Below are 56888 nucleotides of genomic sequence, written 5' to 3'. Positions count from 1 at the left end.
GACAACGCCGGTCGTGAAGCCGCCTGGCGCGCGCTGGATAATGCCCTCCCTCATCTGCAGGATGGCCGCGAGCTGAAGTTCGTGTTCCTGCCCGATGGCGAGGATCCCGACTCGCTGGTACGCCAGATCGGCAAGGAGGGTTTTGAAGCCCTGCTCGATGAAGCCCAACCGTTCGCCGACTTCATGTTCGAGCGTCTCGGCCGGGATGCCGCACTTTCGGGTGAGGCAGGCAAGTTCGAAGTGGCCAACAAGGCCGCCGAGCTTATTCGTCGCGTTCCGGAAGGGTTTACCCGCGAAGGGCTGATCACTCGTCTCTCCAGCATGATGCGTTGGGGCGAGAACAAGCAGCGCATCGCCGAGCTCTTTGCTCGCAACAGTCAGCCCAAGGCCGAGGTCAACAAACCCAAGGCAGCCAAGCTGACACCACTGCGGCGTGCACTGGCACTGATGGTGCAATATCCGGCAGTAACGGCTGAGCTTCCCCCCATGCCGGAATTGGCCGGACTACGCGTACAGGGCATCAAGTTCCTGCTGCAACTGCACCAGCAAATCCAGGCACAGCCTGGTATCACAACCGGTATCCTGCTGGAACACTGGCGTGGTACCAAGGAAGGAGAGATCCTTGCTCAGCTGGCCATGCACGACCTGTTCGAGGAGATCAAACTCGATCAGGAGCCGGATATTCTGGGAGAATTGCAGGACACCTTCGTCGGCTTCATCAACCAGTTTCTGAAGCAGCGGATCGAAGAATTGCAGGCCAAAGTGGCTCAGGAAGGACTAAGCTCCGAAGAAACCCAAGAGCTGATGATGCTGATAAGAGAGGTGCAAATTGAGAAAAGAAATGAGAGTGGGGCTTGATATTTGAGTGATTAGTCCCAATATGGATAGCGTTGCCCGAATCGACGGGATGAAAAGCAAAATTTTTATAACCGCCTGGCCCCGACAATACTGCGGGCAGGGGTTTCTCATGACCGACGCCGCAACCAGACATAGCATGTCTGGCGGTTTTCTATTAGAATTGGCTATTTGCGCAGCAGCGCACTGTACGCGCAACCTAGCAACACCAACCGGATGAGTTCTATGGAGCAAACCCCGCAGTCTCAGCTTAAACTCCTCGTTGCCAAAGGTAAAGAACAGGGCTACCTGACCTATGCCGAGGTGAACGATCACCTCCCGCAAGACATTGTCGATTCAGACCAGATCGAAGACATCATTCAGATGATCAACGATATGGGCATTCAAGTGGTTGAAAACGCTCCGGATGCCGATGACCTTATCATGGCTGAAGGTGGTACCGCCGATGAGGACGCTGCCGAAGCAGCGGCCCAGGCTCTGGCATCTGTTGAATCTGAGATTGGTCGCACGACCGATCCCGTCCGCATGTACATGCGGGAAATGGGTACCGTCGAACTGCTGACCCGTGAAGGCGAAATCGACATCGCCAAGCGGATCGAAGACGGTATCAACCAGGTACAAAGCTCCGTAGCCGAGTACCCTGAAGCAATTACTTACCTGCTCGAACAGTACGACAAGTACGAAGCCGAGCAGCTGCGTCTCTCTGACATCATCTCTGGCTTTATTGACCCGAACGAAACTGAAGATATGGCGCCTACCGCCACGCATATCGGTTCCGAACTCGGCGAAGACGATCTGGCCGACGAAGATGAAGAAGACGAAGAAGACGAAGACGAAGATGGCGACAGCTCTGACGACGACGGTGACGGTGGTCCGGATCCGGAAGTCGCTCGCGAGAAGTTTGGCGAACTGCGTGCCCAGTATGAAGTGACCCGTCTCTCCATTCAGAAGAATGGTCGCGCGCACGAAGATACCCAGGCCGCCATCGCCCAGCTGGCCGATGTATTCCGCCAATTCCGCCTGATGCCCAAGCAGTTCGATCGCCTGGTCAACAACATGCGTGAAATGATGGAGCGCGTCCGCGTGCAGGAACGCATCATCATGAAGCTCTGCGTTGAGCAGGCCAAGATGCCGAAGAAAACCTTCGTCGCGGCCTTCACCAACAACGAGTGTGAAACTGCCTGGTTCGAATACCAGAAGCAGGCTGGCAAAGCCTGGTCTCCCCGTCTGGTTGAAATGGACGAAGATATTCAGCGCGCCATCGGCAAGCTGCAGCAGATTGAAGAAGAGACCGGCCTGTCGATTGCCCAGATCAAGGATATCAACCGTCGCATGAGCATCGGTGAGGCCAAGGCCCGCCGCGCGAAGAAAGAGATGGTTGAGGCCAACTTGCGTCTGGTTATCTCTATCGCCAAGAAGTACACCAACCGCGGTCTGCAGTTCCTGGACCTGATCCAGGAGGGCAACATCGGTCTGATGAAGGCGGTAGACAAGTTTGAATACCGTCGTGGCTATAAGTTCTCGACCTATGCAACCTGGTGGATCCGTCAGGCCATTACCCGCTCCATCGCGGATCAGGCCCGTACCATCCGTATCCCGGTACACATGATCGAGACCATCAACAAGCTCAACCGAATCTCCCGTCAGATGCTGCAGGAGATGGGGCGTGAACCGAACCCGGAAGAGCTGGCCATGCGCATGGGCATGCCGGAAGACAAGATCCGCAAGGTACTGAAAATCGCCAAAGAGCCTATCTCCATGGAGACGCCCATCGGTGATGATGAAGATTCCCACTTGGGCGACTTTATCGAAGATACCACCCTGGCTCTGCCAGCGGATGCTGCGACCAGCGAAAGCCTGCGCAACGCCACCCGCGAAGTGCTGGCTGGCCTGACCGCCCGCGAAGCCAAGGTACTGCGGATGCGTTTCGGTATCGACATGAACACTGACCACACCCTCGAGGAAGTGGGCAAACAGTTCGACGTTACCCGTGAGCGTATTCGTCAGATCGAAGCCAAGGCACTGCGTAAACTGCGCCACCCGAGCCGCTCGGAAGTGCTGCGCAGCTTCCTGGACGAATAGTCCTGACCCTGTGTCAAACTGCTCTGCCAAAGCCCCGCCATGCGGGGCTTTGTTTTGTCTGGCATTTACCCTTGCAACCCTCTTTTCGCCCTCAATCAAGCTGGACAATTAGTCGCCAAGTGGTTGATATGCCTATAGACTGCCCTTTCCTCTTCCCCTATAATCCACGCCGCTAAACGCACAATTTGGCCCCTTAGCTCAGTTGGTCAGAGCAGTCGACTCATAATCGATTGGTCGTGGGTTCAAGTCCCCCAGGGGCCACCAAATTAGAAAAGGCCGCTCATCATGAGCGGCCTTTTTGCATCTGCGGATCGGGCAATGTCCAGTGATAAGCTCGATGAGGTCATAGAAAAGACCCGCCATGGGCGGGTCTGGGCAGGGTCCGGATCAGGCGCCTCACTCAGAGACAAGGAGCCTAATGCTGAGCCTCAGGTTTGCTCGTTGCTGCCGCTCTGGATGGATGAGCGACGCCCGATGGCAGGCAGCATCCGGGTAACCAGATTGCTGCGCTGGCGCCAGGAGGTGAAGACGATGGCCAGCAGATGCAGACCAATCAGTCCCTGCAGCGCCACCACGCACCACTCATGCCACTCGTCAGCCCCCAGTTCAAATCCCGTCTCGGTATTTTGAAACCAGCCGCTGCCAGCAGTGGCCAGCACAACCAGCCAGAGCGCCCACACGGCAAGCTTGCCGCTACCGTGATGACCCGGAGCCGGAGGCTGCCGCTCACGCATCTCGCGCGCTTGCTGGCGAAAATCCTCACCGCTGGGGATGAGGGCACCAAGGCGAGCGTAGCCACGGGCGAAAGTGAGCCCCCAGAGCAGACGCAAGGAGATCAGCCCAATGGCGCCGTAACCCAGCCACTCATGCCACTCCTCCCCCGCTTCGTTAACCCAGAGGTTGCCGATGCAGACTGCCGCCAAGCCCCAGTGGGTCAGGCGAACCAGCGGATCCCAGCGAAAGGGCTCACCCTTTTTGCTTGGCATATTTGTGGTACTCCTTCTTCAGGTCGTTGACCTTGGCCAGATGTTCGCGCGCCTTGGCCTCATCACCCGCCTTGAGTGCGGCCAGGCTGGCGTCCAGCTCGGTCTGTACCTCGTTCATCCCTTCAAGGAATTTCTCTTTCTTGGCGGCCGGCATGTTCTTCTGCTTGGCCACATCAAGCTGGGCCTTCATCTCGTTGATGTGCTTCTCCATGGTGGCTGCATCATCAGCCTTGACGGCCTGCTTGTAGTTGAAGCCAATCTTCTTCATCGGCTGTTCCAGATCACCCGCCACGGCAGGCAGGGTCATCAGGCCAAACATCAGGGGCAGCAGCAGGGGGCGGACGGTTTTCAACATGGGATTTCCTTATATAACGACATGCTCGAATTGTTAGGGGTACTTATGAATCCAAACAAGAATTCATCACCAGCATGATGCCATGACTCATGGTGAAACGTTTGTGAAAAATGCTGTTTTTTGTGGCAAATAGTGACAGATATGCCGCGCTTGTTTGCGCTTGGTAACTGATTGAACGCAGGTGACACGCACCATGGGGATGGTTGAAAGCGGTAAACAGGGACAAAAAACCCCGCCGTAGCGGGGTCTGAATCAGCTGGCCATTTGCGTGCGTCAGTTACTCCTGTTCGCGAGCAATGGCGCGCCAGCCGATATCCTTGCGGTAGAAGACGCCATCCCACTTGATGCGGCCAGCGAGCTGATAGGCACGCTGCTGGGCTTCTGCCACTGTGTAGCCGAGGGCGGTGGCGCACAACACGCGGCCGCCAGCGGTCAGGCTGGTATCGCCCTCCAGGCGGGTACCGGCATGGAACACCTTCTCGCCCGCCACTTCATCCACCGGCAAGCCGCTGATGGGGTGATTGGTGCTGTAATCACCGGGATAGCCACCCGCCGCCAACACCACGCCGATAGCGGCGCGGGGATCATAGATGGCCTCTTTCTGATCCAGATTGCCTGCGCAAGCGGCCAGGCAGAGCTCCACCAGATCGGACTGCATCCGCAGCATGATGGGCTGGGTCTCGGGATCGCCGAACCGGCAGTTGAACTCGATTACCTTGGGATTGCCTGCACCGTCGATCATCAGACCGGCGTAGAGGAAACCGGTGTAGACGTTGCCTTCGGCAGCCATGCCGCGCACGGTCGGCATGATCACCTGCTCCATCACGCGTCGATGTACCTCGGCGGTCACCACAGGCGCCGGGGAGTAAGCCCCCATACCGCCGGTGTTGAGGCCGGTATCACCGTCGCCAACTCGCTTGTGATCCTGACTGGTGGCCATCGGCAGCACGTGCTCGCCATCGACCATGACGATGAAACTCGCCTCTTCACCCTCCAGAAACTCCTCAATCACCACCCGGGAGCCCGCTTCGCCAAAGGCATTGCCGGAGAGCATGTCGCGCACCGCGTCTTCCGCCTCCTGCAAGGTCATGGCGACAATCACCCCCTTGCCCGCCGCCAGACCATCGGCCTTGATGACGATGGGAGCCCCCTTCTCGCGCAGATAAGCGAGTGCAGGCTCCACTTCGGTGAAGTTCTGGTACTCGGCAGTCGGGATGGCGTGACGGGCCAGGAAATCCTTGGTGAAAGCCTTGGAGCCTTCCAGCTGGGCTGCGGCAGCCGTCGGGCCAAAGATCGGCTGACCGGCGGCGCGGAAGGCATCCACCACCCCTTTCACCAGCGGCGCTTCCGGCCCGACGATGGTGAGGCCGACCTGCTTCTCTTTGGCAAAGGCCAGCAGCCCTTCGATATCGGTCGCCTCGATGGCGACGTTCTCGACACCCGGCTCAAGCTGGGTGCCTGCATTGCCCGGCGCCACAAAAACGTGACGCACCAGCGGGGAGTGTTTGGCCTTCCAGGCCAGAGCGTGTTCACGGCCACCGTTGCCAATGATCAGTACTTTCATCGTATCGCTCGCTTCTATTTGTGGTCACTGGACGGCCACCCGGGCCGTCAGTCAGTGGAAATAGTCAGTTGAAAAGAGACAACAAAAGGGCCGCCATCGGCAGCCCCTGACCCATCAATGACGGAAATGGCGCATGTTGGTGAACACCATGCACATGCCGTGTTCGTCGGCGGCATCGATCACCTCCTGATCGCGCATCGAGCCACCCGGCTGGATCACGCAGGAGATACCGGCCTGCGCGGCAGCATCGATACCGTCGCGGAACGGGAAGAAGGCATCGGAGGCCATCACGGAGCCCGCCACGGTCAGCCCTTCATCCGCCGCCTTGATACCGGCGATTTTGGCCGAATAAACACGGCTCATCTGGCCTGCGCCGACGCCGATGGTCTGGCCATCTTTGGCGTAGACGATGGCGTTGGATTTGACGAACTTGGCCACTTTCCAGCAGAACAGCAGATCTTGCAGCTCTGCCTCGGTCGGCTGGCGCTTGCTGACCACGGTCAGATCACCCAGCGTCACCATGCCGAGATCCCGCTCCTGTACCAGCAGGCCGCCGTTGACGCGCTTGAGGTCAAAGCCTTGCGCCGGTGCCGTCCACTGACCGCATTCGAGCAGACGCACGTTCTGCTTGGCAGCGACCGCATCGCGGGCCTCCTGGCTGACGGTGGGGGCGATGATCACTTCGACAAACTGGCGGGCCACGATGGCTGCCGCAGTGGCGCCATCCAGCTCGCGGTTGAAGGCGATGATGCCGCCAAAGGCGGAGGTGGGGTCGGTCTGGTAAGCGCGATCGTAGGCACTCAGCAGGTCGCTACCGATGGCCACGCCGCAGGGGTTGGCATGCTTGACGATGACGCAGGCCGGCTCGTCGAACTCCTTCACACACTCCAACGCCGCATCGGTATCGGCGATGTTGTTGTAGGAGAGCGCCTTGCCCTGCAGCTGGGTAGCGCTGGAGACAGAACCCGGCGCGGCATGCTCTTCGGCGTAGAAGGCGGCTGCCTGATGGCTGTTTTCGCCGTAACGCATGTCCTGCTTCTTGATGAACTGGCTGTTGAAGGTGCGCGGGAAGCGGGACTCCTCGTCACCCTCCTTGTTGTCACCGTAAGAAGGAACCATGGTGCCGAAATAGTTGGCGATCATGCCATCGTAGGCAGCGGTGTGCTCGAAGGCAGCGATGGCCAGATCGAAACGGGTCGCCAGTTTCAGGCTGTTGCCGTTGGCATCCATCTCGCGAATAACCCGATCATAGTCGGCAGCTTTGACGACGATAGCGACATCTTTATGGTTTTTGGCGGCAGAGCGCACCATGGTCGGGCCGCCGATGTCGATGTTCTCGACTGCATCGGCCAGGGTGCAGCCCGCTTTGGCAACGGTAGCAGCAAAGGGATAGAGGTTGACGACAACCATGTCGATGGGGGAGATAGCGTGCTGGGCCATGATGGCGTCATCCTGATCCCGACGGCCGAGGATGCCGCCATGAACCTTGGGATGCAGGGTCTTGACTCGGCCATCCATCATTTCAGGGAAACCCGTGTAGTCGGAGACCTCGGTCACCGGCAGACCCGCCTCGCCAAGCAGCTTGGCGGTACCGCCCGTGGAGAGCAGGGCAACACCACGCTCGTTGAGTGCCTTGGCAAATTCCAGAATGCCAGTTTTGTCAGACACACTCAGCAGTGCACGGCGAATGGGTCGAGCTTGTTCCATCACACTATCGTCCTCAACATAACGGGGACCGTTCCATGGGAGGCGAGGCTCAACACAGAGAGTCCCCAAATAAATGGAAGTGGGGGATTTCGCAAACCACTCTCGCCCCGACATCCGGCAAAAGCGTTTTAGGAAATGCCCGCTTGGTGCGGCGCTCTGTTATGGGCGCGTATTCTACACAAAAAATGTGACCTGTGGTGGATTTTTTGAAACGGCAAAGCCTTATTTGGCGTGGCGTTAAACGTTTTCCACTTGATTTTCTCGAAACGTTTGCACTTTCAGTGTTTTATGGAAAAAAGGGTCGCCAGGAGATGTTTATCTGCCCCTTTTATGCCCTTGGCTGGCAATCCATGGGCAAAGGGGTGATAGTGGATTCCGGTTTTTGTGGCGGCATACATTCAAGGGGAGAGAGAGCATGTATCGGATCGGTGAACTGGCCAAGGCGTGCGGGGTCAAGGCAGATACCCTGCGTTTTTACGAGAAGAACGGGCTTATCTCACCGGGGATCCGCAACGAATCCGGCTACCGCCTCTACAGCGAACAGGACAAGCGGCGGCTGGAGTTCATCATTCGCGCCAAGTCGGTCGGATTCTCGCTGGCCGATATCGGCGAGCTGCTCGACCTCGATACCAACAAGGCCAAAGTCACCTGTCAGGAGGTGAAAGCGGTGGCCGACACCAAGCTGGCCCAGGTGGAGCAGAAGATCATCGAACTGACCCGCTTTCGCGACAACCTGCGAGAGCTCTCCAATATCTGCTGCGGCGGGCCGCGATCGGCGGAGCACTGCGCCATCCTCGAGACGCTGGAATCTGGCGCCCCGGCCCATCACGAGCATCACAACCACGACCAGCATGACCCGGTTCACGGCTGACATGGTATGCCTGACTGAGCGTGCCTAGCTCAGTGTGACTGACTCGGCGCGCCAAACGCATTGCTCCGGCGGCGATTTGGTGACAAAATCGCCGCGTTTTTAACCGGTGCCAGTGTATCCGGTTGCCGGGCGCTAGCCTGAACAGGCGCCCGCAGTGAAAACCGCCATCCAGACACAAAAATCAACACACCAAGAGAAAAGAAGAGGAGCCATCATGGCCAAAATTCGGGTCGACCAACCCGCCCTCCCCCGTGAGGAAAATGCGCAAGGGGGCCACTATGCCCATCAGCGCGGCGAGATAAAGGATAACCATCTGCACGCCCTGCTCTCCGATCCCCTGTTTCGCAGCCGGGTCGAGCGCAACAAGAAGGGTAAGGGGAGTTACCAGCGCAAGGCCAAATTTGGCAAGCGGTGGGAGCCCGGCCAACAGCAGATGATCCGCGTCTGCTGCTGAGCGGGTTTCTACCGCGCATAAACAATCAGGGCGCCATTGGCGCCCTGATCGTTTTGACAGAAGAAGCGATTTGGCAACGCCAACTCACAGCCTCAACAGGCCGCTCACTCATCCATAAAGAGTTCGAGCAATACGTTCAGATAGCGATGGCCGAGAGAAGTGAGCTGCCAGCTATCCCCCAAATCCTCGATCAGCTCCTTGCTCTGGGCGATGGCGAGCACCGTCTCTACCCTTTCCAGCGGCAAGCCGGTATAGGCCTCGAACTCCGCCTTGGGGGCCGGTTCAAACAGGCGGAAGCGGTTCATAAAGTATTCGAGCGGCAGATCGTCTGCCGTCACCTGCCACTGCTCGTCCAGATAGGGGCGACTCTTGTCCAGATACCCTTTCGGATGCTTCACCTTGGCGGTGCGCAGGATCTGTTGGTTCGCGAGATCGGTCACCTTGCCGTGGGCGCCACAGCCAATCCCCAGATAGTCACCAAAGCGCCAGTAGTTGAGGTTGTGATGGCACTGATAGCCCTCTTTGGCGTAAGCCGAGATTTCGTACTGGCGATAACCGCTGGCGGTGAGCATGGCGTGGCCCTGCTCATAGATATCCCACAGGGTGTCATCTTCCGGCAGTTTGGGCGGTTTGGAGGCAAATGCCGTGTTCGGCTCTATGGTGAGCTGATACCAGGAGAGGTGCGGCGGGGCGCAGTCGATAGCCTGCTGCAGGTCATAAAGGGCGTCATCCAGACTCTGATCCGGCAGACCATGCATCAGATCCAGATTGAAGGTAGGCAACTTGATGGCATGGGCCAGTGCGGCGGCCTTGCGGGCCTCTTCCGGGCCGTGAATGCGGCCGAGGCGGGTCAGCTTCTCCTGCTGGAAGCTCTGCACGCCGATGGAGATGCGGTTAATACCGGCGCGCTGGAAACCGGCAAACTTGTCCGCCTCCACCGTGCCCGGGTTGGCCTCCATGGTGATCTCGCAATCTGCGGTGAGCGGTATGCGGGCCCGTACCCCGTCCAGCAAGGCTTGCATCGCCTCCACCGTCAGCAGGCTGGGGGTGCCGCCGCCGATAAAGATCGAGGAGAGCGGCCGCCCCTGCGCCCACTTCAGATCCTGATCCAGATCCTCCAGCAGAGCGGCGACATATTCGAGGTGAGGCAACTCCCCCTTCTGGGCATGGGAGTTGAAGTCACAGTAAGGGCACTTCTGGACGCACCAGGGCACATGAATATAGAGAGAGAGCGGCGGCAGTTGCAGCATGGGGCTTCCAATAAAACGGGGGCTCAAGGCCCCCATTGTAGATGACTATGTGTAATTGACCGTGTGTAACCGACAAGGTGGCGAAGTGACTCAGTGCGCCGCAGCCAGCGCCGCTTTGAGCTTGGCCAGCGCCTGACCGCGATGGCTCAGCTGGTTTTTCAGCTCGGCTGGCATCTGGGCGGCGGTGCAGTCGTGATCCGGCACGAAGAAGACCGGGTCATAGCCGAAACCGTGCTGACCGCGCGGCTCGTCGATGATCATCCCTTCCCAGCTCGCCTGACAGATGATGGGAGTGGGATCGTCAGCGTGGCGCATATAGACCAGCACACACCAGAAGCGGGCGCTCTTCAGGTACTCGGGGGCACCTTGCAGCTCGCCGAGCAGCTTCTCGATGTTGGCCTTGTCGCCGGCACCCACACCGGCAAAGCGGGCGGAGTAGACGCCGGGGCGCCCTTGCAGCAGATCGACTTCCAGACCGGAGTCATCGGCCACGGCGGGCAGACCGGTAATACGGGCGGCGTGGCGGGCCTTGATGATGGCATTCTCGACGAAGGTGGTGCCGGTCTCATCGGCATCGGAGACCGCAAACTCGCTCTGTGGGATCACCTGGATCTTCATATCGGCCAGCATGGCGGCCAATTCCTTCACCTTTTTCTGGTTACCTGTTGCCAGGACAAGCTTGTTCATCGAGCACCTCCGCAAAAATAATCTGCGCATTCTATGCGGCGCAAGCGTTTAGTAAAAGCGTCAATTACACCCGCTGTGATGGGGTTGCGGGGGATTTGCCGCCATCGAATAACCAGCTTTTTAATACATGTTTCCATAATGGAATAACCAAAGTGATTAAATACCATTTCTATTCATTACTGTGAGTCAGTAGACTCGCGCCCCAATTCATTAACCTGGCTGACTAAAGAGGTGACAGATGCCATTGATACTTTTGCTCGTACTACTGGTGCTGTTCAGTCCGCTGGCTATCGACATCTACCTGCCCGCCATTCCGCAGATGGCCGAGCAGCTGGGCGCCGAAGTGACACTGATGCAGGGCACCATCACCTGGTTCCTGTTCAGCATGGGGCTGGGGCAACTGCTTGTTGGCCCGCTGGCCGATCGCTACGGTCGCAAGCCCATCGCCCTGGGCGGCGTGCTGCTCTATGGCCTGAGCGCGCTGGGGGCCGGTTTTGCCGCCAGCCTCGGCGAATTGATGCTGGCGCGAGTGCTGCAGGGCTTCGGCGCCTGCGCTACCTCGGTCGCCGCCTTCTCGGTGGTACGTGACAGCTACGGCCCGAAAAAGAGCGGTCAGATGATCTCCTACCTCAATGGCGCCATCTGCTTTATTCCTGCGCTGGCCCCCCTGCTCGGTGGCTGGCTCACCGCCAAGGCGGGCTGGTCTGCCAACTTCTGGTTTATGGCCGGTTATGCGCTCATCGTCGGCAGCTGGCTGATGTGGCGGATGCCGGAGACCCGCCCGGAGGAGACCCGCAGCGAAGGGGCCCTCATCAGCTGGTCGCGCTACAGCCCGGTACTGCGCTCCCCCAGCTTCCTGTTCAATGCGGCGCTGTGCATGCTGGCGATGGCGGTGATCCTCGCTTATGTCACCGCTGCACCGGTGCAGCTGATGGTGAAACTGGGGCTCGATATGAGCGGCTTTAGCTACTGGTTTACCGCCAACGCCGCGCTCAACATCCTGGCCTGCTTTATGGCGCCGCGCTTTATCGCCAAGGTGGGGCCAAGACGCACCCTTCGCATCGGCCTGCTGGTGTTGATGCTTTCGGCCATCACCCTGACTTTGGCCATGCACATCGAGCATCCGCTGGCGATGATGGGGCCGGTATTCCTCTCCAGCATCGGCTTTGCCATGATTCTGGGCTCGGCCGCCGGCATGGCGCTGGCACCGTTCGGCCACTGCGCCGGTACCGCAGCGGCCCTGCTCGGCCTGTTCCAGATGAGCGGCTCCGGCGCTTTGGTTGGCCTGACCGGCGCCCTGATGCACGACCCGCTCAGCCAGCTGGCGCTGCATATGTGGCTGCTGCTGCCGCCTCTGGTGATGCTGATGACCCGGCGCGGTCGCCGCTTGTGTTTGCAATAAATCCTGTGCTCTGATGGGCACATTCGGGGGGCCATCGGCCCCCTTCTCGTTTGTATCGCCTTTACAGCATATGGCCATCCGGCAGAGAGCCTGCGATGGCAACCCCACTCACTCGATGTCAGCGGAGAACCCCCGATGAGCCACACTCTCAACGCAGCCCTGGTGGGCTATGGCTTTGCAGGCAAGACCTTCCACGCCCCCTTCCTCTCTACCACGCCGGGCTTGTCCCTGAGTTGGGTGGTGAGCCGCGATGCCGCCAAGGTGCAGGCCGATCTGCCCGGCTGCCGGGTCGGTTCACTGGAGGATGTACTAAGCGATGAGACCGTCGATCTGGTGGTGATTGCCACCCCCAACGACACCCATGCCCCCCTCGCCCGCCAGGCGCTGCTGGCAGGTAAACATGTGGTGATCGACAAGCCCTTTGCACTGGATCTGGCCGAAGCGCAAGCGCTGGTCGAACTGGCCGAAAAGCAGCAGCGACTGCTCAGCATCTTCCACAACCGGCGCTGGGACGGGGATTTTCTCACCGTGCGCCGTTTGATTGCCGAGGGGACGCTGGGGCAGATCGCCCAGTTCGAATCCCACTTCGATCGCTATCGCCCAGAAGTGCGCCAGCGCTGGCGCGAAGCGGGTGGCCCGGGTTCCGGCCTCTGGTTCGATCTAGGCCCCCATGTACTGGATCAGGCGCTGCAGCTGTTCGGCCAGCCGGACTGGTTGCAGGCCGATCTGGCCGAGCAGCGCCCCGGCGCACTGGCGGACGACTACTTCCATGTGGTGCTGGGTTACGGTGCTATGCGGGTTATTTTGCATGGCAGCTGTCTGGTCTCGGCCACCATGCCGCGCTTTGTCATTCACGGCAGCCAGGGTTCGTTCGTGAAATTCGGTATGGATGTGCAGGAAGATCAGCTCAAGCTGGGCAAGCGGCCGCCGGCGGCGGATTGGGGCATGGATAGCGAACTAGGTCAGCTCAGCCGCATTGTCGATGGTCAGTTGCAGCAACAGAGCGTGGTGGGTGAGGCGGGGGATTATGGCGCCTACTATCGCGGTGTCTGCGCCGCCATCAAGGGCGAAGGGAGCAACCCGGTGCCAGCAAGTGAAGCGCTGGCGGTGATGGCGCTGCTGGATCTGGCCCGTCAGAGCCACCTTGAGGGAAAACGGCTGCCCTGTCAGAAGCTGTCTGACTAAGGTACGGGTCATCGGCCGCACTTGACCAACCTTGACCTTGTTAAACCGCCACAAGACGGCAGCAAAGCGGTGTTTTATTGTGCAATCAGTACCATTTAACGGCATCTTGTATTGATATCAGTCGTTGCAGTGGAGCTTTTTATCCACGGCACGAAAAAATGTCATTGTGATATCCGTTTTCATCGGTAACTAATGGGGCTATATTGCGCCCGCCTGCTGCCTCCCGGCTTCTTGTTTCAATACCGGGCAACGGTGGGCGCTGTGATGGTTGCACAGACCATCTCTCCATATTTATTTGAGGGAATGCACATGAACAAAGTACTGGTAGCCGGTATCCTGGGTCTGATGTTGACTGCTTGCGGTCAGAAAGAAGAAAAAGCTGCCGCTCCTGCTGCTGCTCCGGCCGCCGAAGTTGCTGCCACTGTAGAAAAAGCCGCTAGCGAAGCCACCTCTACCGTAGAGAAGGCCACCTCCGAAGCGACTGCAACCGTAGAAAAAGCTGCTACCGAAGCAGCTACCAAGGTTGAAGCTGCAGTGAGCGATGCCAAGGCCAACTAAGCCTGCACCTCATTGAAAGACGGGCCCCATGGGCCCGTTTTTTTATCTGACAATCAGGTCGCCGGATTAATCAGCGAGGTGAGGATGTGATCCTCCCAGCGACCATTGATCATCAGATACGCCCGCGCGAATCCCTCCCGCTCGAAGCCGAGCCGCTCCAGCAGGGCGCCGCTGCGCTGATTGGCAGGCATATAGCAAGCCATGATGCGATGCAGATCGTGCTCCCGAAACAGGTAGTCGATGGCGGCTGACAGCACCTCTCCCATCACCCCCTGCCCCTGATGCTGCTGGTCGATGGCATAGCCGAGGTGACACGCCTTGAAGACCCCCATCAGGATATTGCTGAAGTTGCAGGTGGCGATCACCCGCTCGCCAGCCGGATCGAGGGCCACCAGATTGACGCCGGTGCCGTTGAAGAACTGGCTGTAGCTGTCCTGCAGCCGGGCATGCCAGTAAGAGAGGGTGTAAAAGTGCTCGTCCCGCAGCGGCTCCCAGGGGGTGAGATGGGCACGGTTGCGCCGGTAGAAGTCGAGCATCATGGGGGCCTGATCCGGCGACAGTATGGTCAGGTGGGTGCGGGCCGTCTTGATATGTGGCAGCGCCATCAGGACTCCCTCTGTCTTAGCCACTCGTCGCGCAGCAGGCTGTAGTGGGCATGGTCCACAATCCGGTTGCCCAGCCGCTCTGCGCGCCGGGTCACCCCCTCCAGCTGCATCCCGAGCCGTTCACAAACAGCCCTGCTGGGCTCGTTATCGGTGGCGGCGCTGATCTCCACCTTCTCCATCCCCATCTCCTCGAAGGCGTGGTGGATCAGGGCCTGACAGGCCCGGGTGATGATACCGTTGCCCTGCCAGCGCTCCGCCAGCCAGTAGCCGATGACCACCTTGCCAAGGTCGTGATCGATGCTGTTGTAACCTATGACCCCCACCACCTCCCCCTGATACTCGATGGCGGTGGTGAGCCCCTCGCCCCGGGCGAACTTCTCGATGGCACTGCGAATGAAGAGGGCGCTGTCGACGGGGCGCTGGATCAGTGGCGGCCAAGGTAGCCACTGGGAGAGGTACTCCCGGTTGTCATTGCAGAGGGCAAACAGTTCGCTCGCCATATCGGGCTGCAAGAAGAGCAGCGCAAGCTCGTCGTCCAACTGCCATGAAAACATGGGATTCTCCTTTCAAATCAGTGATCAAATAGCGAACCAGCCACCCAATGTAGCCAATCGCCACTGGCCGCGCCAGCCACTTTTACGGCCCTCCTCCGGCAGGCTTCGCAGAGGGTGACAGCGAGCGTACTCTCCTCCCTCAAAAGAGGAGGGTGGGAGTCTGAAACCGGATAATGCTCTCCACATGGCGCCGACGAATGCCCCAAAACGGCACTTTGGCAGATCCTGCTACCCCTTTGTGCTGCGCTGTCACTTTTGACAGGGGGCACTTTCCCCCACCGGCACTAGCTTCAAAACGCCCGACCTTCGGTCGGTTTATCAACCTCATCGATTTAAGGAAAGAAGAGATGAATAAAATTTATCTGGCCGTTGCGCTGGCCTGCTGGGGAAGCACCGCACTGGCGGCGCAAGAGGTAGAGATCAACGTAACGGCAAACGGCATCCGGGCCATGACCGGCCTCAGTGCCGCGAGTGGTACCTTGCAGCTGGAAGATGGCGAGTTTCGTCAGGTGCGGGTGGTCAAGCTGCCCAATGGCCAGCAGCGGATCCGCTACGAGCAGGTCTGGAACGGCATCCCGGTAATGGGTCAGGTGGTGGTAGCTGACAAGAGCCTGAACGGCCAGCTGCAACAGGCCAGCGGGCGCATGCTGCGCCAGATCGATCAGGATGTGGCAAGCCCGGTCGCCACCCTCTCGCCACAGGATGCCGCCAGCAAGGCCAAGGCGGGCAGCAAGGGGAGCAACGAGCAGGTCAAACTCTACGTGATGCAGGATGAGAACGGGCTGGCCCGGCTGGTTTATCAGGTCTCCTTCATCGCCGAAGGTGACAAGCCGAGCCGCCCCTTCGTCATTCTTGATGCCCAGAGCGGTGAGGAGCTCAAACGCTGGGAGGGGATCAACCACAAGGACGCCAGCGGCCCGGGGGGCAACATCAAGACCGGCAAATACGTCTACGGCACCGACTTTGGCCCGCTCATCGTGGATGACAACTGCCGGATGACCAGCCCCAACGTCGATACCATCAACCTCAACCACGCCACCTCAGGCGGTGCCATCCACCAGTTCACCTGCCCGGAGAACCGGGTCAAGGAGATCAACGGCGCCTATTCGCCCCTCAACGACGCCCACTACTTCGGCAACGTGGTGTTCGACATGTACCGCAACTGGTACAACACGGCGCCCCTCACCTTCAAACTGAAGATGCGGGTTCACTACAGCAAGAATTACGAGAACGCCTTCTGGGATGGCAGCCAGATGACCTTCGGTGACGGCGCTACCACCTTCCACCCGCTGGTGAGCCTTGATGTGGCGGCTCACGAGGTGAGCCACGGCTTTACCGAACAGAACTCCGGGCTGATCTATTCAGGACAATCCGGCGGCATCAACGAGGCCTTCTCCGATATGGCGGGTGAAGCGGCCGAGTTCTACATGAAGGGGAGCAACGACTGGCTGGTCGGCGCCCAGATCTTCAAGGGCAACGGCTCCCTGCGCTACTTCGAGGATCCGACCCGGGATGGCAGGTCCATCGGCCATGCGGCGGATTATCAGGAGGGGATGGATGTACACCACAGCTCCGGGGTCTATAACCGCGCCTTCTACCTGCTCGCCACCAGCAGTGGCTGGAACACCCGCAAGGCATTTGAAGTCTTCTTGCTGGCCAACCGCCTCTACTGGGGCGCCAACACCAACTATCAGCAAGGGGCCTGCGGCGTCAGCCGGGCGACCGCCGATCTGGGTTACAGTCAGGCGGATGTGGCACGGGCCTTCCAGACCGTCGGGGTCGATGCCAGCTGCGGCAGCACGCCGCCACCGAGCGACAACGTGCTGCAAAACGGCGTGCCGGTGAGCAACCTCGCCGCCAGCAAGGGTGGCAAACTCAACTACACCCTGAACGTACCGGCGGGCACCAGGTCGCTGCAGATCAGCAGCAGCGGCGGTACCGGTGATGCCGACCTCTACGTCCGCTTTGGCAGCGCCCCCACCAGCAGCAGTTACGACTGCCGCCCCTACAAGGGGGGCAATAACGAAAGCTGCTCGTTCACCAATCCCAAGGCGGGCACCTGGCATGTGCAGCTGTCAGGGTTTGCAGCGTTCAGTGGCGTGACCCTCAAGGCCAGCTACTGATCCACCCGGTGCGGGCCTTGTCCCGCATCGCTCTACTCATTGCGCCACCGTTTCGCCAGCGTGCGGGCGGTGGCCAACACGGTTTCCCGGGCCGGGTTGGGCCGCTTGCCACCTCGCCAAGCCATCATCACATCCCAATGCTCTTGCGGCAGATTGCGCACATCGAGCCTGACCAGCCGCCCCACCTCCAGATCCCGCTTGATGGCCAGCTCCGGCATCAGGGTGATAAACCCGTGTTCCAGCGCCAGATCCCGCGCCGCACTGGCGGGCTGCACCGCATGCAGGGGGCTGGCGGCCCGCCGCAGCCGCCGCAACTGCTGGATAAAGACGTCACACCCCGGCCCCCATACCTGAGGCGCCAGCCGCTGGTCGGCAATATCCTCCAGGGTGAGGCCGTGACAACCGGCCAGCGGATGCAATGGCGAGGCGATAGCGATAATGGGGGAGCAGCAGAGCAGCTCCATCTGCAGGCCAGCAACCGGCGGGCGCTTGAGTACAAAGCCGATATCGGCCTCCCCGGTCAGCAGCGACTGCATGATCTCGCCGGAGTGATCCGTGGTGCAGCGGATTTCGAACGGCTCGTCCACCAGCTCCATCAATAGCGAGCCAAACACCACCGAAGTGAGGGATGGCAGGCTGGAGAGACGGATACAAGGTAGCGCAGGCGCCCCCTGCAGTGCCAGCCGCCCTTCGCTCAGGATCGCCAGCGCAGAGCGGGCCGATGGCAGAAACTCCTCGCAGGCACGGGTCGGCGTCACCCCGCGCCGATGACGCTGAAACAGCGGCGCCCCGAGGCTCTCCTCCAGCTGGGCAATCCGCTGGCTCACGAGCGGCTGTGACCAGCCACGAATGGCCGCCGCCTGACTGAAGCTGCCCAGCTCGGCCACATCCAGCAGCAGTTGCAGATCGTCCAGATCCATAGACATAAATAATCCTGATATGAAATATAGGTAGTTGTCGTCTACCACTATATCTAAACCCTCTCCAGAATGAAGGTATCTGTGAATGAGAGGGCGTTATGGTCGATAGGGCGAGGTTTTGGGGGCGTTGGTTTCTGGCGCTGGATACCACACTGGTGATCCTGGGTTTCTTTGTGGTGATGCCGATGATCAGCCTGCGCTTCGTCGATCAACTCGGCTGGGCGGCCGGTCTGGTGGGGCTGGCCCTCGGCCTGCGCCAGCTGACCCAGCAGGGACTGGGGATCTTCGGCGGCTCCCTCGCTGACCGCTTTGGCGCCCGCCCGCTCATCGTCACCGGCATGCTGTTGCGCGCCGTCGGCTTTGCCACCCTGGCCTGGGCCGACAGCGGTGCCATGCTGATCTTCTCCTGCTTCCTCTCCGGACTGGGCGGTTGCCTGTTTGACCCGCCACGGGCCGCACTGGTGATCAAATTTACCCGTCCCCATGAACGGGGCCGCTTTATCTCCCTGCTGATGATGCTGGAGAGCGCGGGAGCCGTCACCGGTGCCCTGCTAGGCAGCTGGCTGCTGCGCTTTGACTTCACCTATGTCTGCCTGCTGGGTGCCGGGCTCTTCACCCTGGCGGCCCTGTGCAACTGGACCCTGTTGCCCGCCTACCGCCTCTCGGTCAAACCGACTCCGATGCGGGAAGGGTTGGGGCAGGTGCTGGCGGATCGCGCCTTCTGCCGACTGGTGCTGATCCTGAGCGGCTACTACATGCTGTGGGTACAGGTGATGCTGATTTTCCCCATTCTGGTCAAGCAGCTCTCTGGCACCACCACGGCAGTGGGCTGGATGTACAGCCTGGAAACGGCGCTGTCACTGGCGCTGCTCTACCCTATCGCCCGTTTCAGCGAGCGGCGCTATCGGCTGGAGAGCAGGCTGATGGCGGGTATCCTGCTGATGACGGTGGGGATCGGGCTGGTCGCTTTCGTCAACACCCTCTCCGGCATCTTCGTGCTGCTGGCCTGCTTCTATCTGGGGATCATCATCTGCGAACCGGCCCGGGAGACCCTGATGACCCGGCTTGCCAACCCCACAGCCCGCGGCAGCTACATGGGCTTCAGCCGCCTCGGGCTGGCGCTGGGGGGCATGACCGGCTACGTGGGCGGCGGCTCCCTCTATGACTTCTCGCTGCAACAGGGACAACCTGCCCTCCCCTGGCTGGTGCTGGGCACCATAGGCGTCGCCACCATGTTGCTGCTCGCCCGCTGCTTCTCCCGCCGCCCGGAGCTGACCATCAGAGCCGCCGCCTGACGCCCCCCTGCCTACGGCAGCCCCGCCAACGGTGCTGCCGCTTACCCCATATTCTGCAAGCCATCACAGCAAAAGGTTGCGAATTACAACTTTTACGCTATTTTAGTTGTCATGCACAACTAAAAAGGAAACCACGATATGGATCCCCGTCCCCTGCGCGCCCTGTCGCGCGATCTGGTTCGCGAACTCGGCATGCTCTCCCAGCAGTGCGGCAATCTGGCCCTCACCCCCATCGAGGCTCACCTGCTGATCGAGCTGGAAAACGCCCCGGCCACCAATCAGCAGCTAGCAGAAAAGCTGCACATCGACAAATCCAACGCCAGCCGTCCGCTGGCACGCCTCGCCGAGCGGGAGCTTATCAGCTGGCACCCGCACCCCTCCGACGGCCGCAGCAAGGAGGCCCGCCTCACCGTCAACGGTCAGGGGATGCTGCTGGAGTTGCACCGGGAGATGGACGGGGCGATGGAAGAGATGCTGGCGCAGTTGAGCCTGCCCGAGCGGGAGCAGTTGTGGCAAGGGTTACGTCTCTATCGCAGCGCCCTCTCCCGCGCCCGTCGCCAGCGGGGTTACCAGATCCGCCCCATCACGGCGGCGGACAATGCCCAGATCGCCTTGGTGATCCGCGCCGTCTCGGCCGAATATGGCCTCACCGCCGACAAAGGGTATGGGGTCTCGGATCCCAATCTCGACACCCTCTCCCAGAGCTATCAGGGGGAGAAGAGCCGCTACTGGGTTATCGAAGGGCCGGACGGTTCCATCCTCGGCGGTGGTGGTATCGCGCCATTGGCAGGAGAAGAGGGAGTCTGCGAGCTGCAGAAGATGTACTTTATGCCCGCCCTGCGCGGACTGGGCCTTGGCAAGCGGCTGGTGTTGCAGGCACTGGACGAGGCGCGCGCACTTGGTTATCAGCGCTGCTATCTGGAAACGACCGAGGTCTTGCGCGAAGCCACCAGCCTCTATGAATCACTGGGCTTTGAACATCTGCCTGGCCCCCTTGGCTGCACCGGCCACGGGGATTGCGAGATCTGCATGGTGCTGACACTTGGGTAGCCCCCCCCCTCATCCCCAGCCCTTCTCCCGCAAGGGGAGAAGGGGGCAAAACACTTCCGCGATCTTTCAGGAAGACCTCCGATGGTTCCCTCTCCCTCCGGGAGAGGGCTAGGGTGAGGGCTGCTTGCGACTGGTATATGCTGAACCATTCCCCCCTGCATCCCTCCTTAAACAGGCAAAACGGCACAAAACAAGAGACCCCGCCGAAGCGGGGTCTCTTTGATTATCTGCCAATAAGCAAACCAGCGGTGATCAGTGCTCGCGAGTCTGGCGGAACTCGACGTCCGGGTGGCGCTCCTGGGCCAGGCGCAGGTTGACCATGGTCGGTGCGATATAGGTGAGGTTGTCACCGCCATCGAGGGCCAGGTTGACCTCGTTCTTGCGCTTGAACTCTTCGAACTTCTTGACGTCGGTCCCTTCCACCCAGCGGGCGGTGGAGACGTTGACCGCCTCGTAGATGGCCTCGACGTTGTACTCGCTCTTCAGACGAGAAACCACCACGTCAAACTGCAGCACACCGACCGCACCGACGATGAGATCGTTGCTGATCAGCGGACGGAACACCTGTACCGCCCCCTCTTCGGAGAGCTGGACCAACCCCTTGAGCAGCTGCTTCTGCTTGAGCGGATCGCGCAGGCGGATGCGGCGGAACAGTTCCGGTGCGAAGTTCGGGATACCGGTGAACTTGAGATCCTCACCCTGGGTGAAGGTGTCGCCGATCTGGATGGTACCGTGGTTGTGCAGACCGATGATGTCACCGGCGAAGGCGTCTTCCGCCTGTTCACGGTCACCGGCCATAAAGGTCACGGCGTCGGAGATGTTCACATCCTTGCCGATACGCACGTGGCGCATCTTCATGCCCTTGGAATAGGTGCCTGACACGATACGCATAAAAGCGATACGGTCACGGTGTTTCGGATCCATGTTTGCCTGGATCTTGAACACGAAGCCGGAGAACTTCTCCTCGGTCGCCACCACTTCGCGGCTCTCGGCCTTGCGCGGCATGGGAGACGGCGCCCAGTCGGTCAGGCCATCCAGCATGTGGTCAACACCGAAGTTGCCAAGCGCAGTACCGAAGAAGACCGGGGTCATCTCGCCAGCGATAAAGGCATCGTGATCGAACTCGGGGGAGGCGCCCTGCACCAGCTCCAGCTCGTCGCGCAGTTGCTGGGCCAGATCTTCGCCGACGGCGGCATCCAGATCCGGGTTGTTCAGCCCCTTGACCACCCGCTTCTCCTGGATGGTGTGGCCCTGACCGCTCTGATAGAGATAGGTCTCGTCCTTGTAGAGGTGATAGACCCCCTTGAAGGATTTACCGCAGCCGATGGGCCAGGTGATGGGGGCGCACATGATCTTCAGCTCGCGCTCCACCTCATCCATCACTTCCATCGGGTCACGCACTTCACGGTCCAGCTTGTTCATGAAGGTGAGGATGGGAGTATCACGCAGGCGGGTCACTTCCATCAGCTTGCGGGTCCGGTCTTCAACACCCTTGGCGGCGTCGATGACCATCAGGCAGCAGTCGACCGCCGTCAGGGTACGGTAGGTATCTTCAGAGAAGTCCTCGTGGCCCGGGGTGTCGAGCAGGTTGACCAGACAATCGGCATAGGGAAACTGCATCACCGAGGTGGTGATGGAGATACCACGCTGCTTCTCCATCTCCATCCAGTCGGATTTGGCGTGCTGGCCCGAGCCACGGCCCTTGACGGTACCGGCGCGCTGAATGGCCTGTCCGAACAGCAGGACTTTCTCGGTGATGGTGGTTTTACCCGCATCCGGGTGCGAAATGATCGCAAAAGTGCGTCTCTTGGAGACTTCACTCAGAAATTCAGCTGACATAATTCAACGTTCTTCTATTGAGCGGTGGCATCGGCCACCGTGGGAATAAATCCGGAATGCCGCTCACGGCACATGTATACGCAACGAAAGCCACGCCAGCTGGCGTTTTGCCAACCTGGTGGAGAGAGGGAGGAGGGTTGCGTTACATGGGTCTTCTCGCCTGAGTCAAAGCAAAATTGCGCGACATTATACCCGCGCGAGTGAAAAATACCCAGTCCGTCAGTCGTCTGTTTCCACCCGGTTGCGCCCGGCCCCTTTTGCCCGGTAGAGAGCCTCATCCGCACGCCGGATCAACGCGGCCAGATCCTGATCATCATCGCGCTGGCAGGCACACCCGATGCTGATGGTCACCGGATGGGACAAACCGGGCAACGCCCGTTGGCCGACCCTGGCGCGGATCCGCTCAGCCAAACGGGACGCCTCCTCCAGCCCCGTCTCCGGCAGCAGTGCCAAAAACTCCTCTCCACCGGTACGGCCCAGCAGATCCTGCTGCCGCAACTCTCTTGCCACCATTCTGGATACCCACTGCAGTACCCGATCTCCCTGATGATGACCCAGCGAATCGTTGATCCGCTTGAAGTGATCGATATCAAAAAGCAGCAGAGAAAAGGGCATTCGCTGCCTGCGGGCCAGCTCAAAGTGCTCGCGCCCATCCACCAGCACCCGACGCCGGTTATCGATGCCGGTCAGCTCATCGGTAAAGGCCAACCGATGCATCCGACGATTGCGCTCCAGCAACCACCTCATCGTCAGCAGAGCCACTCCACCGCAGAGCACCATCACCACCAGCAACCAGAAGCGACGCTCCTTGATCTGCGCCAGCTCCTGCCGCTGCAACTGCTGCTCGACCCGCAACCGCTTGTTCTCTTCCGCCTGGCGGGTCAGTTCAAACTGGCCGCGCACCCAGGCTGTACTCTGCTCTCGCTGCATCTGGTCGAGGCGCTGCTCTTGCACCAAATGATCCCGCAAGGCCGCCAGCGCAGCCGGATAGTCCCCTTGCAGCTCGAATGCTTCGCTGCGCACTGCGTAGAGATCCATCAGGTAACGAGTGTGCCCCTCAGCCTTCAGGATCGGTTCAATCTTCGCCAGTGCGCTCAAGGCCGGGGCCGGATCCCGCATTTTCACCTGCAGTTTGGCCATTACCAGCTCGAGATGGGCGTGGAGGATAGGATCAACTTCAGGGGTGAGCACGCCTGCTGCCTGCGCCAGCAAGCGTCCGGCCTGCTCCAGGCGCGCCAGACCGAGCAGAGCCTCCGCCAGCATCACTTGACGATCCGCATGTTCAATCCGGTACTCGGGTTGTTGCAAAAAGGCGAGACTACGTTCGAGCTCCTGCTGCGCTTCCTGATAGCGCCCCGTCTCCAGATAGACCAGAGCCAGCTGCTCTCTCATCCTGGCCAAACCGAACCCGTCATGGTTGTGGGCAAAGTGTTCATGCAACCGGTTCAGGGTAGTGAGAGCCTCGGCATAGAGACCCATGCGGCGAAACGCGGCGGCAATCTCGAGCTGCGCCCGGTTATACCAGGTGGTCAATCCCAACCGTTCGTAGATGTCGTGCGCCCTAGTGAGATCCACCAGCCCCTGCCCTGACGCCCCCTGAAACGACAACATGGCTCCCCGGTGGGACAGCGCCAGCGCCTCCAGCTTGAGCACAGCGGCCTCCCCTGCCAACCGCAGCCCCTCATCATAATCCCGACGGGCTTGTGCCACCTCGCCGAGCAGCTGATTGAACCAGCCACGACAGATGAGCAACTCGGCAATGGCTGCGTCATCTCCCCGTTGTTGAGCCAGCACCAGTTGGCTATCGGCATACGCAATCGCACGGCGAGACGCCTGGATGTCATCGGCAGATTGGGCCCAGCAAGCCAGACGACTGATCCGCATCAGCTGGGACGGTGGATAGTCGCTGCCATCCCGCAGCAAGCGAGCAACGCGCTCCCGCAGCAACTCGATAGGCTGATGGACCTGCTCCATCTCCTCCAGTTCATTTTCCAACTGCTCGGGGGACAAGGGTCTGGCTGCCAGCCCGAATACCGCCAGCAACAGCAGCAAGGCAAGTCGGCTCATAAACACTCCGGATGAATGGGGAAAGAGCAGCAGGCGACCCGATACCGGAAAATCACCCTGTAACAACGGCTGTAAAGGCTACCGCAAGGAGAGAGGACTTGAATGGGTTTCATCTCACATTTTACAGCAATATCATAACGTTGGAATGAGGAGGGGGATACAGAGCGAAAGAGGGGGCTGGCTCCCTCCCGGTAACTAATGATGCTGCCAGCGCCGCAGTAGCCGGCCGCGCAGACCGCAATCGAGCAGCCAGCTGTTGTCAAAGACACGCAACAGTGCCGGTTTGGCGTGCCGGGACATGGCCACTGCGTGAAAGCGGGTCTGGCGCTGGCGATAGCGGTTCATCTGCTCGAGCAAGGCATGGGGCAGACTCTGAGCGATAAAGTCCGAGATAACCAGCACATCCGCCTTGGCAAAAGCGGGCTCATCGAGTTTGACCAGCGCCTTCTCCAGACAAGGCACCAGATCGGTACCACCGTGAAAGCTCATGGAGAGGAAGCGCTCCGCCTTGTCCAGTCCGGTATCGGCGGTGATCTCAAGGGTCGCCACCTCGGTAGAGAAGAGCATCAGGTAGCAACCGCGCTTCTCATCCATCGCCACCTTGAGCAGCGCAAGAAAGAGTGCCTTGGCACACTCCTCGGGATAGCCCCCCATGGAGCCGGAGGTATCGACACAGACGATAAAGGGGCCCCGCTGCTGCAACTGCTGCCCCCCCTGCTCCGGGGTGCGCAGCATAATGCGCTGGCGCGGCAAGGTGCCGCGTGACTGGTAACTGAGCAGGCGCCGCTCCAGATAGCGGCGGTAGAACTCCAGCTCCAGCTCCGGCAGCCCCAGCATCACCGCCTCGCTTGGCAGTAGCCGCATCAGGTCGCTCGCCTGGTGGATGCCCACCAGGTCGTCCGGCACATCGTCGCTGGGGGCGGGCTCCAGCTCCAGCACCTGAACCGGTGGCACCGGCTGCTCCTGCGCCCGGCGATCCCGCTCGCTGCGCCCGAGAAGAGCGGCAATCTCCGCCAGCAAGGGCTCGCGCTGCAACATACGGGCGTATTGCTTGACCAGCACCAGACTGCGTTTGTGCCAGTGCCCCTGCGCCAGATCCCAAAGACCACCGGCTGAGATCTGGTTCGGATCGAGGGCATCGGCCAGGGTGCGGCTCGCCAGCAGCTGATCTTCAATCTCCTGACGCTGCTTCTCCCGCTCCGCCTCGGCGATCTGCTGCTGCAGTTGCAGCAGGCTCCCCACCAGACTGGCACGCCACTTGTCGATAAAGAGCTGGCGCAGCCCCTCGGTGGGGTGAGCCATCAGCTGGCGAACCAGCGAACGGGCCTCACCGGCAAAGGGGCTGTAGTGATCCAGCGACTCCAGCAGGGCGGGCAGGCGACCAATCAGCTCGGTCATCGGCAACTGCCGGTGCGCCTGATAGAGCAGGTACTCCTGCTCCAGCGCCACCGGCACCGGCTTGTGACGGATCTCCTCGCCAAGCTGCTCACCCCAGCTCTGCAGGCGCTTTTTCAGCAGCTTGCCCTGCAGCGGGGAGCGTTTGATAAATTCGGAGATCTTAGGCGACGCAGCAAGCAAAAGTGCCACCTCCCCTGCCAGCTCCCCTTCACCGATCAGGAGCCCCAGATCCAACATGCCAATCTCAAGCATGAGCGATCCTTACTCGTCCAGCCTTGGCAACCGCTCGCGCCACTGTGTCAGCTCGCCGCGCAGCAGTTCAAGATCCCGGCTCAGCACGAAGAAGCTGTCCTCCACCTGTTGCAGCCAGCGCTGGGCAATAAAGAGGTGCTGCCGATGACGATCGAACAGAGTACGCTGCTGTTTAAGCTCCAGTACCACCTTGCCAACCTGGGCAAGCAGCTCATCAAGCGCTTGCAGCCAGGGCGCCAGCACCACCTCGGGGATGGCGTTGCGCTCCATCAATACCAGCGGGATCTGCTGGCGCTGGATATCGAGCACCTGCAGGCGCAGCTCATCGTCAAGTACCAGCTCGTAGTGTCCCTCTTTCGGGTTGCCATATTGATAACCCACCAGCGCCTCGCCGGTCGGATGCCAATGGGAAAGCAGGGTACGATCGAACACCAGGGTGCTGGTGAGACGCTCGGGATCGCTGCCATCCAGCGGGGCCGGGGTGAGCAGATGGAAGTGCACCTGCTTGCCAAAGGGTCTGGCGTTGGCGAGCGGGATCTCGATCCCCCTCGCCCGTCTGCCAAACCACTGCTTGCGCTTGCGCGCCTTGCAGCAGAGACGCTGGGCCACGCCCTGTTTGAGCTGTTTGAATTGATCCCGCAGGGCAAGCAGCTGGCGGGTCAAGGCCAGTTGCTGATAACCGTAGAGACGGGAGAACTCGGTCATCATCTCCAGCAGGGCGGTGCGGGACTCCTCGTCGTGCCAGAGACAATCCTTGAACAGCAGCAGATCTACCGGTGCGACCTCATCGCGGCCATTGAAGAAGGCGCTCGCCTTGATGAGCCGTACCGCCTTCTTCCAGCGGCGATCCGACACATAACAGCGATGGGCCAGCTGGCTGTCTAGCTGCTGGCGCAGCTGATAGATAAGTTCGAAACAGGCATCCGGCAGGCGCACCTGCTCAATCTGGCTCTGCCACTGCTCGTACTCATCCCCCCGGATCTGCAGGGATTCCGGCAGATTCTGGTGGGCGTGACCGTCGCTGGCCAGCATGGATTGAAAGTTGGCTTTCTCCTGCACCCGGTCCATCCAGATCCGCACCAGCATCCGGTCGTAGAGCGCTTCCAGCCCGCTGTCCGGCGCCGGCAGCTCGTTGGAGGCGGTCACCAGCAGCCGCATGGGGATGGGATGCTGGCTATCACCATTGCGGAACTGCCGTTCGTTGATGGCGGTGAGCAGGGTGTTGAGAATGGCGGGACCCGCCTTCCAGATCTCGTCGAGGAACACCACCTCAGCCTCCGGCAGATAGCCGGCAGTGAGGCGCAGGTATTTGCCATCCTCTTTCAGCGCCTGAATGGAGAGGGGGCCAAATACCTCCTCCGGTGTGCTGAAACGGGTCATCAGATATTCAAAGTGGCGGGCGTCGTGAAAGGCCAGCTTGAGGCGACGGGCAATCAGACTCTTGGCGATACCGGGTGGCCCCAGCAAGAAGACACTCTCGCCACTGAGGGCTGCCAGCAGACCGAGGCGCAGGGCATCCTGCCGTTCATAAAGCCCCTCACCGAGGGCTGCCAGCAGCCGGGGCAGGCGCTCCTGGATGGGAATAAGACGCGCAGGGTTCTGGGCTTGAGCTAAAGACGACATAGAGAGTGTTCCGAAGCTGGGATGATGTTAGCCCCAAGGCGCGATATCCATTTGCTCGACCTTGGGTTTTGTCTTGTTATGATGTTTATTCTGGTATCTCTTGCCGCACAATACCCGCCTCTGGCAGGAAAAAACGCAAAGGCAGTGCGATACCGTATCGGCAGCGTGCTGCGCCCATGCATAGCCAGTGTCGTGATGGCACCATGCCCGCATGCGCCAGATGATGCGTTGCAAAGGGTGCAGCAAAAGCGGTTCGAGTGTACCCTGCGCAACACAATTTTCCCCAACGCAGATCAAGAGTGAGTCGCCCCAGATGCAAGATTCCGTTCGTCAGAGCATGTTGGCCCGCATGGGCATTCAAAGCTGGCAACTGCGTCGTCCGGCATTGCTGGGTGCAGATCTCGTACCCGAGCTTGCGCAAGATGCCGTGCAGCCCGACCAGACAGCACCGGCCACCCGCGCTCCGCTGCCCAGCGGCAAACTCTGGTTGCTGGCGCCTCAGCTGCCTGCCACCACGCTGCTGGCGGATATCTGCCAGCTGCTCGGCATGACCCCCGACGAGGTCTCACTGCTCAGCGAGCTGCCGCCTGCCGATCTGCAAACGGCGGATGCCTCACCGCTGCTCTGGCTGACGGAGGCCAACCCGGAACGACCCGATGCGTTGATCTGTCCGCTGGCCCCCAGTGCCGCACAAAAGCGCGCCCTGTGGCAACAACTACGCCGACACCTGGCGAACAGTACGGCATGATCATGCCTTCAACGCCCTCTTGGAAGCCGCTCTTTTTACCTGATTTTACAAAAGTCGTCTTTGCCAACCCCGACATCCTCCACCCAGTCACCCGGAGTCAACATGCCTGAGTTTCGCCCCCTGCTCGAAGCCGATTTCGACCTTGTCTATCCCATAGAGCAGGCCGCCCACAAGGAGCCCTGGAGCCAGGCCAACCTGCTATCCTGCTTCGGTCCTCGCTATCTCAACGGCTTGATGCTGGTCGATGGTCGCCCGGCCGGCTTCTATATCTCGGATCTGGTGGCCGGAGACAGCTCGCTGATGAATATCTGTGTCCACCCCGAATTTCAGGGCAAGGGGTTGGGACGGACACTGCTGCAAGCCTACCTGACTCGCAGCAAACAAGCCGGGGCAGAGGCCTGGTTTCTCGAGGTGCGGGCAGGCAACCAGACCGCCATCAACCTCTACGAGAGCGCCGGCTTTGCCGAGTATTGCCGCCGCGCCGACTACTACGGCACCGGCAATGATCGGGAAGATGCGGTACTGATGTCCCGCCTGTTCGACTTCAGCTGATCCCGCCTCAATCGAGGGGGGCGTTATCCATCGCCGGATCCTGCAAGGAGAGAGTGGTGTGAACCACCGCCCCGAATCCGGCGGCGGAAAGCGGCATATAGAAGCCCCGCAGCCAGGTTTTCCCCGGCATCCAGATCTGCTGTATATCCACCACTATCTTGATCGGTTTGAGGGGTTGACCCGGCTGCTGGATATAGATGCCGGGCGGTGTGGCCACCTTGGGAAAACGGCGCAGGATCTGTTCACTACCATCCCCCTTGCCCGGATTGAGCCGCACCTTGACCAATCGGCTCAACGGCACTCTCATCTCTTCACTGCGCCAGAAGCGTTCGTTCAATGCCTTGCAGCGACGGCACTTGGGGGTCTCCAGCACATAGAGCAGCGGATAGCCCAGCGCCAATGCCTGCTGTTGGGCCTGCTGGTATCCCTCCGCCCCTTCATACCAGGGATTCGCAGGCTGCTGTGTCTTGCCCAGAAAGTACCAGGTCGCCCCGCCCCCCACCATCATGAGCCCGATCACGGCCAATGCCCCTTTCATCCATAGATTCATATCGTTAACTCTCCCTTTGCTCCTTTGCAGTATCGGCCACTCTGCACAAAGGAAGAGCTATTTGCACTCTTTGTGATCCAAGACAAACAGCGAACACTTGTAAGCTGTAATCTTGGAGTTTAAACTCTAGCCCGATTTTTAGTGCCCTTGCAGGCGTACAACTGTAATTAAAGGATGTTTAACTGATGCCGAAGCTTCATCTGGTTCGACTGATGCGTGAACGTATTGCCCAGCTTGGCAACAAGGCTGCCCTGCGGGTTCAGCAAGATGGCCAGTGGCGCGCCATCGGCTGGCGTACTCTGGGCCAGGCCATGGACTACTGCGCACAGGCGCTGATCCGTGCCGGCCACCAGCCAACCGAAATGGTCGGCATCTATGCCCGCAACATGCCGGAGTGGACCCAGGCCGATCTCGGCATCCTTGCCGCCCGCGGCGTCAGCGTCCCTATCTACCCCACCAGCACACTCGATCAGCTGCGCTACATCGTCAAAGATGCCGGCATCAAGGTACTGTTCGTTGGCGAACAACCCCAGTTCGATCAGGCGCTGACCCTGCTGCAAAACGGCGAAATTCGTCAGATCGTCGCTCTCGATGGCAACGTCAATCTGCGCGGCTGCAAGCAGGCGAGCCACTTCCAGACATTTCTGGTCTCCGGCAACCATCAGCCCAGCGAGCAGGAACTGCGAGTACGGGAAACCCAGTACCGGATGGATGATCTGCTGACCCTGATCTACACCTCCGGCACCACAGGCGAGCCCAAGGGGGTCATGCTCGACTTCAGCAACATCGCCGCCTGTTTCGAGATGCACAACAGCCGCCTCGACCTCAATCAGCAGGATGTGTCGCTCTGCATGCTGCCGCTCAGCCACGTGTTTGAGCGGGCCTGGAGCTACTACGTGCTCTACTGCGGTGCCGAGAACGTCTATATCCGCGATCCACAGAAGGTGATGGATGTGATTGGCGAGGTGCAGCCGACCGTAATGTGCGCCGTGCCGCGCCTCTACGAGAAGGCCTACGCCATGATCCAGGCCAAAGTTGCTCAGGCTCCGGCTCTGCGCCGCGCCCTGTTTGGCTGGGCGACCAAGGTCGGCAAGCAGATGGTTGCCACCCGTCAGGCGGGCAAGTCCGCCTCCCCGCTGCTCTATGGCCAGCTCTGGCTCGCCGAGCGACTGGTGTTTCGCAAGCTGCGCGCCCGCTTCGGCGGCCGCACCCGCTTCCTGCCAGTGGCGGGCGCCCGCCTGGCCGACGATGTGAACCTCTTCTTCCAGGCGATGGGGCTCAACCTCAAGTACGGCTACGGCATGACCGAGACCACCGCCACCGTCTGCTGCTACGAGGATAGCCAGTTCAAGTTGGGCTCCATCGGCACGGCACTGAACGGCATCGAAGTGAAGCTGGGTGAGAACAACGAGCTGCTGGTGCGTTCCCCCACCGTAATGCGCGGCTACTACAACAAGCCGGACGCCACCGCCGAAGTGATGACCGAAGATGGCTTCCTGCGTACCGGCGATGCCGGTGAGCTCGATAGCCAGGGCAATATCTACTTCACCGAGCGCCTCAAGGAGCTGATGAAGACCTCCAACGGCAAGTACGTAGCACCGCAGCTGGTGGAAGGGACCATCGGCAAGGATCGCTTTATCGAGCAGATCGCCATCGTCGCCGATGCCCGCCACTTCGTCTCGGCGCTGATCGTCCCCTGTTTCGAGTCGCTTGAGGAGTACGCCCGCTCCATCAACCTGCAGTACCAGTGCAAGACCGAGCTGCTGCGCCACTCCCGGGTGATGGAGTTCTTCGAGGCCCGCATCGCCGACTTGCAAAAAGAGCTGGCCAAGTTCGAGCAGGTGAAGAAGTTCACCCTGCTGCCGAGCGCCTTCTCCATGGAGCTGGGTGAACTGACCCCCACCATGAAGCTGCGCCGCAAGATCATCGAGGCAAAATACCAGAGCGAAATCGAGGCCATGTATAACCACGTCTGATATCGCTCAGGTTCAGAGAAATCAAAAAGCCGCTCACTCGAGCGGCTTTTTGTTGGCACCTTGGTTGGTATGAACCAGCCTTCAGGCCGTGGGGGCACTGGTTCCGAAGTAGTCGGCCAGGAAGTCATCGAACGACAGGCTGTCGCTGCGCTCGCGTTCGCGCTGCTTGGCCAGCGAATCCTTCGCCTCACCGGCAAAGTAGGCTTCATCCCAGTATTGCAGCTCCCCTGCCAGCAGCTCCTCCCGATAGCGGGTAGCCAGCTTGTCGCCATAGCAGCCGTTGTCCTTGCCGCTCTCCAGCAACTCCCTGAGCATGCGGGCGGAGTAGGTGAGCTCGGGGTCGAGCAGCTTCTCGCGGTGCATCGCCAGCGTCTCGCGATAGCGGTTGCGGCCACAGCAGCGATCCAGCAGGTCGGCCACCTGAGCCAGCTCGTCAAACAGTTTGAGGCCGTACTCTTTGAGGCCAATGGCATTGCCCTGCTCATCTTCCAGCGTCAGGCCGGGACGACGCCCTTCCAGCACCACCTTGTTCTGGTTGCGGCGGTTGCGGGCAATCTCTTCGTCACTCAGCACCGGAGAGGGGCGCAGCAGGCACCAGACCAGGAACAGATCGAAGAAGCGGATCTGATCCGCATCGATGCCGAGCGGGGTGAAGGGGTTGACGTCCACGGTACGCAGCTCGATGTATTCGATGCCGCGCTGATCCAGCGCATCCGAAGGCTTCTCGCCGCTGCGCGGAGTACGCTTGGGGCGGATCGGGGCGTAGAGCTCATTCTCCAGCTGCAACACGTTGTCGTTGAGCTGACGATACTCCCCATCCACCTTGACCCCGATCTTGGCAAAGTCGGGATTGTGGGTGTTAATGGCGCGGCGCAGGCTGCTGACATAGGCCGGCAGATTGTCGTGGCTGATCTTGAGCCCAGCCTGGGCGCTGTTGGTATAGCCAAGATCGGAGAGACGCAGCGCGGTGGCGTAAGGCAGATAGAGGGTGCCCTTGCCGGTCTTCTCGAACGGCAGGTTGCTCTTGCGCCCTTTGAGGAAGGATTCGCAGATGGCCGGGGAGGCGCCGAACAGATAGGGCACCAGCCAGCCGAAGCGGTAGACGTTGCGAATAAGCCCCATGTACTTGTCGGAGATAAAGCGCTGGCTACAGCACCCTTCGCACACCAGATCCTGCCACTCGCTCCAGAAGCTGTCGGGCATGGAGAAGTTGAAGTGCACCCCGGCGATCACCTGCATCAGGCTGCCGTAGCGGTTCTTCAAGCCCTGACGGTAGAGAGTCTTCATCTTGCCGATGTTGGAGCTGCCGTACTGGGCCAGCCGGATGCTCTCTTCCCCACCGACGAAGCAGGGCATGGAGAGCGGCCAAATCCGCTCGTCACCCAGATGCTGAATCACATGGTGATGGATATCGCCGAGCTGCTCCATCAGGCTATCGATGGAGTCGGTGGCCGGGGTGATGAACTCCAGCAGGCTCTCCGAGTAGTCGGTGGTGATATTGGGATGGGTCAGGGCCGAGCCCAGCGCCCGGGGATGGTCACTCTGGGCGAGTCGGCCATCCGGCGTGATGCGCAGGCATTCACGTTCGATCCCGCGCCGGATCCCCTTGAGCGCGGTCAGGCGCTCCGGTGATCCCAACGCATTCAGCAACTCGGTGAGCGACAAGCTTGTTGTAGTCATATTCACGGCTCATGTGAGGCCGCCCCATCCGGGGCGGCTCTTGATTTTTATAAAGCGTCAGTTACGGCAACTGCAGCGGATAGATGGGAAGATGAAGCTCCTTCAGGGGTTTTTCAAGCTTTTGCTTGTCTCCCACCACCACGATCACCATATCGGCCGGATTGAGCCAACGGGCGGCACTGGCCTTCAGCGCCTCGGGCGACACCGTCTTGATCAGGTTGTTCTGGGCCTGCACATAGTCCGGTTTCAGGTCATACATCACCATCTGCAGCAGGAAGCCCGCCTTCTGGCCCAAGGTCTCGTAAGAGAGGGCATCCTGCTGGGAGACCGCGCTGCGCATATAGGCCAGCTCCACCGGTGTCGGGCCGCTCTTGCGGTAGTTGTCCATCTCCTTGAGGAACTGGCGGATGGCATCCACGGTTGCATCGGCCCGCACATTGGCACCGGTGGCGAAGGTGCCCACCTCGCGGTTGGCGGAGAAGCCCGAGCTGGCGCCGTAGGTGTAGCCCTTGTCTTCCCGCAGGTTGAGATTGATGCGGCTGTTGAAGTTACCACCCAGGTTGAAGTTCATCAGCCCGGCGGTGAAGTAATCCCCCGTGGTATCAAACGGCATGGCGCGACGACCGATGCGGATCACCGACTGGGGCGCCCCCGGCTTGTCGACCAGATAGATGCCCGGCTTGGCCTGCTCACCCTTGAGCTTGAGATCCCCCAGGGTTGGCGTTGCCCCCTTCCACTCGGTCAGGAAGCCAAGTTGCTCCTCGATCTGCTTCTGGTCCACATCACCGACCACAACCACTTTGGCGTTGGTGGGGTTGTAGTAGGCCTGATAGAAGTGCTTCACGTCCGCCAGGGTCAGCTTGGCCACATCGGCCGGTACCCCGTCGGTAGGTTGCCCGAGGCGGTTCTGCTTGCCGTAGACCAGTTCGCGGAACGCCTGCCCGGCCAGCCACTCGGGCTGCTGCTGGGCCTGTTGCATCCCTTGCAGCAGCTGCGCCTTGACCCGCTCGAAGTCCGCCTCCCGCATGCCCGGGCGCTCCAGCACCTCGCGCACCAGCGCCATGGTCTGGGGCAACTTGTCCGCCAGCGAGCTGACGGTGATGAGGTTGTTGTACTGGGCGCTGGAGACATCAATGCTTGAGCCCAGCTTTTGCAGCTCGTCGCTCAGCTGAGCCTCGGTCAGGCGCACCGTGCCCTGCCCCATCATGGCGGCAGTCAGATTGGCCAGCCCAAGCTGCCCCTTATCTTCGGCACGAATACCGCCCGGCAGGGCGATCATGATGGAGACGGCCGGGATCTCGTCACTCTTGGTGCCGATGATCTCGATGTTCTTGTCGAGCTTGCCGTGCCAGATGGCGGGCACCTTGACGCTCACCGCCCCACTCGCCTTGGGCTGCACGCTGCGATCGAAATTGTCTTTAACCGGTCGTTCGGCCAGCGCTTCGTCATGCTTGCTGTAATCCGGCAGCTCGCGCTTGGCGGGAGTAAAGTTCGGGGTGGCAACCTGCCACTCGGTCTTGCCCTTGGGCACCACGCTCAGCACCACCGCCGGCTTGTCGGCGATGAACTTGTCGTAGGCGGCCTTCACCTGCTCCGGTGTCACCTTGCCGATGGCATCGAGGGTCTTGAACACATAGTTGGGGTCCTGGGCAAACACCTGACCCATGGCGAGCTGGCTCACCTTGCCGGATACGCTGTCCAGACCCCAGATGGCGGAGGCGCGGTACTTGGCGATCGCCTTCTCCAGATCTTCCGGTTTGAGGCCGCGCTGGGCGAACTCGCCGATCACCTTGTCCACCTCCCCCTTGAGGGTCTTGAGGCTGCCATCCTGCGACGGATTGGGATAGGCGTAGACGGTCAGGGTACAGGCCAGCTCTTCGCAGTAGTGAGACGCCCCCACATCGATCGCCTTGCCGGTTTTCACCAGCGACTGGTAGAGCATGGAGCTGGCGGAACCGCCCAGCACGTCGGCAAACATGTCGAGCGCCGGCTCCTGCGGATCACCAAGGGAGACGGTGGGGTAGCTGATATAGAGCAGCGGCAGGTGCACCTTGTCCTGCAGCGTCACGTAGCGGGTCTCGGGCAGGGTCACCGGCTTTGGCGCCGGCTCGGCCACGTCCGGGCCGCGCGGGATGGAGCCGAAGTACTTCTCGATCCACTCGAGGGCCTGCTTGCAGTCAAAGTCGCCGCCCAGAGTCAGGGTGGCGTTGTTGGGGCCATACCAGCGCAGGAAGAACTGCTTGAGGTCGTTCACATCGACCCGGTCGAGATCTTCCACGTAACCGATAGGCTGCCAGGAGTAGGGGTGTGTACGCGGATAGAGAGCCTCCCCAACCTTCTCGCTCACCAGCCCGTACGGCTGGTTGTCGACCCGCTGGGCCCGTTCGTTCTTGACGGTGGCGCGCTGGATCTCGAACTTCTTCTGGCTCACCGCATCGAGCAGGAAGCCCATCCGATCCGCCTCCAGCCAGAGCACTTTTTCCAGCTGGTTGGCAGGCACAGTTTCGTAGTAGTTGGTGCGGTCCTTGTTGGTGGTGCCGTTCATGTCACCACCGGCCTCGTTGATGATCCGCATATGCTCCTGATCACCGACGTGCTTGGAACCCTGGAACATCATGTGCTCGAAGAAGTGGGCGAAACCGGACTTGCCGACCGTCTCGCGGGATGAACCGACGTGATAGGTCACATCGAGGTGCACCAGCGGATCGGAGCGGTCGGGAGCCAGGATCACGGTCAGGCCATTGTCCAGCTTGTACATCTGGTAGGGGATGGCGAGCTTGCCCTCCTCCTTGCCCTGTTCGGCGATCAGGGTCGGTGCCGCCAGCACCGGCAGGGTGAAGCCCAGCAGAATCGTTAAAGGTATGACTTTGTTCACGGTAACCTCGTGAGTGACAAAAACAGGCTAGAAAATGTGACTGGCCAGCAGAAAAACCAGGGCATAACGGAACAATTTGCCGAGCCCGATCAAAATGAGAGAGCGCCAGAAGGAGAGGCGCAGCCAACCGGCCAACAGACAGAGACCATCACCGACCACCGGCGTCCAGGCAAGCAGCAGACACCAGTGACCATGTTGTTTGAGCCAGCCTAAGGCTTTTTGTTCCCCACGGCCTTGAAAATCTTCCGGTTTTTTCTTGAAGGTGGCGAGCCAGCCGAGCCACCAGGTAGTCATGGAACCGAGGGTATTGCCCAGCGTCGCCCACAGCAGCAGGCTAGCCATGCTCCACTCCCCCTTGGCCGCCATGGCCCCCAGCAGCACTTCCGAGCTGCCGGGCAGCAGGGTGGCGGAGGTGAATGCACTTAAAAAGAGCCACCCCAGCCCCATCTCCATCATCTCGCTCATCCGGGATAGCCATCGGCCGCAGGCATGCGCAGCAGCAGCTTGCCGCGTACATGGCCCCCTTCGATGGCCTGATGGGCCAGCGCCCCCTCAGCCAGAGCGAACTCACCGGCGAGGGTGACCTTCACCTCCCCCTGACGCAGCAGCATCAACATCTGACCCAGCTGCTTCTGGTCGGGGTGAACCAGCATGCCGACCACCTCGATGCCCGCCGCAGCCCCAGCATCCTTGATCTGCTGGGCGGTAATGGTAGGCACAGTCACCAGGCGGCCACCCGGTTTGACGCAGGCCAGCGCCGCCTTGCCGCTCTCGCCGCCCACCAGATCCAGCACCAGATCGACCTGACTGGCCTCTGCCACCACCTGTGCTGGCCAGTTCGCATCATGGTAATCCACCATCCAGCGCGCCCCCAGTGCGTGCAGGAAGCCATGGTTGTCGGGGCTGGCGGTGGCCACCACCTCGGCGCCATAAGCGCTGGCAAACTGCACCGCCAGATGGCCGACGCCACCGGCACCGGCGAGGATCAAGACCCGCTGACCGCTCTGGAGGCCGCCGTGCTCAAGCAGCCCCTGCCAGGCGGTGAGACCGGCCAGCGGCAGCGCCGCCCCCTGCTGCAGGCTCACTCCGTCGAGCTTGACCAGCTCGCCTTCGCTTGCCACCACAGACTCCCCGTAGCCACCGGCAGCGAGGGGAAAACCGACCATGCCGCACACCAGATCCCCCTCGACCAGCGAGGTCACGCCGGGGCCTATCTTCTCCACCACGCCGGAGATGTCATAACCCGGCGTCCAGGGCAGCTTGTCCTTGTTCTGGGCCGCCGCCCAGCCAAGACCGGCGCGGGTTTTGGCATCGATGGGATTGACCCCCGCAAAGCAGATGCGTACCCGCACTTCGCCATCGGCTGGCACCTTATCGAGGGAAGGGTTGAGCTTGAGTACCGAGGGGTCACCGAATGCGGTAATCTGTAGTTGCGTCATTGCACAATCCATCCTGTTGATTGATCAAGGGTCAACAGAATAACAGCGAGGACACCATGGCTCGAATGTTTCTTATTCCTCTGTTGCTGGCACTGGGGTGGTGGGCATTTCTGCTCTACTTCCGCATCCCGCTCAAACAGGGGGCCAAGGGGTTTTACTGGATCATCGGCATCGGTGGCGGACTGGCCGCCTTCCTCAGCCTGATGATGGTGCTGACTCACTGAGTGCCACAGCCACTCGATAACGAAAAAGGCCACCGCGTTCCGGTGGCCTTCTCACTATTCGGGTTGCTGCTCCAGCGCCGGATTTAGGTAGTAGTGTCGATTGCTCCCCTGCCCCAGCACCCCTTGCGACAGCAGATGGTGGAACACCCGATCCACCTCCTCCAGCGAGAGTGACAAAGCCTGTGCCACCGAGCGTTTGCTGCACTTGAGCTCACCGCTCACCAGCGCACCGCGCACCTGCGCCAGCACCTCGGGGGCGGGCTCGGGCGGCAGCATGGGCTCAGGCTGGGCTGCCATCGCCAACGCCTCCTGCGCCTCTCTGCGAGCTTGATCCTGCTGCCAGCGCCACATCCGGCGAAAGCGGTTCTCCTCGCCGATCAGGCTGACGAAAAAGGCACCGAACACGTCGAGCAGCACCGAGAGGAAGCAGACCAGCAGGAACTGCACCTGACTGATGCTCATCCCTACCCCGTCCGCCAGACTGCTCATCAGCCCCAGCATGGAGGATTGTTCGTTGACCGGCTTGGCATCGCGCTGCTGACGCAGCTCATCCTGCTGCAAGCGCAGCTTGGTGTTGGCGTGCTGCAACGAGGAGACGCCACTGGAGATGCGCTCCAGCTCGATGTATTTGCGGGCCGCCTCCTCGTTGAGCTGGATCTGCCGCTCGATGCTGGCGATCTGCTCGTCGAAACGGGCAAGCTCCCGCTCGTGGCGCGCCTGCTGGCTCAACACCGTATTGGTGGCGCTGTTGATGCCACCGATACTGCCGCCGATGGATATGGCCGCCAGCACGCTGTAAAACAGCAGCGACCAGAGAGCACCACTCAAATCCCGCCGCGCCTTGCGCTCGCCGTACTCGTACCAGACGTAAAACTTGCCCAGCTCGAAGATGATGGCCAAGCCGCCGAACAGCCACTTCATCAGCGGGTTGTCATCGATGGAGAGGAACAGCAGCAGGGAGAAGATAATGGAGGCCAGAATGGCCAATCCGGTAAAACTGTATACCGTCGTCAGAGCGAACCACCCCTTGGGGTAGCGCTGTGTGGAGGAGTCCTGTGTGGTCATGATGAAGGGGTGTGCTGTGCAGGAAAAGTTGGCTGCCGATTATAGTCGCCAGACTCGCACAGAGAAGGGCAAATGACTGAATTCCTTCAGATTGGCAACCAGCTGCCCAGAGTGCGACCAAAACGGACAAATCGGCAGCAGAAAAGCGATACAATTCCTCCCTGACTTGATCATGTGGTGAGATGAGGTGCGATTCCGCCCGGGTTCAGCCCAGATCCGTACACTCATCCACCGTTGCAATTATCCGAGGCCATCATGAACAGTACGACCACCTTGCTACTCTCCCTTCTTCTGGTTACCGGCGGCGCCGCTGCGACACAGCAATATCCAGAGAGCGGTGGCACCGAATTTTCCGTCGATGAGCTTAAATTCAATCTGGACTGGGATGACAAACAGTTCGGCTGGACCCAGAACGACTGCCTCACTCTGGATATCGGGGAGACCTCCTCCGTCGACTGCAAGGCGGTCAAATTCAATCTGGAAGATGAAGAGAATCGCAACCAGCCACCGAAAACCAACCAGGTCCCTGCCAACTCGCAGAGCGACCAGTAACAACAGGAGTACCCTTGCGATGACCCAAGCTAAACACAACCCCGTTATCCGACGCGGCGCCCTGCTGCTTTCCCTGCTCATGGCGCACGGCATCGCGGTTGCGGCACCGCCAAGCAAAAATAGCGATGGCATCAAGATCTCCGGTGATGACATCAAGATCAATCTCGACTGGGATGACAAGGAGTACGACTGGTGGCAGGACAACTGTCTGGATCTTGGCATTGGCGACAGCCGGATCAAACTCAACTGCGACAAGATGGATGGCAAGTACCGGGATCACTACAACCGCAGCATCCACAGCGGCAATAACCCGGGACAGGGTCACGACAAACAGAAGGATAAAAACAAGGGTAACGGCAAGAAAAACTGACCCCCCCTTTCCTTATCCAGCAGGGGCCTGGCGCCCCTGTGCTGATTGTTTTACCAATAATTCTCCGCACTGATATTGCCCGGTGCCCGCCGCAGATTCTTGGCCAACCCCAGCGCCAGCAAGGTTTGCTGGGTCTCTTTCACCATCTCCGGATTGCCGCAGATCAGCACTTGGCTCAGCTCGGGTGAGAACTCCAACCCCACTCGAGCCTGCAGCTGACCATTGGCGATAGTCGCCGGGATCCGCCCTGCCATTGCATCGGGCCAAGGCTCGCGGCTGACAAAGGGGACATAGCAAAAACGCTCGCCATATTGCTCGGCAAAGCTGGCGATCAAATCCTGATAGCTCAGCTCTTCGCCTTTGCGCACCCCGTGCACCAGCACCAGATTCTCGAAACGGTTGAAGGCTTCCCCATCTGCCAACATGGAGAGGAAGGGGCCGATGGCAGTGCCGGTCGAGAGCAGCCAGAGATCGCGCCCGGCGGGCACCTCATCCAGCGTCAGGAAGCCGGTGGCCTGGGATTGCACCAGCAATGTATCGCCCGCTTGCAGCAAGCCAAGGGACGGAGTCAGCTCACCGCTCGGGATCTCGACCAGATAGAACTCGTGGTATGGCGCAGAGGGGGGATTGACGAAGGAGTAGGCGCGCTGAATGCGGCGATCGCCCTGCTCGAGGGCCAGCTTGGTGAATTGGCCTGCCTTGTAGGGGACCAGCTCGGCCGCTACCCGCAGGGAGAACAGGGTGGGTGTCCATTCGATGCGTTCGATGACGCGACCTTCTACCCAAGCCATAAGGATCTCCTCCAGTGGAACAGACCTTCACTCTACCCCCGGGCCGGAAAATAAAAAACCCGCGCAAGAGCGCGGGTTTTTTCTGCAAAAGCGAATCGCTATTACAGGGCAACAACCTGGATCTGTACGGTTGCTTTAACGTCAGCGTGCAGCTGAACAGCAACTTCGTAGTCACCGGTGTTACGCAGAACGTTGCCCATGCGGACTTCGCTCTTGGCAACGGCTACGCCGGCAGCAGTGATGGCTTCAGCCACGTCACGGGTACCGATGGAACCGAACAGCTTGCCTTCGTCGCCAGACTTGGAAGCGATAACCACGGTAGCCAGTTCGGCCAGCTTGGCAGCACGCTCTTCAGCAGCAGCTTTGTTGGCAGCCAGTTTGGCTTCCAGCTCAGCGCGACGAGCACCGAAAGCTTCGATGTTGGCTTTGGTGGCCATAACAGCTTTGCCTTGCGGGATCAGGTAGTTACGGGCATAACCAGATTTCACGGAAACTTGGTCACCCAGACCGCCCAGTTTGGCGATTTTGTCGAGCAGGATAACTTGCATTACCTTTCCTCTATAAATTTCGTTGAGTTAGGCTTAAGTGCCGGGCCGATTCTTACTTGTTGTGCAGATCGGTGTACGGCAGCAGAGCCAGGTAACGAGCACGCTTGATGGCGCGTGCCAGCTGACGCTGATACTTGGCGCGGGTACCGGTGATACGGCTCGGTACGATCTTGCCAGATTCAGTGATGTAGTTTTTCAGAGTAACGATATCTTTGTAGTCGATCTCGGTAACGTTCTCGGCGGTGAAGCGGCAGAACTTACGACGACGGAAATAACGTGCCATGGCCTTTATCCTCTAGTCAGTGATCCAGAATTACTCTTCGGAAGCAGCTTCAGTAGCTTCTTCGCGGCGCTCGTCGTCACGACGGGTGAAGCGCTCTTCTTTGGCCTTGGCCATCGGAGAAACTTCAGTCACTGCGTGCTTGGTGCGCATGATCATGTTGCGGATAACGGCATCGTTGAAGCGGAAGTTGGTTTCCAGCTCATCGATAACGGCTTGCTCTGCTTCTACGTTCATCAGAACGTAGTGGGCTTTGTGCAGTTTGTCGATCGGGTAAGCCAGCTGACGACGGCCCCAATCTTCCAGGCGATGAATGGTACCACCGGAGGTGGTGATGGCGCCGGTGTAACGCTCGATCATGCCGGGAACTTGCTCGCTCTGGTCCGGATGAACCATGAAGACGATTTCGTAATGACGCATTTTAGCTCCTTACGGATTAATTCAGCCTCCGCCCAGGTGCAGCCAGACCTCGGAGGCAAGGAACATAAAGGTGTTTAGTCGCTGCTTTTCTAGGGCGGCGTATTGTACGAAATCACATCCCTCACTGCAACTGACCGCTTTAAATGTTTTTCCCGATGGAAATCATCAGAAACAATAATTGATAATGATTATCACTTAGATCTATTCTCTCTCCATATCCTTATGGAGGGTGATGCCATGCAACCCGCACTGACGACTACGATTCCAGCCCGCAAATTCAAGCTAACCCTGCTCGGGCCTGCCTTTATCGCCGCCATCGGCTATATCGACCCGGGCAACTTCGCCACCAATATTCAGGCGGGCTCTACCTTTGGCTACCAACTGCTCTGGGTAGTGGTATGGGCAAACTTGATGGCCATGCTGGTGCAAACCCTCTCGGCCAAACTCGGTATCGTCACCGGCAAGAATCTGGCGGAGCACATCCGCGACCGACTGCCAAAACCGGCGGTCTGGGCCTACTGGGTGCAGGCAGAGATCATCGCCATGGCCACCGACCTCGCCGAATTTATCGGCGCCGCAGTCGGCTTCAAGCTGCTGCTTGGCGTGACCTTGCTTGAAGGGGCCTGCATCACCGCCGTGGTGACCTGGGGGATCCTGATGTTGCAATCCCGCGGCCAGAAACCGCTGGAGTTCGTGGTCGGTGGCCTGTTGCTGTTTGTCGCGGCGGCCTACATCGTCGAGCTGATCTTCTCCCGCCCCCATCTGCCCAGCATGCTGGAGGGCGCCCTCTTCCCCGGTCTGCCCAACAGCGATGCCGTCTATCTGGCCGCCGGTGTGCTCGGTGCTACCGTGATGCCCCACGTTATCTACCTGCACTCGGCACTGACCCAGCACACGCAGGATCAGGGTTCAGTCAGCCAGCGGCTGCACACCACCCGGGTCGATGTGGCGATTGCCATGACTATCGCCGGCTTCGTCAATCTGGCGATGATGGCGATGGCGGCCGCCGCGTTCCACAGCACGGGCCACCAGCAGGTAGCGGAGCTGGAATCCGCCTATCAGACCCTCACTCCCCTGCTGGGTCAGGCAGCAGCCACCCTGTTTGGCCTCTCGCTGGTCGCATCCGGCATCAGCTCTACCGTGGTAGGGACCCTGGCCGGGCAAGTGGTAATGCAGGGTTTTGTCCGCTTTACCATCCCGCTCTGGCTGCGTCGCGCCATCACCATGGCTCCCGCCTTCGTGGTGATCGCCATGGGTCTCAACACCACCGAAATTCTGGTACTGAGTCAGGTGATACTGAGTTTTGGCATCGCGCTGGCCCTGATCCCGCTGTTGATGCTGACCGGTGATCGGGCGCTGATGGGGCAACATCGCAACCATCCGGTCACCCAGGCCATAGGCCGTCTTATCGTTGCACTGGTTATCGGGCTCAATGCCTACCTGCTGGTCGCCATGATCTAGCAACCAGTCACCAAACAGGAGGCTCATTAACACTGGTTAATGAGCCTCCTCGCACTTTGGCGTATGCTGCCGCTTTCTCTTCTCATCTATCGTTGCGGGAGCCTTGCCATGGAACATACCCGAGTCAGCTTCGTACTGAGCCATCATCAGGAGCAGGCCAGCGTGGTCTGCTGCCAGCGCGGTGAAACCACGCTGCTGGTCACCGACCTCACCCCCTTTCATCCCCAAAGCCATCTCTGGCCCGATCAGCCGGGGGATGTGGGTCATGCTCGCTGGGAAGGTAGCGAAGCCGCTATTGGCCCTTGCCGGATGGGGGCTATCAGCCCGGATGGCGAGCTGTTCGTCGACAGCGCCATTCCGGTCAAGCGGGGGGCTGAGGGATGGCAGTTCGTGGTGGTACACCCCTTGGCGGGCGAGCACAGCTTGCCTGTCGGCAGTCGGGTCGAGTTACAGGTCGATAGCGCAGCACGCCACGCCCTGAGTCTGGGCCACAGCGGTTGCCATCTGGCGGCACTCGCCCTCAACCGGATTCTCACTCCTTACTGGCGTAAAGAGGTGAGTGAGCGCGATGCACTGGGCCAACCCGACTTCGACCGTCTCGCCATCCAGAGTTCACGAGTCGAGCCTTGCGGTTCGCGGGAGCAGTACCGCATCGGCAAGAGCCTGCGCAAGAAGGGAGTCAACAGCGAGGCACTGCTGGCGGATCTGGTGCTGATTGAAGAGAAGGTCAACCAGCAGCTGGCCGACTGGATTGCAGCCGGGGGCGAGATCCGCCGTAGCCGCGCAGGCGAGGCGATCATCGATTCGCGCTACTGGCACTGCATGCTGGAAGATCAGGAGGTGACCATCCCCTGTGGCGGTACCCATGTTACCTCGCTCGCCGAGTTGGGAGAGGCCAAGGTACAGCTCACTCTGGTGGAAGAGGGCTTTGCCATGCTGACCCGGGTCACGCCAACCGACGCCTGAGTCGCAGACTTGACCACTCAGGGCTAACGCCCAAATTGGCAATAGAGAAGTATCGCAAAGAGGGCGCATCATCATGCCCCTCAACGCCAGTCATGACGGGCCGATGCTTCTCTTTTAACCACTCCCTGATTAGAATGCGCCTCCCACAGGAGGCACATCACCCATGAGTAGTACCCAACTACGCACCACCCCGGATCGACTTCGTTATCTGGTTCTCTACGAAGGCATCGGGCTGGCACTGGTCGCACCGCTGATCAGCCAGCTGTTCGGTCAGGGCGTCGCCGAGGTCGGTTCGCTGGCCATCTTCTTCTCCATCGTCGCCACCGCCTGGACCTATGGCTGGAACCTGTTGTTCGACAAGGGGTTGCTCAAACTTTGCGGACGCACTAACAAGCGACCACTGGACCGCTTCCTGCACGCGTTTGGCTATGAGGCGAGCTTTATGATGCTCTCCCTCCCCTGCGTCATGTTCTGGCTCGATTTGGGAGTGTGGGACGCCCTGATGCTGGATCTCGGCTTCGTCGCCTTCTACCTCGTCTACATCATGGTCTTTACCTGGGCCTATGAGCGGATCTGGCCGCTGCCATCCAACCCGCAAACGGCATAAGGCCTCAGCCGCAACGAGGCCGACAAAAGGAAAAGTCAGGAAGGATGGGAGAATCCCATAAAAACAATGCCAGTCAGCAAGCTGACTGGCATTGGACAAAACAGACTTTCGGACTTACTTGACGGCGTCTTTCAGAGCCTTGCCAGCCACGAATGAAGGCACGTTGGCAGCAGCAATCTGGATCTCTTTACCAGTTTGCGGGTTACGACCGGTGCGGCCTGCGCGGTGGGTGACCTTGAAGGTGCCAAAACCGACCAGTTGCACAGCATCGCCTTCTTTCAAGCTCTGGGTAATACCATTGATGATCTCTTCCAGAGCCACTTTGGCCTGAGCTTTGCTCAGATCTGCTTTGGCGGCAATCGCATCGACAAGTTGAGCTTTGTTCATAACATTTCCTTTATGATCGGGCATTTAGCGCTGGGTCACTCTATGCAAAAAAAAACGCACAGGCAAAGCCTTTATCGAGCCGAACGCGTCAAACGCTGGGGTTTTCATCAAGATCTGCGGAAATAGTCACATTCCACACGCGAAAAACCGTGAGCAGGCCTGAAACCTGCTAGCACGCAGACACAATCCGCTGGCTATTTCTTCGCCACTTAACATTATCCCCCCATGGCTATTGACGCTTGCCCAGATTTTCCCTAGTTATAGGTTGTGTCACTGCTCAAACGGCTCGGAATACCGAACAATCGGCCAGCCTTTGCCCCACGGAGGGATAGGGATTATGTTGACGAAACTGGAACAGACCAAGCAGGCGCTGGCAGGCAAGCATAAGGCTATCGACGACTGGCTGGATGCAAGGCAAGCGTTGCTGGTTGGATACATGCAGCTGGCAGGCCTCACTCCGGCGCGGACCAAGCAACGCAGCCTGCCCAAAACAGAAGAGCTGCATCAGTTTTGCGACCGCCTGGTCGACTATGTCAGTGCAGGCCATTTCGAGATCTACCACCACGTCGTCACCGCCTTCGAGCAAGCCAGCGGCGAAACACTGGAGCTGGCCAAGCGCATTTATCCCCATATTCGTGCCACTACCGAGTTTGCCCTCGAATTCAACGACAAATACAGTGATGCCGACGAGGCCCAACTGCTACTGCTCGATGATGACCTCAACGAATTGGGTCCGGTACTGGAGGATCGCTTCAAACAGGAAGATCGTCTGGTCAAGGCACTCCATGTGGTGGAGTTCCTCAGTGCCCAGCAAGCCTGATTGCTATTTTCGGAGCAAGTTCAAGATACTGGCAGCCAAGGTGCATTACACTCAGAGCAATGATTCCCTGTGTCCAGCTGATTCCAAACTAGGAGATGAGCATGTCTGAGCGCCGCCGTTTTGCACGGATCCTCTATTTGACCACGGCCGAACTCACCCAGGGGGAGCACAAGTGGCAGACTCAGCTTGTCGACATATCCCTGCAGGGCGCCCTGTTAATCCGACCGGATGATTGGGAGAGCCGTGACAACAAGGAGTACCAGCTCAGTTTTGTCCTGAGTGGCAGCGACATCGAGATCAAGATGCAGGTCGAGCTAACCCATGAAGCCAGCAAGAAGCTGGGGTTCTACTGCCACCACATCGACATCGACAGTGCCACCCACCTCAAGCGGATGATCGAGCTCAACGTCGGCGACGAAGAGCTGCTGCATCGGGAGCTGGAACAGCTGTTGAACGAGCATCAGGAGCACAACCAGTCGTAACGACGCCCGGCCAGACATGGTGCTCTTTTCTGTTCATTCAGCCTCTATTGCTACGGTTATAACGCCTCGAGCGCCTCTGATAACTTCTTGACCGGCACCACTTCCATCCCCTCGATAGGATGCTTGGGGGCATTGGCGTGCGGCACGATGGCACGACGAAAACCGTGTTTGGCCGCTTCCTGCAGCCGCTCCTGACCAGAGGGGACAGGACGGATCTCCCCTGAGAGCCCCACTTCGCCAAACACCACCAGATCCTTGGGCAGCGCCTGATCCCGGAAACTGGAGACCATCGCCAGTAGCAGCGCCAGATCCGCACTGGTCTCCTCGACCTTGACCCCGCCAACCACGTTGATGAAGACATCCTGATCCGCCATCTGCAGCCCACCGTGACGGTGCAGCACCGCCAGCAACATGGCGAGCCGGTTGTGATCCATCCCCACCGCTACCCGCCGCGGGTTGGAGAGCTGGGAGTAGTCCACCAGCGCCTGCAACTCCACCAGCAGCGGCCGGGTGCCCTCCCAGATCACCATGACGATGGAACCGGGCGCCTGCTCCTGCCCCCGACTGAGGAAGATGGCGGAGGGATTGCTCACCTCGCGCATCCCCTGTTCAGTCATGGCAAAGACCCCCAGCTCGTTGACCGCACCGAAGCGGTTCTTGTGAGAGCGCAGAGTCCGAAAACGGGAGTCATGGCCACCGTCAAGCAGCACAGAGCAGTCGATGCAGTGTTCCAGTACCTTGGGGCCAGCCAGACTGCCATCCTTGGTCACATGACCCACCATGAAGATGGCCACATGGTTCTGCTTGGCGTAACGGGTCAGTAACGCTGCTGCCTCACGCACCTGTGAGACCGAACCGGGAGAAGATTGGACATCCGCCACATGCATCACCTGAATGGAGTCGATCACCATGATCTGCGGCTGCTCCTGCTGGGCAATCAGGCAGATCTGCTCAACGCTGGTCTCGGAGAGCATCCGTAGCTTGTCGGTAGGCAAACCAAGGCGGTTGGCCCGCATTGCCACCTGCTGGAGCGACTCCTCACCGGTGACATAGAGAGTTTTCATCCGCTCTGCCAGACCACACATGGTCTGCAGCAGCAGGGTCGATTTACCCGCCCCCGGGTTACCACCGATCAGAATCGCCGAGCCGGGCACCACACCGCCACCAAGCACCCGATCCAACTCCTTGAAACCGGAAGTAAAACGGGGGATTTCGGTGGTGGCGATCTCTGCCAGTGTCTGTACCTGACTGCCGACCGCGCCGGCATAACCGGTGTAACGGGCACTCTTGCCTGCGGGAGTGACGGAGCCAAGGCGTACCTCGGTGATGGTATTCCACTCCTTGCACTCGCTGCATTGACCTTGCCAGCGTGTGAAGTCGGCACCACATTCGGAACAAACATAAGCAGTTTTATTTTTAGCCATTGATAACTCGGGGACAGGATGAATTCCTGCTTGATATACTTGTTTGCGACCGACAGATCAAACCCAGAATCGGAAAAGTGACTTTCCGTGGCAGGAACACATGGATTCAGTACACCAACAACATCTGATTGAACAACTTGTACCCCTGCTGCGGGAGAAAGATTTCGAAGAGATCTTCAACCGTCTGACCCAGGACGAAAACAGTAACGGCCGTTTTCTGATCAAGATGGAGCTCAATCGCAAATGCTCCCCTTGCCGCAGGGTTATCGACATGCGCGATGAACTGGAGGACGAGTGCCTGGTGCACGAGTTCGACGGTATCACCCACTTTATGCCGGCCGAGGCCATCGGACTGTTTCAGTCCCAGTGCTATCTCTACCGTGACGCCTATACCCTTGGCGTTTACGAAGCGCTGCAACAATGGCAAAAGAACCATCACCACGCCCGGGTGGATGGCCTGCTGCAACCCCCTGTCAGCCCCTTCCGGCAATACGACGTCAACACAATCGTCTTTGCCAGTTACTACGGGCGACGACAAGAGCGGATGCACTTTAGCTCGCCCTTGCTCATCAAACTTCATGACGGGGAGAAGTTGTTCGCCAAAAGTTCCGATCTTTCCCTCGGCGGCATGAGAGTCTCGGTCCCCTATTTGCCCAATTACCAGACCGGCGCTCAGGTCGAGGTCTTCTTTACCGGGCTAGAGCGGGATCACCCCAATCCGGTGCTGCATCAGCCGGTCGGTTACCAGATCCTCGGTGAAGAGAGCAAGGAAGGGAAGTATTGGCTGAGGCTGGTACGCTCCGGTGAGCAGCCCGCCTTCGATGCCTTCCTCAGCGACTTTATCGAAGCCAACAAGATCCGCTATCGGGTCAGCGTCGACTATCTGCTCTCCGCCGCCATCATCAAGGGATATGAGCAGTTCTACCTGCCACGGATGACCGGCATGCCTCTCTTCTTCAGCACAGGAGATTGTCCCTCACTCGAGATAGCACTGCGCACCGAGAACAACCAGCACCTGCTGGAGTATTGGCGCGACGAGAAAAACCGCGATGCCCTGGCGGGACTCTTCTCAGCAAAACGGATGAAACGCCTCTGCCCTGCTCCCGGCACCACGACCGAAACCCTCATCTACTGCTTCACCCACACGGTACGCAGCCATATCTATTTCTTCTCTGCCACTGCTGAAGAGCTGCGCCAGAGTGGTCTCACCGCCCTCTTCTTCCAGGTGGGCTCCCGACGTCCCAGCTGGCGTGTCTACAAGTTTTCACTGGAGGCGTGTGAATCGCTGGAGGCAGATGTAGGGCAGTTGCAGGGGGTCGAAAATTCGCAACTGCAGGATATTCTGTTACTCGAACGTCTCAAACTGATTGGGTATTGCGGCCTGCTGCAGGAGATCAGTCTGGAGTCCCAACGGGAGGAGTTCCGCCCGGAGGGCGAGCTGGGCAATAATGCCAATGAATTGCAACGTTTTGGTCACGAGCTGGGCGTTGCCCCCTTCGAGATTGAATCCCTGCACTATGTCCAGTTGCGCAAGGAGCTGCGCTATATCCACAAAACAGCCGTTGCCATCCATCACAATGGCAAGTCATGGCTTGGCTGGACCCGAGATATTTCTGCCCATGGCCTGCAGGTCGAGCTGGAAGATGCCTTTATCGGCGAGAAAAACGATGTGGTGACCATCGCCCTGCCCCGTCTGCAGGAGTTATCCAAGAGCATGGATCTGCAGCATCTCTCCTACCGGCTGGTTAGTCTCAACATGACTCGCACCGTGCTGCACCTCTGTATCGACGGGGATTCCGATCGTCATACCGGTCGTCAGTTCTTCAGCCTGCTGATCGAGAGCAACCAGAACAAGCTCAAGGCGGCGCAGGAGCAGCGCCGTTATCGCGGACTGGCGCGAGCCCTGCGCAATATTTACACCCACCACCTGTTCAACTCACCGGTCTATATCAACAAACTGAAGGGTGCCCCCAAGCCAGCCGCCATCGGCAAGTCACTCACTCCGCGCAGCCTGCAACAACTGTTAACCGCCTGTGCCGAGCAACCTGAGCAGGAGAACCTCTATCCGCTGTTTCAGGGGGAGTTGTTCAAGGAGCTGCTGATGAATCCGTTGCGAGCCATCGAGCGGGAGGACAAACCGCGTGAAGATGAGGTCTATATTGCCAGCATCCAGACCAAGGCGGGCCTCCCCATCTTCACCAGCCGCCTCGCCAGCAGCTTTAGCAACCTAAAAGAGAAGCGCCAGTTCATCGAGCTGGCACTGCAGCAGGGAGAATTCTACTCGGTGCTGGTCGGCATCTCCCGCACCGGACGCCCCGACACCAACTTCATTGCCAATGAGCTGGACTACATCGCCAAGTTCGCCATTCACAAGGCAAAGCGGCTGGAAGAGGAGTTGTGGAGTGTCGTGGGGGTTGGCGAGCTGACCGACACCACCCAGGCAACTCTGTTCCGGTTCGGCATCACGCAGCCGCCCCGCTGATCCCATCGACACGGGCGCACTATGTGCCCTGTTTTTTGTCATGCTGCCTGCGGATTGAGCAGCCATTCCAGGATCCGGGGAAAGTGATCCTCCTGCGCCTGCGGGGCGGTCAGCATATTGATGTGGTCATAGTCAAGCCGGTTGCCATTATCACGCCCCAGGCGGGTGTGACGAGCAGCCGAGCCTATCTCGTCGCTGAAACGGCGCACATCGGTCGGATGGCCCAATACCTTGTCGGCTCTGGCAGAGATCATCCAGAGTGGCGGCCAGTTGACCCGTGCCGCCCCCTCGTCATAGGCAAAACCGTCGTGAGGATCCCGCCAGGGGCCACACTTGACCCAGGGGATGGTCTCCTGCAGATAGCGCAGCGGCTCGTCGTCAGCACCGATCTTCAGAGTACGAGCCGCCAGAAAACCACGGCGGCGAGCCAGCCAGGGGGCCAGCCGATTCCAGATCAGATCCACCTTCAGCCAGCGCTCGGGATTGTGCACCGACACACCGCGCTTGGTGCCAAAAAACAGCAGACTGGCCACCTGATCCGCCAGCTCGGGGAAGCGCACCAGGGTCGAGGCCATGATGACACCGCCCCAGGAGTGGGCCACCCAGTGCACCTTGAAGCCATGATGGCACTCGGCAATCCAGCGATGCAGGGCGGGCAAGTCCTCGGTGATTAGCTCGTGCTGGCCGTGCTCCGCCAGCTCGGCGATGGCCGGAGTGCTGAGCCCCCGTCCCCGCAAATCAGCCACATAGACCTGATAGCCGTGGCGGGCCAAAAAACAGGCCAGCCCCTTGCCCGATTCGGTGTAAAAGATGCGGCCGTTCTCGATGGCGCCGTGCACCATCAGGATCGGCTCGCCATGCACGGCGACCCGGGGTTTGATGTGGCGAACATGCAGTTGATGGGCGCCACAGGGGATAAACAGAGACTGCTGCAACAATTCCATTTTTATTGGTTTCCTCCTTGAAACACAGTCAGCGCTTGTCCCAGCGTTGTTCGCTGCAGGCCCGCGCCGCCAGCAGGCAGATCACCCCCTCCAGATCGTGATGATTGAGGGTGGCCGCAGCCTGCGCCCGCACCAGCGGCTTGGCATGAATAGCAATCCCAAGACCTGCCACGCCCATCATCTTGAGATCGTTAGCACCATCGCCGATGGCCACGGTCTGGGCGGCAGCAATGCCGTACTCCTGAGCAAGCTGCTGTAACACCTCGGCCTTGACGCTGGCATCAACGATGCGCCCGCTCACCTTGCCAGTCAGCTGACCCCCTTCCACCGCCAGCTCGTTGGCGAAGATAGCATCGAGCCCCAGCGCCTGCTGCAACTCGCCGGCAAAACGGGTAAAACCGCCGGAGGCGATGGCCACCTTCCAGCCAGCCTCTTTGAGGGTATCGACCATCAGTTGCAAGCCGGGCATCCACGGCATGTTGGCGGCCACCTCGTCGAGAATGGTGACCGGCGCTCCAGCCAGCAGGGCCACCCGGTTGCGCAGACTGTCGGAGAACTCCAGTTTGCCCTGCATGGCAGCAGCTGTTACCGCCGCCACCTGATCGCCGACCCCCGCCAGCCGCGCGATCTCGTCGATGCACTCGATACGGATCGCGGTGGAATCCATGTCCATCACCAACAGGCCGGGTTCGCTCAGGGTGGGTAGTGCCGGCAGGTGGCAGAGATCGATCTCCCACTCACCGCTCTTGAGCTCGGCCACCAACTCGGAAGAGAAGCGATCGCAGCCAAGCAGCAGCAGCGGCACCTCCGTCACCTCGGTGGGAGGATAGAGGGTGGCCACCAGCCCCTGCGCAGCCAACAGTGGTGACAGATGCGTCAGATGGGAGGCGCCCAGCCCCTTGCCAAACAGTACCAACCAGCCGCCCGCCTGCGGGGTCTCTGTCGGTTGCAACGCATCGGCGTTGAGCTGCCAACAGGGTGAGCCGGACAACAACGCAGGCCAATCGGATAACAGAGGGGGGAGCCGGGACAACAACATAAGAGATACGCCTTCCTTGGTGATCAGGGGGTTAACAATGCTGACCCAGAGTAGCGTATTGCTTTTTGCGCAGGCAAGCGCCAAGATCCGGCACTCATTGTCAGCATGAGGTCTCGCGCTTGCAGCGTCATCTTCCCATCAAACGTGTACTCAGTCTGGTAGCCGGCCTGCTGCTCGGCTGCTGGGTACTGGTTGTTCTCCTTCATATGCAGGGAGAGAGCCAGGCTGCGCTGCACACCGAAGCACGCAACCGCGCCCAGGCACTGGTCGCCTATGCTGCCCGCGACATGAAGCGCTGGCTCAAGGAGGAGAACAGCAGTGAGCTGGAACGGCTGGCCCGGGATCTGGCGACCGAGCCGGAGATCCTCGATGTCACACTCTATGATGGACGCGGCATTCCCCTCGCCCAGTCGGAACAGGCCGTACCGCTGGAGAGCCTGCTACCCATCGGTGACAATAACAAATCGATGCCGGAACAAGGCAAGGGGCGGATCCAGTTCGTACAGGAGGTCCTGGATGGCGATCAGACACTGGGCTACCTGCGCATCACCCTGGAAGAGCAGCAGATGCTGGCGGACAAGGACACCAGACTCAAAACGATTCAGGAGAAACAGCGGCTGATATTGCTGATTGCGCTGCTGGCAGGTCTGCTTATCTCCTATGGCATTCGTCGCAACTATATGCGAGTGCGCAAGCACAAAAAACGAAGTCCTCCACCCTCCCCGCCGCCAACCAACAATGATGCGGCGCAGTAAACGGATAAAGAAACGGCGACCAGAGGTCGCCGTTTTTGCATGGTTCCAGAGGCTGCGGGATTAGTTGTCGCCCAACAGGACGGAATCCAGCGCGATTTCGATCATATCGTTGAAGGTCAGCTGACGCTCTTCAGAGGTGGTCTGCTCACCGGTACGGATATGGTCGGAGACGGTGCAGATGGTCAGCGCCTTGGCACCGTACTCTGCGGCCACGCCGTAGATACCGGCGGCTTCCATCTCGACACCCAGGATGCCGTATTTTTCCATGACGTCGAACATGGAGGGGTCCGGGGTGTAGAACAGGTCGGCGGAGAAGATGTTACCGACGCGCACGGCAACGCCCTTGTTCTTGGCGGCCTGCACGGCATTAGCAACCAGGTCGAAGTCAGCGATGGCAGCGAAGTCGTGATCCTTGAAGCGCAGACGGTTTACTTTGGAGTCGGTGCAGGCACCCATACCGATCACCACGTCACGCAGTTTCACGTCTTCACGCACGGCACCACAGGAGCCCACACGGATCAGGGTCTTCACACCGTAATCGGTGATCAGCTCTTTTGCGTAGATGGAGCAGGAGGGGATACCCATGCCGTGGCCCATTACGGAGATACGACGGCCCTTGTAGGTACCGGTAAAGCCGAACATGTTGCGCACGTCGCAGATCTGCTCGACGTTCTCCAGGAAAGTTTCAGCGATGTACTTGGCGCGCAGGGGGTCGCCCGGCATCAGCACGGTATCAGCAAAGGCGCCATCTTTCGCATTGATATGAGGAGTTGCCATTCTCTTGATTCCTTCACACTAGGTTGAGTTTTATTGTTTTATAAATTGCCCGCCGCCGAAGTGGCGGGCGGGTAAATTACAGGAAGCTGGTACCGTACGCCAGTTTCGGCAGGCCGTGGTAAGCCGCGATGCTCTGGCCGATATCGGCAAAGGTCTCGCGACGACCGACAGAGCCAGCCTTGACCGGCTTGCCGAAGAACAGCACCGGAATGTATTCGCGGGTGTGGTCGGTACCACCCCAGGTCGGGTCACAGCCGTGGTCGGCAGTCAGCACCACCACGTCGCCATCTTGCAGCAGCTCAAACAGCTCCGGCAGGCGGGAATCGAAATACTCCAGCGCACCGGCATAACCGGCAACATCACGGCGGTGGCCGTAGGAGGAGTCGAAGTCGACGAAGTTGGTGAAGACGATGGTGTTGTCACCGGCCGCTTTCACCTCTTCCAGCGTGCGATCCCACAGCTCGGTCAGACCGGTCCCTTTCACCTGCTTGGTGATGCCCTGCTGGGCATAGATGTCGGCAATCTTGCCGATGGAGACAACCTGGCCACCCGCATCTTTCATGTAATCCAGCACGGTCGGCGCCGGCGGCAGCACTGAGTAGTCGTGGCGGTTGCCGGTACGCTTGAAGTTGCCCTTGCCAGTGCCCACGAACGGACGCGCAATCACGCGGCCGATGTTGTAGGGCTCCAGCAGCTCGCGAACGATGTGGCACAGCTCATAGAGCTTCTCGAGGCCGTAGGTCTCTTCGTGGCAGGCAATCTGGAACACCGAGTCGGCGGAGGTGTAGAGGATCGGCTTGCCGGTCTTCATGTGCTCTTCGCCCAGATCATCAAGCACCTGGGTACCGGAGGCGTGGCAGTTGCCGAGATAACCTGGCAGACCAGCCTTCTCGACGATGGCGTCCAGCAGCTCCTGCGGGAAGCTGTTGTGGTGATCCTTGAAGTAGCCCCACTCGAACAGCACGGGCACGCCGGCGATCTCCCAGTGACCGGACGGGGTGTCCTTGCCGGAGGAGAGCTCCTGCGCAAAGCCGTAGGCACCGACCACCTCGATATCTTTCTTCAGCCCTTCCGGGAAGTAGCCGGAAGCCTGCTCGCAAGCGTGGCCCAGACCCAGCTTGTTGAGGTTGGGTAGATTGAGGGCACCACGGCCTTCAATTTCACCTGCCGCACACGCCTTGGCGATATGGCCAAGGGTGTTGGCGCCCACATCTCCGAACTTGTCGGCATCGGCAGCAGCGCCAATACCGAAAGAGTCCATCATCAGAATAAAGGTACGTTTCATGGGTCTTCCCCTTGTTACAAATCGGCCAGGGTGATACGGCGGTACACTTCAGGCAGTGCTTCCGGCCGCTCGCCACCAATCCGGACAGCCGCCTGCACCATGCTGGCAGCCTGAGCATATTGCTCTTCAGTCTGAGCGTGGATCATCGCGATCGGCTTGTCAGCATCAACACTTTGACCCAGGCGGATAAAGTCGGTCAGACCGACCGCATAATCAAGTTTGTCACCGGCAGCGCGGCGACCACCGCCCATCGCCACCACGGCCAGACCCAGCTCGCGTGTATCCATGGCGGTCACGAAACCGCTGTTGGCCGCGAAGACCGGGCGCACGATGGCAGCCTTGGGCAGGTAAGCGTCATAACGCTCCATAAAATCGGCCGGGCCACCGAGACCAGTCACCATGCGACCGAAGATCTCGGCTGCCTTGCCGTTATCCAGCACCGCCTGCAGCTTGGTGCGGGCATCGCGCTCGCCGCTGGCAAGACCGGCGGAGATCAGCATCTCGGCGCACAGCGCCATGGTCACTTCGTGGATCCGCGGGTTGCGGTATTCACCTGTCAGGTAACGCACCGCTTCACGTACTTCCACCGCGTTACCGGCGCTGGAGGCCAGCACCTGGTTCATATCGGTCAAGAGCGCAGAGGTGCGGCAACCGGCACCGTTGGCCACGGCCACAATGCTCTTGGCCAGCTCTTCGGAGGCTTCGAAGGTTGGCATAAAGGCGCCGGAGCCCACTTTCACATCCATCACCAGCGCTTCGAGCCCGGAGGCGAGCTTCTTGGAGAGGATGGAGCCGGTGATCATGGCGATGGATTCGACGGTTGCAGTAATGTCACGTACTGCATAGATACGCTTGTCAGCGGGGGCCAGATCGCCGGTCTGGCCGATGATGGCGACACCCGCCTCTTTCACCACTTTCAGGAAACGGTCGTTGTCGACCGAGGTCTGGTAGCCGGGAATGGCATCCAGCTTGTCGAGGGTACCGCCGGTATGGCCCAGACCACGACCGGAGATCATCGGCACGAAACCGCCACAGGCAGCGACCATCGGGCCAAGCATCAGAGAGACCACATCACCCACACCGCCGGTGGAGTGTTTGTCGACAATCGGGCCACCCAGATTGAGGTGATCCCAGGTTAGCACCATGCCGGAGTCGCGCATGGCGCAGGTCAGGGCGACCCGCTCATCCATGGTCATGTCTTTGAAGTAGACCGCCATCGCCAGTGCAGCGATCTGCCCCTCGCCGATGGTGTTATTGGTAATGCCCTGGACGAAGAATTGAATTTCTTGGGTACTGAGCGCTTCACCGTTGCGCTTCTTGCGAATAATTTCTTGAGGCAAAAACATCTTTCATTCCCTCCGCCATTGCTGGCGTTACACAAGCCTGAATCCTTGCCCGCACACCGCATGGTGGGGGCTAACAGGGCGGACAGCAGTCCGCCCTCTCATCAACCTATTAGTAACCGCTGGTGTTGGCCGGCTTGTCGCCATGCCCCAGAGTGGCCAGCAGACTGGCCAGCAGGCTGGATGCACCAAAGCGGAAGGTACGGGCAGATACCCAGTCGTTGCCGAGGATCTCTTCGGCCATGGCCAGATACTGACCGGCAACGGCGGCATCTTTCACGCCACCGGCAGGCTTGAAGCCGACTTTCGGATTCTTGGCCTTGATCACTTCCATCATGATGCGTGCCGCTTCTGGGGTCGCATT

General features: G+C 59.8%; 54 protein-coding genes and 1 tRNA gene (2 of these 55 cut by a window edge). 24 read left to right on the top strand and 31 right to left on the bottom strand.

What is annotated here, in order from left to right:
- The 3 genes from dnaG to G5380_RS17235 all read left to right on the top strand — a co-directional run.
- Positions 1-858, top strand: the 3' end of a protein-coding gene (gene dnaG / locus G5380_RS17245) for a DNA primase (RefSeq protein WP_421208946.1). It extends 930 nt beyond the left edge of the window; only the last 858 of its 1788 coding nucleotides appear in the window; the start codon falls outside the window, past its left edge; it ends in the stop codon at positions 856-858.
- Positions 859-1041: 183 nt separating this feature from the next.
- Positions 1042-2937, top strand: coding sequence for an RNA polymerase sigma factor RpoD (rpoD, locus tag G5380_RS17240; protein WP_263718854.1), 1896 nt, complete (start codon positions 1042-1044; stop codon positions 2935-2937).
- A 187-nt stretch (positions 2938-3124) separates the two neighbouring features.
- Positions 3125-3201 (top strand) — tRNA-Ile (locus G5380_RS17235).
- Between the two features lie 164 nt (positions 3202-3365).
- Here G5380_RS17235 and G5380_RS17230 read toward each other — a convergent pair.
- From G5380_RS17230 to purH, 4 genes are all read right to left on the bottom strand, one after another.
- Positions 3366-3923 carry a cytochrome b/b6 domain-containing protein gene (locus G5380_RS17230; RefSeq protein ID WP_236325557.1) on the bottom strand — a complete coding sequence of 186 codons (558 nt, stop codon included), beginning with the start codon at positions 3921-3923 and terminating at the stop codon, positions 3366-3368.
- Positions 3904-4278: a cytochrome b562 gene (locus G5380_RS17225; protein WP_005349056.1), complete on the bottom strand. Its 375-nt coding sequence runs from the start codon at positions 4276-4278 to the stop codon at positions 3904-3906. Before G5380_RS17225 ends, G5380_RS17230 begins: the two co-directional genes overlap by 20 nt.
- A 277-nt stretch (positions 4279-4555) precedes the next feature.
- Positions 4556-5842, bottom strand: a complete 1287-nt coding sequence (gene purD, locus G5380_RS17220) for a phosphoribosylamine--glycine ligase (RefSeq protein WP_421352934.1) — start codon at positions 5840-5842, stop codon at positions 4556-4558.
- 114 nt (positions 5843-5956) lie between these two features.
- The gene (gene purH / locus G5380_RS17215; protein WP_005340545.1) at positions 5957-7549 is read right to left on the bottom strand and encodes a bifunctional phosphoribosylaminoimidazolecarboxamide formyltransferase/IMP cyclohydrolase; all 1593 of its coding nucleotides are present in this window, start codon (positions 7547-7549) and stop codon (positions 5957-5959) included.
- A 415-nt stretch (positions 7550-7964) separates the two neighbouring features.
- Between purH and zntR the strand changes: the two genes are divergently transcribed.
- Positions 7965-8420: a Zn(2+)-responsive transcriptional regulator gene (gene zntR / locus G5380_RS17210; RefSeq protein WP_043825867.1), complete on the top strand. Its 456-nt coding sequence runs from the start codon at positions 7965-7967 to the stop codon at positions 8418-8420.
- Between the two features lie 214 nt (positions 8421-8634).
- Positions 8635-8874, top strand: coding sequence for an alternative ribosome-rescue factor A (locus tag G5380_RS17205; protein WP_100654533.1), 240 nt, complete (start codon positions 8635-8637; stop codon positions 8872-8874).
- A 104-nt stretch (positions 8875-8978) separates the two neighbouring features.
- Here the strand turns inward: G5380_RS17205 and hemW are convergent, their stop codons facing one another.
- On the bottom strand, positions 8979-10124 hold the full coding sequence (hemW, locus tag G5380_RS17200) for a radical SAM family heme chaperone HemW (protein WP_058056772.1): 1146 nt from the start codon (positions 10122-10124) through the stop codon (positions 8979-8981).
- Positions 10125-10214: 90 nt separating this feature from the next.
- Positions 10215-10811, bottom strand: coding sequence for an RdgB/HAM1 family non-canonical purine NTP pyrophosphatase (gene rdgB / locus G5380_RS17195; protein WP_005340539.1), 597 nt, complete (start codon positions 10809-10811; stop codon positions 10215-10217).
- A 238-nt stretch (positions 10812-11049) separates the two neighbouring features.
- On the opposite strand from rdgB, the gene G5380_RS17190 reads away from it, so the two are divergent.
- From G5380_RS17190 to G5380_RS17180, 3 genes are all read left to right on the top strand, one after another.
- Complete coding sequence (locus G5380_RS17190) at positions 11050-12213, top strand: multidrug effflux MFS transporter (RefSeq protein ID WP_005340537.1); 1164 nt, start codon at positions 11050-11052, stop codon at positions 12211-12213.
- A gap of 135 nt (positions 12214-12348) precedes the next feature.
- Positions 12349-13398 (top strand): oxidoreductase, encoded by a 1050-nt coding sequence (locus G5380_RS17185; protein WP_323913287.1) that lies wholly within the window; start codon positions 12349-12351, stop codon positions 13396-13398.
- Positions 13399-13707: 309 nt separating this feature from the next.
- A complete protein-coding gene (locus tag G5380_RS17180) occupies positions 13708-13956 on the top strand; it encodes a hypothetical protein (RefSeq protein WP_005340533.1) in 249 nt (82 codons plus the stop codon).
- Between the two features lie 53 nt (positions 13957-14009).
- On the opposite strand, the gene rimJ is transcribed toward G5380_RS17180, so the two are convergent.
- On the bottom strand, positions 14010-14561 hold the full coding sequence (rimJ, locus tag G5380_RS17175; protein ID WP_421231758.1) for a ribosomal protein S5-alanine N-acetyltransferase: 552 nt from the start codon (positions 14559-14561) through the stop codon (positions 14010-14012).
- The gene (locus G5380_RS17170; RefSeq protein ID WP_005340529.1) at positions 14561-15115 is read right to left on the bottom strand and encodes a GNAT family N-acetyltransferase; all 555 of its coding nucleotides are present in this window, start codon (positions 15113-15115) and stop codon (positions 14561-14563) included. The genes rimJ and G5380_RS17170 overlap by 1 nt, the downstream gene beginning before the upstream one ends.
- Before the next feature lie 347 nt (positions 15116-15462).
- On the opposite strand from G5380_RS17170, the gene G5380_RS17165 reads away from it, so the two are divergent.
- Complete coding sequence (locus G5380_RS17165) at positions 15463-17238, top strand: M4 family metallopeptidase (protein ID WP_421352933.1); 1776 nt, start codon at positions 15463-15465, stop codon at positions 17236-17238.
- 32 nt (positions 17239-17270) lie between these two features.
- On the opposite strand, the gene G5380_RS17160 is transcribed toward G5380_RS17165, so the two are convergent.
- Positions 17271-18164 (bottom strand): LysR family transcriptional regulator, encoded by an 894-nt coding sequence (locus tag G5380_RS17160; RefSeq protein ID WP_005349020.1) that lies wholly within the window; start codon positions 18162-18164, stop codon positions 17271-17273.
- Between the two features lie 92 nt (positions 18165-18256).
- Between G5380_RS17160 and mdtH the strand changes: the two genes are divergently transcribed.
- A complete protein-coding gene (gene mdtH / locus G5380_RS17155; protein ID WP_266134774.1) occupies positions 18257-19453 on the top strand; it encodes a multidrug efflux MFS transporter MdtH in 1197 nt (398 codons plus the stop codon).
- Between the two features lie 138 nt (positions 19454-19591).
- Positions 19592-20503, top strand: coding sequence for a bifunctional helix-turn-helix transcriptional regulator/GNAT family N-acetyltransferase (locus tag G5380_RS17150; protein ID WP_110304085.1), 912 nt, complete (start codon positions 19592-19594; stop codon positions 20501-20503).
- 252 nt (positions 20504-20755) lie between these two features.
- Here the strand turns inward: G5380_RS17150 and prfC are convergent, their stop codons facing one another.
- The 4 genes from prfC to G5380_RS17130 all read right to left on the bottom strand — a co-directional run bounded on the left by prfC (position 20756) and on the right by G5380_RS17130 (position 27682).
- Positions 20756-22342, bottom strand: coding sequence for a peptide chain release factor 3 (gene prfC / locus G5380_RS17145; protein ID WP_005340517.1), 1587 nt, complete (start codon positions 22340-22342; stop codon positions 20756-20758).
- 219 nt (positions 22343-22561) lie between these two features.
- Positions 22562-24409: a tetratricopeptide repeat-containing diguanylate cyclase gene (locus tag G5380_RS17140; protein WP_319919484.1), complete on the bottom strand. Its 1848-nt coding sequence runs from the start codon at positions 24407-24409 to the stop codon at positions 22562-22564.
- A gap of 195 nt (positions 24410-24604) precedes the next feature.
- Positions 24605-26059, bottom strand: a complete 1455-nt coding sequence (gene viaA / locus G5380_RS17135; RefSeq protein WP_216952886.1) for an ATPase RavA stimulator ViaA — start codon at positions 26057-26059, stop codon at positions 24605-24607.
- 9 nt (positions 26060-26068) lie between these two features.
- The gene (locus G5380_RS17130) at positions 26069-27682 is read right to left on the bottom strand and encodes an ATPase RavA domain-containing protein (protein WP_227341929.1); all 1614 of its coding nucleotides are present in this window, start codon (positions 27680-27682) and stop codon (positions 26069-26071) included.
- 313 nt (positions 27683-27995) lie between these two features.
- On the opposite strand from G5380_RS17130, the gene G5380_RS17125 reads away from it, so the two are divergent.
- Together G5380_RS17125 and rimI are read left to right on the top strand one after the other, a co-directional pair.
- Positions 27996-28430, top strand: a complete 435-nt coding sequence (locus tag G5380_RS17125; RefSeq protein ID WP_421352932.1) for a DNA polymerase III subunit psi — start codon at positions 27996-27998, stop codon at positions 28428-28430.
- A 102-nt stretch (positions 28431-28532) separates the two neighbouring features.
- Positions 28533-28982 carry a ribosomal protein S18-alanine N-acetyltransferase gene (rimI, locus tag G5380_RS17120; protein WP_216952883.1) on the top strand — a complete coding sequence of 150 codons (450 nt, stop codon included), beginning with the start codon at positions 28533-28535 and terminating at the stop codon, positions 28980-28982.
- Between the two features lie 7 nt (positions 28983-28989).
- On the opposite strand, the gene G5380_RS17115 is transcribed toward rimI, so the two are convergent.
- Complete coding sequence (locus G5380_RS17115) at positions 28990-29490, bottom strand: hypothetical protein (protein WP_421352936.1); 501 nt, start codon at positions 29488-29490, stop codon at positions 28990-28992.
- A 227-nt stretch (positions 29491-29717) separates the two neighbouring features.
- On the opposite strand from G5380_RS17115, the gene G5380_RS17110 reads away from it, so the two are divergent.
- Positions 29718-31508 carry an AMP-dependent synthetase/ligase gene (locus tag G5380_RS17110; RefSeq protein WP_421352931.1) on the top strand — a complete coding sequence of 597 codons (1791 nt, stop codon included), beginning with the start codon at positions 29718-29720 and terminating at the stop codon, positions 31506-31508.
- A gap of 81 nt (positions 31509-31589) precedes the next feature.
- Here G5380_RS17110 and gshA read toward each other — a convergent pair whose 3' ends face one another.
- From gshA to G5380_RS17090, 4 genes are all read right to left on the bottom strand, one after another.
- Positions 31590-33188: a glutamate--cysteine ligase gene (gshA, locus tag G5380_RS17105; RefSeq protein ID WP_421352930.1), complete on the bottom strand. Its 1599-nt coding sequence runs from the start codon at positions 33186-33188 to the stop codon at positions 31590-31592.
- A gap of 61 nt (positions 33189-33249) precedes the next feature.
- The gene (locus G5380_RS17100; protein ID WP_421352929.1) at positions 33250-36063 is read right to left on the bottom strand and encodes a M16 family metallopeptidase; all 2814 of its coding nucleotides are present in this window, start codon (positions 36061-36063) and stop codon (positions 33250-33252) included.
- A gap of 27 nt (positions 36064-36090) precedes the next feature.
- Positions 36091-36528, bottom strand: a complete 438-nt coding sequence (locus G5380_RS17095) for a YqaA family protein (RefSeq protein WP_005348990.1) — start codon at positions 36526-36528, stop codon at positions 36091-36093.
- Positions 36525-37502, bottom strand: a complete 978-nt coding sequence (locus G5380_RS17090) for an NADP-dependent oxidoreductase (protein ID WP_236758185.1) — start codon at positions 37500-37502, stop codon at positions 36525-36527. The genes G5380_RS17095 and G5380_RS17090 overlap by 4 nt, the downstream gene beginning before the upstream one ends.
- 56 nt (positions 37503-37558) lie before the next feature.
- Here G5380_RS17090 and G5380_RS17085 point away from each other — a divergent pair, with 56 nt between their 5' ends.
- Positions 37559-37726 (top strand): hypothetical protein, encoded by a 168-nt coding sequence (locus G5380_RS17085; protein ID WP_005308905.1) that lies wholly within the window; start codon positions 37559-37561, stop codon positions 37724-37726.
- A gap of 54 nt (positions 37727-37780) precedes the next feature.
- On the opposite strand, the gene G5380_RS17080 is transcribed toward G5380_RS17085, so the two are convergent.
- Complete coding sequence (locus G5380_RS17080; protein ID WP_421208954.1) at positions 37781-38791, bottom strand: Preprotein translocase subunit SecY; 1011 nt, start codon at positions 38789-38791, stop codon at positions 37781-37783.
- 255 nt (positions 38792-39046) lie between these two features.
- On the opposite strand from G5380_RS17080, the gene G5380_RS17075 reads away from it, so the two are divergent.
- Together G5380_RS17075 and G5380_RS17070 are read left to right on the top strand one after the other, a co-directional pair.
- Positions 39047-39343, top strand: a complete 297-nt coding sequence (locus G5380_RS17075; RefSeq protein ID WP_040067567.1) for a hypothetical protein — start codon at positions 39047-39049, stop codon at positions 39341-39343.
- Between the two features lie 19 nt (positions 39344-39362).
- The gene (locus G5380_RS17070) at positions 39363-39713 is read left to right on the top strand and encodes a hypothetical protein (protein WP_042053367.1); all 351 of its coding nucleotides are present in this window, start codon (positions 39363-39365) and stop codon (positions 39711-39713) included.
- A gap of 50 nt (positions 39714-39763) precedes the next feature.
- Here the strand turns inward: G5380_RS17070 and G5380_RS17065 are convergent, their stop codons facing one another.
- The 4 genes from G5380_RS17065 to rpsF form a co-directional block, all read right to left on the bottom strand.
- Complete coding sequence (locus G5380_RS17065; RefSeq protein ID WP_421206095.1) at positions 39764-40504, bottom strand: ferredoxin--NADP reductase; 741 nt, start codon at positions 40502-40504, stop codon at positions 39764-39766.
- 101 nt (positions 40505-40605) lie between these two features.
- Entirely contained in the window at positions 40606-41052 is a 447-nt protein-coding gene (rplI, locus tag G5380_RS17060) for a 50S ribosomal protein L9 (protein ID WP_005340490.1), read from the bottom strand.
- A 52-nt stretch (positions 41053-41104) separates the two neighbouring features.
- Entirely contained in the window at positions 41105-41335 is a 231-nt protein-coding gene (gene rpsR, locus G5380_RS17055; protein WP_005308890.1) for a 30S ribosomal protein S18, read from the bottom strand.
- A 30-nt stretch (positions 41336-41365) separates the two neighbouring features.
- The gene (gene rpsF / locus G5380_RS17050; RefSeq protein ID WP_005308887.1) at positions 41366-41752 is read right to left on the bottom strand and encodes a 30S ribosomal protein S6; all 387 of its coding nucleotides are present in this window, start codon (positions 41750-41752) and stop codon (positions 41366-41368) included.
- 237 nt (positions 41753-41989) lie between these two features.
- Between rpsF and G5380_RS17045 the strand changes: the two genes are divergently transcribed.
- From G5380_RS17045 to G5380_RS17035, 3 genes are all read left to right on the top strand, one after another.
- Complete coding sequence (locus G5380_RS17045) at positions 41990-43213, top strand: Nramp family divalent metal transporter (protein ID WP_421208955.1); 1224 nt, start codon at positions 41990-41992, stop codon at positions 43211-43213.
- Between the two features lie 108 nt (positions 43214-43321).
- A complete protein-coding gene (locus tag G5380_RS17040; RefSeq protein ID WP_421208956.1) occupies positions 43322-44179 on the top strand; it encodes a hypothetical protein in 858 nt (285 codons plus the stop codon).
- A 163-nt stretch (positions 44180-44342) separates the two neighbouring features.
- Positions 44343-44786, top strand: coding sequence for a PACE efflux transporter (locus tag G5380_RS17035; protein ID WP_005358045.1), 444 nt, complete (start codon positions 44343-44345; stop codon positions 44784-44786).
- Positions 44787-44900: 114 nt separating this feature from the next.
- Here G5380_RS17035 and hupA read toward each other — a convergent pair whose 3' ends face one another.
- Positions 44901-45173, bottom strand: a complete 273-nt coding sequence (gene hupA, locus G5380_RS17030; RefSeq protein WP_005340484.1) for a nucleoid-associated protein HU-alpha — start codon at positions 45171-45173, stop codon at positions 44901-44903.
- A gap of 337 nt (positions 45174-45510) precedes the next feature.
- On the opposite strand from hupA, the gene rsd reads away from it, so the two are divergent.
- On the top strand, positions 45511-45993 hold the full coding sequence (rsd, locus tag G5380_RS17025; protein WP_216952872.1) for a sigma D regulator: 483 nt from the start codon (positions 45511-45513) through the stop codon (positions 45991-45993).
- A gap of 101 nt (positions 45994-46094) precedes the next feature.
- Entirely contained in the window at positions 46095-46475 is a 381-nt protein-coding gene (locus tag G5380_RS17020; protein WP_216952871.1) for a PilZ domain-containing protein, read from the top strand.
- A 56-nt stretch (positions 46476-46531) separates the two neighbouring features.
- Here the strand turns inward: G5380_RS17020 and radA are convergent, their stop codons facing one another.
- Positions 46532-47899 (bottom strand): DNA repair protein RadA, encoded by a 1368-nt coding sequence (gene radA / locus G5380_RS17015; protein ID WP_005341318.1) that lies wholly within the window; start codon positions 47897-47899, stop codon positions 46532-46534.
- A gap of 100 nt (positions 47900-47999) precedes the next feature.
- Between radA and G5380_RS17010 the strand changes: the two genes are divergently transcribed.
- Positions 48000-50381, top strand: coding sequence for a PilZ domain-containing protein (locus G5380_RS17010; RefSeq protein ID WP_421206094.1), 2382 nt, complete (start codon positions 48000-48002; stop codon positions 50379-50381).
- Positions 50382-50419: 38 nt separating this feature from the next.
- On the opposite strand, the gene G5380_RS17005 is transcribed toward G5380_RS17010, so the two are convergent.
- Together G5380_RS17005 and serB are read right to left on the bottom strand one after the other, a co-directional pair.
- The gene (locus G5380_RS17005; RefSeq protein ID WP_216980100.1) at positions 50420-51325 is read right to left on the bottom strand and encodes an alpha/beta fold hydrolase; all 906 of its coding nucleotides are present in this window, start codon (positions 51323-51325) and stop codon (positions 50420-50422) included.
- 28 nt (positions 51326-51353) lie between these two features.
- Positions 51354-52364 carry a phosphoserine phosphatase SerB gene (gene serB / locus G5380_RS17000; RefSeq protein ID WP_216952868.1) on the bottom strand — a complete coding sequence of 337 codons (1011 nt, stop codon included), beginning with the start codon at positions 52362-52364 and terminating at the stop codon, positions 51354-51356.
- A 119-nt stretch (positions 52365-52483) separates the two neighbouring features.
- Here serB and G5380_RS16995 point away from each other — a divergent pair, with 119 nt between their 5' ends.
- A complete protein-coding gene (locus G5380_RS16995; protein ID WP_266134757.1) occupies positions 52484-53119 on the top strand; it encodes an AhpA/YtjB family protein in 636 nt (211 codons plus the stop codon).
- A 60-nt stretch (positions 53120-53179) separates the two neighbouring features.
- Here the strand turns inward: G5380_RS16995 and deoD are convergent, their stop codons facing one another.
- The 4 genes from deoD to deoC form a co-directional block, all read right to left on the bottom strand.
- Positions 53180-53896: a purine-nucleoside phosphorylase gene (deoD, locus tag G5380_RS16990; protein WP_040096807.1), complete on the bottom strand. Its 717-nt coding sequence runs from the start codon at positions 53894-53896 to the stop codon at positions 53180-53182.
- 76 nt (positions 53897-53972) lie between these two features.
- Positions 53973-55181 (bottom strand): phosphopentomutase, encoded by a 1209-nt coding sequence (locus G5380_RS16985; RefSeq protein ID WP_021230981.1) that lies wholly within the window; start codon positions 55179-55181, stop codon positions 53973-53975.
- A 14-nt stretch (positions 55182-55195) separates the two neighbouring features.
- A complete protein-coding gene (deoA, locus tag G5380_RS16980; protein WP_421208958.1) occupies positions 55196-56527 on the bottom strand; it encodes a thymidine phosphorylase in 1332 nt (443 codons plus the stop codon).
- 109 nt (positions 56528-56636) lie between these two features.
- Positions 56637-56888 carry the final stretch of a deoxyribose-phosphate aldolase gene (gene deoC, locus G5380_RS16975; protein WP_005340468.1) on the bottom strand. 522 nt of this gene lie beyond the right edge of the window, so the window shows 252 of its 774 coding nt (coding positions 523-774); its start codon lies off the right edge, out of view — the gene reads right to left on this strand; the stop codon is at positions 56637-56639.

The sequence above is a fragment of the Aeromonas sp. 604443 genome (genome assembly GCF_049170315.1).
Taxonomy (GTDB): domain Bacteria; phylum Pseudomonadota; class Gammaproteobacteria; order Enterobacterales; family Aeromonadaceae; genus Aeromonas; species Aeromonas veronii_A.
The sequence above is the reverse complement of the archived record's forward strand: the minus strand, read 5'-3'. Positions and strand labels throughout refer to the sequence as shown.

Bases quoted from the DNA above. Each gene is read 5' to 3' on its own strand.
- rdgB (WP_005340539.1), bottom strand. From the start codon at position 10,811: ATGAACAAGCTTGTCCTGGCAACAGGTAACCAGAAAAAGGTGAAGGAA.
- G5380_RS17040 (WP_421208956.1), top strand. From the start codon at position 43,322: ATGGAACATACCCGAGTCAGCTTCGTACTGAGCCATCATCAGGAGCAG.
- G5380_RS17005 (WP_216980100.1), bottom strand. From the start codon at position 51,325: ATGGAATTGTTGCAGCAGTCTCTGTTTATCCCCTGTGGCGCCCATCAA.
- G5380_RS17090 (WP_236758185.1), bottom strand. From the start codon at position 37,502: ATGACGCAACTACAGATTACCGCATTCGGTGACCCCTCGGTACTCAAG.
- mdtH (WP_266134774.1), top strand. From the start codon at position 18,257: ATGGTCGATAGGGCGAGGTTTTGGGGGCGTTGGTTTCTGGCGCTGGAT.
- prfC (WP_005340517.1), bottom strand. From the start codon at position 22,342: ATGTCAGCTGAATTTCTGAGTGAAGTCTCCAAGAGACGCACTTTTGCG.
- purH (WP_005340545.1), bottom strand. From the start codon at position 7,549: ATGGAACAAGCTCGACCCATTCGCCGTGCACTGCTGAGTGTGTCTGAC.
- G5380_RS17065 (WP_421206095.1), bottom strand. From the start codon at position 40,504: ATGGCTTGGGTAGAAGGTCGCGTCATCGAACGCATCGAATGGACACCC.
- G5380_RS17160 (WP_005349020.1), bottom strand. From the start codon at position 18,164: ATGTCTATGGATCTGGACGATCTGCAACTGCTGCTGGATGTGGCCGAG.
- G5380_RS17115 (WP_421352936.1), bottom strand. From the start codon at position 29,490: ATGATGGTGGGGGGCGGGGCGACCTGGTACTTTCTGGGCAAGACACAG.
- rplI (WP_005340490.1), bottom strand. From the start codon at position 41,052: ATGCAAGTTATCCTGCTCGACAAAATCGCCAAACTGGGCGGTCTGGGT.
- G5380_RS17035 (WP_005358045.1), top strand. From the start codon at position 44,343: ATGAGTAGTACCCAACTACGCACCACCCCGGATCGACTTCGTTATCTG.
- hemW (WP_058056772.1), bottom strand. From the start codon at position 10,124: ATGCTGCAACTGCCGCCGCTCTCTCTCTATATTCATGTGCCCTGGTGC.
- G5380_RS17150 (WP_110304085.1), top strand. From the start codon at position 19,592: ATGGATCCCCGTCCCCTGCGCGCCCTGTCGCGCGATCTGGTTCGCGAA.
- G5380_RS17185 (WP_323913287.1), top strand. From the start codon at position 12,349: ATGAGCCACACTCTCAACGCAGCCCTGGTGGGCTATGGCTTTGCAGGC.
- G5380_RS17080 (WP_421208954.1), bottom strand. From the start codon at position 38,791: ATGACCACACAGGACTCCTCCACACAGCGCTACCCCAAGGGGTGGTTC.
- rpsR (WP_005308890.1), bottom strand. From the start codon at position 41,335: ATGGCACGTTATTTCCGTCGTCGTAAGTTCTGCCGCTTCACCGCCGAG.
- G5380_RS17225 (WP_005349056.1), bottom strand. From the start codon at position 4,278: ATGTTGAAAACCGTCCGCCCCCTGCTGCTGCCCCTGATGTTTGGCCTG.
- zntR (WP_043825867.1), top strand. From the start codon at position 7,965: ATGTATCGGATCGGTGAACTGGCCAAGGCGTGCGGGGTCAAGGCAGAT.
- G5380_RS17205 (WP_100654533.1), top strand. From the start codon at position 8,635: ATGGCCAAAATTCGGGTCGACCAACCCGCCCTCCCCCGTGAGGAAAAT.
- viaA (WP_216952886.1), bottom strand. From the start codon at position 26,059: ATGCTTGAGATTGGCATGTTGGATCTGGGGCTCCTGATCGGTGAAGGG.
- purD (WP_421352934.1), bottom strand. From the start codon at position 5,842: ATGAAAGTACTGATCATTGGCAACGGTGGCCGTGAACACGCTCTGGCC.
- deoA (WP_421208958.1), bottom strand. From the start codon at position 56,527: ATGTTTTTGCCTCAAGAAATTATTCGCAAGAAGCGCAACGGTGAAGCG.
- rimJ (WP_421231758.1), bottom strand. From the start codon at position 14,561: ATGGCGCTGCCACATATCAAGACGGCCCGCACCCACCTGACCATACTG.
- G5380_RS17045 (WP_421208955.1), top strand. From the start codon at position 41,990: ATGCAACCCGCACTGACGACTACGATTCCAGCCCGCAAATTCAAGCTA.
- gshA (WP_421352930.1), bottom strand. From the start codon at position 33,188: ATGACTACAACAAGCTTGTCGCTCACCGAGTTGCTGAATGCGTTGGGA.
- G5380_RS17180 (WP_005340533.1), top strand. From the start codon at position 13,708: ATGAACAAAGTACTGGTAGCCGGTATCCTGGGTCTGATGTTGACTGCT.
- G5380_RS17010 (WP_421206094.1), top strand. From the start codon at position 48,000: ATGGATTCAGTACACCAACAACATCTGATTGAACAACTTGTACCCCTG.
- G5380_RS17110 (WP_421352931.1), top strand. From the start codon at position 29,718: ATGCCGAAGCTTCATCTGGTTCGACTGATGCGTGAACGTATTGCCCAG.
- deoD (WP_040096807.1), bottom strand. From the start codon at position 53,896: ATGGCAACTCCTCATATCAATGCGAAAGATGGCGCCTTTGCTGATACC.
- G5380_RS16985 (WP_021230981.1), bottom strand. From the start codon at position 55,181: ATGAAACGTACCTTTATTCTGATGATGGACTCTTTCGGTATTGGCGCT.
- G5380_RS17170 (WP_005340529.1), bottom strand. From the start codon at position 15,115: ATGTTTTCATGGCAGTTGGACGACGAGCTTGCGCTGCTCTTCTTGCAG.
- G5380_RS17020 (WP_216952871.1), top strand. From the start codon at position 46,095: ATGTCTGAGCGCCGCCGTTTTGCACGGATCCTCTATTTGACCACGGCC.
- G5380_RS17230 (WP_236325557.1), bottom strand. From the start codon at position 3,923: ATGCCAAGCAAAAAGGGTGAGCCCTTTCGCTGGGATCCGCTGGTTCGC.
- G5380_RS17130 (WP_227341929.1), bottom strand. From the start codon at position 27,682: ATGTCGTCTTTAGCTCAAGCCCAGAACCCTGCGCGTCTTATTCCCATC.
- rimI (WP_216952883.1), top strand. From the start codon at position 28,533: ATGCCTGAGTTTCGCCCCCTGCTCGAAGCCGATTTCGACCTTGTCTAT.
- G5380_RS17140 (WP_319919484.1), bottom strand. From the start codon at position 24,409: ATGAGCCGACTTGCCTTGCTGCTGTTGCTGGCGGTATTCGGGCTGGCA.
- G5380_RS17095 (WP_005348990.1), bottom strand. From the start codon at position 36,528: ATGAGCGAGATGATGGAGATGGGGCTGGGGTGGCTCTTTTTAAGTGCA.
- serB (WP_216952868.1), bottom strand. From the start codon at position 52,364: ATGTTGTTGTCCCGGCTCCCCCCTCTGTTATCCGATTGGCCTGCGTTG.
- G5380_RS17165 (WP_421352933.1), top strand. From the start codon at position 15,463: ATGAATAAAATTTATCTGGCCGTTGCGCTGGCCTGCTGGGGAAGCACC.
- hupA (WP_005340484.1), bottom strand. From the start codon at position 45,173: ATGAACAAAGCTCAACTTGTCGATGCGATTGCCGCCAAAGCAGATCTG.
- G5380_RS17125 (WP_421352932.1), top strand. From the start codon at position 27,996: ATGCAAGATTCCGTTCGTCAGAGCATGTTGGCCCGCATGGGCATTCAA.
- G5380_RS17190 (WP_005340537.1), top strand. From the start codon at position 11,050: ATGCCATTGATACTTTTGCTCGTACTACTGGTGCTGTTCAGTCCGCTG.
- radA (WP_005341318.1), bottom strand. From the start codon at position 47,899: ATGGCTAAAAATAAAACTGCTTATGTTTGTTCCGAATGTGGTGCCGAC.
- rpsF (WP_005308887.1), bottom strand. From the start codon at position 41,752: ATGCGTCATTACGAAATCGTCTTCATGGTTCATCCGGACCAGAGCGAG.
- rsd (WP_216952872.1), top strand. From the start codon at position 45,511: ATGTTGACGAAACTGGAACAGACCAAGCAGGCGCTGGCAGGCAAGCAT.
- G5380_RS17085 (WP_005308905.1), top strand. From the start codon at position 37,559: ATGGCTCGAATGTTTCTTATTCCTCTGTTGCTGGCACTGGGGTGGTGG.
- G5380_RS17070 (WP_042053367.1), top strand. From the start codon at position 39,363: ATGACCCAAGCTAAACACAACCCCGTTATCCGACGCGGCGCCCTGCTG.
- G5380_RS17075 (WP_040067567.1), top strand. From the start codon at position 39,047: ATGAACAGTACGACCACCTTGCTACTCTCCCTTCTTCTGGTTACCGGC.